Source organism: Bacillus sp. L_1B0_5, from assembly GCF_000836715.1.
GTDB classification, from domain to species: Bacteria; Bacillota; Bacilli; order Bacillales; family Bacillaceae_G; genus Bacillus_A; species Bacillus_A thuringiensis_S.
Map to the genome: position 1 here is coordinate 1 of NZ_JXIS01000087.1, position 57,671 is coordinate 57,671.

Below are 57,671 nucleotides of genomic sequence, written 5' to 3' on the forward strand. Positions count from 1 at the left end.
GTATTGCTTTTGATGTACTAAACGGATTTGTTTTGGGTTTATATTGTTCTTGTATTCTTTTATTCACATCTATATAACCTTTGAAAATTTTGGGTATCTTATATTGATATAAAGGTATATCACTCTTCTTTCCTAACAAATACCCATCTTGATTTTCTAGATTTCTCTTCTTTAAGTACCTTCTTTTTTTCCCCATTACCTATTCACCTCTTCCTAATGTATATTTTAACATTAAGATATACATTGAAGAAATATTCTTACCTGGTTACCCATATCTTATATTTTGTGTAACTGCCCTTATTGCTGAATCCTTTGATATTCATAGCTTCATAATACTTTCCCTTTTGAGTTACACAACACGATAAAAATGGTTAACTGTAAAAAACAAAAAATAAAAGGAATGTTTGCTATATCTTGAAGTTCCTCATGGCCTTATCCATTACATCTTGATTCACACCTATATAACGTAATGTAACTCTCTCTGATGAATGATTGAAAATCTCCATTAATAACGCAATATTCTTTGTTTGCTTGTACATATGATAACCAAACGTCTTACGTAATGTATGAGTTCCTATTTCATCTAATCCAAACTCTTCTGCTGTGTTTCTGAGTATTTTATAAGCCATATTCCTTCCGATAGGTTTATTTGTTCCTTGCCTACTGCGGATTAAATATTCATGATTTTTCCTTTCTTCTATATACCAACGTAATTCTTTTTTTAATCTAGGTGTGATTTCAATTCGTTTTTGTTTACCTGTCTTCATTTCACGCATCGAGATATACTTTCCCTTTAAATCTCCAACCTTCAGTTTTAGAATGTCGCTAATACGTAGACCTGTATTAATTCCCATTACAAACAAAATATAATTACGCTCACTCTTTTCTTTTAAATACTCTTTAATTTGTTGTATTTGCTCTGGATCACGGATAGGTTGAACAAAGTTCATTGGTTATCCCCACCATCCTTTTCTTCTGCCTCATATACTTCTAATCTAAGAGCAAAAGCCAATTTATAAAAGGCATTAGATTTATTTCGTCTATATGTACGTTCACTCATACCAATCTCGTTATAAACCATGTAATCAAATACCTCTTCATCTTTCAAATATCGTTTTACAATAATGTCTCTTTGATTTTTACTAAAACGACTTAGCGCCTTATCAATTTGAAAAGATAAACGCTGTAATTTCACTTCTCTTTCACTCATAGCAACATTTGCTAGAGCAACATCTTCAGCTGGATTTCCTACTATGTTTGTTTGACCGTGGTATCTTACTTCACAAGAAGCTGTGACTTTCATCTCATTTCTAATCATCCCAAATTGTCTATAAATACGTACATTTTCAAGAATTTCTTCTAAACGAGCCTGCGTTGCCTTGCGATCAATTTTAGGTAAGAAAGTTAATTGCATCATATATAAAAACACCCCTTATCTATTTTATTAATAAAAAACAAAAAGCGGACACCAAACTACAGAGCAATATCATTAATGCTCTTTATAGTTTGATGTCCGCTGGTTCTTCCAGTAGGACCATAGTATATTTTTAAAATTCTCTAATAAGCTTCTATGTCAGAATATCAAATAACTTATCATTAATATACAAAGTAGCTTTTAAACCTATCATCTCAATTGATCATAAATTTGCTGAGCTATTTCCTTAACTCTTCTAGTACTGTTTCTTGAACTTGCCTGCAATAATTGATTAACATGGTGTTCTTGTATATTTTTATTATTAATATCATACTGTATTACAAATTCACACCATCGTTCAACTATATTCAAATCTCTAAGCTTTAATAATATAGTCTCATCACCTATAAATACCTTATTAAAATAATATTCCCATCTATCATCGGTTAGGTTACTTAAGATTCCATCAATGTATGTTTGTGCTCCCCAAGATATATTCCAAGTATTACCTATTTTACAAGATATTGTAGATGTCATACATTTACCTAATGCAGGAGCAGGAATTGAACTACCCAAATCAAATAGCAGCTTAGCTGCTGCAGGTTCATTATGAAAATTATTATTACCAAAATGCACTTCTAATAAATGATTAGCTGCTTCAATAAATGTATTAGACCTTAAACTCTCTGGTACATAGTCGAAGCCTTTTACTTTCAGTAAAACAGATTTCAATGCTCTTACTAATGGCAAATCACCTGCATTGGTAGCCTCTGCATAAGCAAAACCAATTGGATAACGATCATCTGACAGCAAATCTTCCCAGATACTTGGAATAATAGTAACCATATTTGCAAAAACAATTTCTCGTTCTGCCCCTTTTTCCGATTTTGATAAATTTAATAAAGTTCTAGTGGTTGTTCTTTTATAGAAATATGGACTATTCATTAAAGTCTGATAGATATCATGCTCTTCTGATATAATTTGTCTTTTAAGTTTTTCTCTAAAATTCGTAAAGGATATACTAAAACCATCGTCATTCATCGCTAGCACATACTTAATACACCCTTTTATGCATGCTTGCGCTTGTGTGACATCCAATTCATCCTCAACAGTCCGTACTAAATAATGTTTAAGCAACTCACTATTTTGTAAAAATAAAATTTTCGCAGTTTTATTAATTAAGCCTAAATCAGCACTTAAATTTATTATATCTACATCCGATAAAAAATCACTTGAATCAGATAAACTATCCTCATTGCGCCCTAACATTTCAAGCACAAATTCTTTGCCAAATGACATAATTTTATCTCTTAGTACCGCTATTGTTCTATTCCAGGTATACTCAGTCGCCATATCAAATAATCCTGCTTCAAAAGACACTTTTATTCGATCTATTTCTCTCGGAGAGAGCATATTTATGTATCCAGATAATTCACTAACACTAGCAACAGTAGCAGGTATCCTAGCGCCATTAGGCGAATCCCATAATACGATTTCATTAGCCAAATTAATCACACATCCTTTTGTAGAAGGTATTCCCATCCTGCGATAAAAAATATACCCCTTTAATCTTCGGGTCTTTTGATGCTAAAACAGTATAGGCAGCTCTTTTTCTTGCTCCACCTTCTGCAGGTATGTCATCCATCGTTAACGGCTGCTTTTTTACAAAAACATTAAATCCCCTTACCCTGGCAGAACTATCGATTATAGTAATTCCATCCACATTTAACATTTCAAGAAATAACCCTGAAAGACCATAATATGCTTCTGATGATGCAATATCCTTTTTATTCATTGCGGTATCTATTATTTTTTCTCCCAAATCAATAGGATCAGAAAACCAGGTACCATCTGATAGAAATTCATTTGGAAAGTTATAATCCGAATCGACAACAACACATATAGTTCCATGAACCCTATATGGTATTATTGCTAATAAATTTGTTAACGCCTTTTTAATAGACTCTTTGTCTAATGATGGAACATCGTGAGTAATATCCTCTATCATATCATTAAAAGATTCATTTGTTTCTTCACTATGATCTACTAATCGAAAATCAATCATTAAATTATGCTTTCTAATTCCACATATATTCAGCTCAAAATTACTAATAACTTCTACATCAATGACCCCAAAATCTATAAGTTCAGGCTCTTCAATACTTAATAAATTTCTTGAAAAAGAAACACCAACTGGACCTGAGAAAGCCCTGATTATGCCATACTGTATTCCATCCTGCTCAATATCCACGAACACATGCCAACCATTATTACAAAAAGGAATCAAAGATTTCAATATTTTCTCCATATCAAAACCATCCAAGTTACCCATTTTTGTTTTTACAATGTATGAATTAGGCACCGTATTTATCGCTTCCTTAATATTATTAGTTATGACAATTCGAGGACGAATCTTTTTCCCTTCTTCTTCATAATTACATAACCTTGATAATATATTGAGAAAATTAGTAAGAAACTTTTCACTTACGCTAATTTCCTCTAGCTCAAATATTCTCTCAATATTTTCCCGAACAGAATCATAATGTAATCTTGTTTCAATCATCAAATTATTCACTCCCAGAACCAATTCAATACAGTTACCACTACAAATAAATACATTATATCACCATGCTTTAAATTATTTAACATAATTTTATAAATTATAGAAAACCGTGGACTTTAACCCTAATTTTGGTTATGTATTAATGGAAAATAAAAAGAGTAGATAACAGATCTACTCTCTTCTTGTGTCCAATAAATATTTTGCTACTACACAAACTATAACTTTTAGTTCATCTTTACGTTTAAATCAGAAATTGTAAATTCTTTCGATAATTCAATTTGATATTTTTCAAAGAATACTTTCTCTATTCCTAACAGTGCAGATAAAAATTCAATATCAACCATAAGTGTATCCAATAATGTGCCTAACGATAAATAATTTTTATCAAATAAAAGCTGCAATATGCTTTTGACCTTACCTGGTTTCATAATTTTTATTTCATCATCCAGCGGTTCTCTTATTTTATATCCCTGTCTATTTAATTTGATATTGAAGTATCTATACTTTTGATAGTCCAGCAAACCAAGTGAGTGAGCTCGATATGCAATTGCCTGAATTGAGACAATCCATTTCTTCTTTAAATCAATGTAAGAGTCAGGAGCTGAATTCTTAGAAAGAAAATTAAAGTCTTCAGTAAACTCTTTTTCGGGTAGTAAAAAGGCCCCAGCAAATAAATTCGCCTCTTGTTCGTGCTCTCTATAAGCCTTATTGTCTAATGAAGAAAATTCAACTTTATAGTGTAATAGTAGATGACCTAATTCATGCGCTAAATCAAAGTTCCTTCTGGCAGCAGATTTCTTTAAATTCCCTAAAATAATAAATGGTCGTCCATCTTCAGCCCATAAACTGTAAGCATCTATTCTTTCTCCAATGGCCTTTTCAAAAATAAATGCTCCTTTTTTCTCAAGAATAAATAATAGATTTAAATTACTTTTATTACCTATCCCTAAAAATTCTCTAGCTAATTTTGCTGCCTTCTCGATTTTTATTCTCTTATCTTCCTCTGAAGAAGTAAGATATTGGATGACTTTTTCTCTTAAAACGACTATTTCATTTTGTGGATAATGTAACTTTTTTTCAATGACATTTAAGAACGAACTAATAAATTCTATTGTCTTAGCTTCACTTAGAGTTTTTTGAGCGCTATTTATAATATCTGCTCTATAAGCAATGTGACATTGTTGTATATTCGATTTTCCATTTTCACTTAGAAAATCTTCAGAATAAAAATACTTACTTTTTACTTTGAAAATTCTCTTCATTTTATTAATAACTTCCAATTTAGGCGACATATACCCATTTTCATATTGCCAAACGGCCTGTTCGGTAATTTCTAACATTTCGGAAAGTTGTTTTCTTGTGTAACCATGGAGAATTCGAATGTTTGTTAAATTTTTACCAACAAACATTGTACCTACCTCCTACAATATATTTCTAACTTTGACTATCATCATCTGCTTTTTCATCATCCAATTCTTCATCATGATAAATATCGTAATCAAATGCAGCTGGTGATTCATAGTTAGAATCCATCTCATCATTTTCTAGAACTGTTGTATCTACATCCTCAAAGTCCACTGAGCTATTATTAATTAGTCCAGTTAAATCATCCACTAAATAAGCTTTTTCATTATGAGGATTCGGCATCCAAAGAAATATTTTTGAAATCATGAATGCCTCATCAATTTCGTAAGTCACAATATAAAACTTATCGTACGCTTTCTGTAACTTACTTACTTCTGTATCCTCTAATGATTTTAAAGTATTATCGTCAAAGAGAGTTAAAAATTCAACAAAGCCAGATTCTTTCGGAAGTGAACGAGTTTCTGGGAATTTTATCTTGTGATTTACTCTGGATAACTTTTTTAAATAATTTTCATCATTTTTTTTACGTTTTTTATTTCCATCAATCCCCTTACCACCCGGAAAATTCCCCTCATTAAAATACTTAGCATTTTTTATAATAAACATGCTTTTGTCTTCAGAAGATGAAAATTGTAAATATCCCCAAGTATATCCTGCCTTAGCCTTTTTATACTCAATCCCAACACTTGCACATTCCCTGGCTGTTTGGTCGTCAATATGGTTCCCTTTTACCCATGCGTATGCGTCACTAATCTTCATGGTTCTTTGTTTTTCGTTACGCTCATGGATATAACTTTTATATCCATTCAATATCCCATCAACAATCACTTGATTTACTGCTGAACTAAAAGTATATTCTTGCATCTCCAATCCCTCTTTCTTTATTTTTATATAGCCTCTTTAATTATATACTATCTATATAAATTTTAAAGAAAAAGTGATAAAATCTATAAATTTTTAAAGTTAATACTAAACCTACTAAAGTAACTGTGTTTTTCGTTCTTCCATACGCGCCACTTTACCAGCTTTATATATAAATGACTGTTCACCATGTCCAGTTGTTGGTGGTTCAATGGGATGAATCTTTCCGTCCTTCACAACGTAAATCATGTTTTCCACTAAAGAAATTTCAGCTGTCATTGCTACAATGTTTTCTTTAATAACTGCCACCGCAATCACTCCCAATTATGTTATAATTACTTTGTCGAATAGTTATGTCGGGAGCAGTCTCGGCTTTTTTGTTTGTCTACAAATATCGCACAACATTTTCTGGAATAAATGATTGTTCAAGTGACAAATGGAGCCGTATTGGAATCGGCTCTTTGTTATCCCTTGCTCTCTTACATATTTCTTCAGCCTCTTCCCACACAAATTCTTTATCCTCCACTCGCTTATAACGCCAAATCCCAATTGTATAATCCTCAAATAATTCGTAACGTTCATCAGGCGCTGTCGTTGCTTTTAATTCATCAATCGCTTTGGCTTGGCGTGGTATTTGCACAACCACATCTGCATACCGTAATTTTGAATTCAAACGGTGAATATGAGCTTTCTTAGGATCAAATGATACAACTGGCTCCACGTCAAAAATTGTTAATTGCTTTGGCATTGTTTTTCCCCTCCAATACCTGCAAACTTGCTATTAGAATCCCTTCAAACTGCGTTAACGTTAGTTCATCTAATGTTTGTCCGTTAATTTCAGTTAATCCTAATCCCAACAATTTACGAATGATTATTAGTTTTCTACGTTCTACTTCCTGACGTAACAACATGATTAAGCCTCCTGCTGATGATTAAACTTTCTCTCTAAATTTACAAACTTACTAAATTCTTTAATAAATGCTAGTTCAACAACACCAACTGGACCATTTCTCTGTTTCGCTAAAATAATTTCTGTTATGTTTTTATTTTCTGTCTCGCGGTCATAGTAATCTTCACGGTATAAGAATGCTATTAAATCCGCATCTTGCTCAATTTGACCATTTTCACGTAAATCTGATAGCAACGGCCTCTTATCTTGCCTACTTTCTACCGCACGGCTTAACTGTGATAATGCAACTACACATACATTTAATTCTCTTGCCATCAGTTTTAACTTACGACTAATCTCACCGATTTCTTGCATGCGGTTCCCTCTATGCTTTGAATCCCCTACAATAAGCTGCAAATAATCAATTGCAATTAAAACCTTTTTATCAGGGTACTTACGCTTTAATTTCCTAGCCTTTGCATAAATCTCTTGCATCGTTACATTTGCTTTATCGTAAATTTCTAATGGCAAATCATTAATCAATCCCATCGCTTGACTAATCTTTTCCCAATCCTTTAAATTACATAGCTTTTTAGGATTCTTTAATTTCGTAGCATCTATATTTCCAGTACTTGAGATCATTCTCTTTAGTAGCTGCTCTTCTCCCATCTCTAGTGAAAAGATTCCTGTTGCTGTATGAGCACTTGCTGCATGAAAAGCGACGTTTAATACAAATGCCGTTTTCCCCATCGAAGGACGGGCACCGACAATAATTAAATCACCTTCTTGTAACCCTGCTGTCATTCTGTTCAAGTCGTCATAACCAGTAGGAATACCAGTTAAATCTCCTACATCAATTTGCATGCTCTTATACAAATCAACAAGCGTATCTTTCAAGTTAAATTCATCTGAGTAACCTGTTTCTTCAATGGCGCTTAATTCATCAATTGATGTACTAATAGCACTCATATCCCTATCTTGCTGAAGGCGGTTATATAAGTTACCAGCAACCTCCTGAGCATGTCTCATCTTCCAAGTCTCAATCACTAAACCTTCGTGATACGAGAAGTTCTTAGTAGTTGTTACAACTTCTGTCAAGTTTACAAAGAATTCGATTCCGCCAATTTGATGCATAAAGCTTTCATCGAATTTTCCAATGAGAGCAACAAGATCTATCGGGACCTCAGCATCCTCTAATTCTCTCATTGCCTTGAAAATCACTTGGTGCGTTGGTAAAGAAAACTGTTTTACCTTTAGCTGACAATCTTTAATTAAATCGCCTTCTTGGATAATGCTACCTAAAACACTTTGTTCAGCTTCTACATTGCGAATCATATCGTTACTCATTTGGCCAACCACGCATTCTGTTGGTTAAGTACTGCAAGTTCCTCTTCTGTTGGAATGTTCTGCTCCCATGCTTGTTGCTGCTGTATTACGTTTTTAGTAGATTCCGATAACCCTTTTTGTTGATAAGGTACTTGTGTCTGTTGCTGTGCTTTTGTTAATCGCTGAGCACGAAATGCTTTATCAGCTGCCTCAACATCAGCTACTTTTTTAAAGCCTTTAAGATGCCAATCTCTTAAAATCGTATTTACGTAAGACATGTTTCTCGTATTCTTCTCTAAAGCAATCTTCATAGCCTTAATAACTAGTTCTGCATTTAAATCATCTATCCAAGCATAAATACCATCTGCAATAAAGGGTGTAATGAATCCGAAGTTTTGCTCGTAAAAAGAAATTGGATTAACCTCAACAACTTCTTCCGCGCCTGCGCGTTCTTCTTGTTGTTGTTCTTTTTCTTCTTCTTTTTCTTCTTCTTTTTCTTTTTCTTCTTCCTTGCTAGGGTCTTGGAAGCCCCTTATAAGCCCCTCCAAACGGACTGATAAATACTCCTTAATACGAGGGATTTTAAAATCTTGTTCTCGTTCTAATTGCAAGCAAGTTTCATAGAAATCAACTAAAAAATCCTGGTCCTTCACAGATTGAATCTCTTTTAAGACACACTTTTCAATGTTTACATTTTTAATTGGATTGAATTTTAACCAGTTGATTAAGAACAGCTCTTTTGTTTTTGGGTTGTAATTAATTTTTCCGTATTCAGCAAAACGTTCTAATAGCTTCATAACAGTTTCACGGTTATATCCTGTATCAGTTTCAATAATACGGAGTGGAAGCTCATAGATTCCAGATTGAGACGTCTTACTATTTGTCATCAAATATAAGTAGAAATACTTCTCCTCCGGTGTAAGATCTAAAACAAATGAATCCTGCCAAAATGAAACATGTACTGGTCTATAAACTGCCATATTATTCATCCTCCCGTTTACATATCGCGAATCCGTCCTCTACACGTAATAAGCGATAATTCTTGTATCCTATTTTGAGATATTGTTTTACTAAGTAAATTAGGTGTTGCTCTGATGTTGCTTGTTGAAACACTTTAGGATTCAGCAACACTCTATGTAATGATTTGTCTAAAAGCATGTAGCACACTCCGTTGTTATACGAATGCTAATTTGATATAATTAATCCTAAGATCTTTGCAAGACCGTTTGTCTATCACTCTGCCAAGTGATAGATCTTTTTATTTTCTACGTGTTACTAACGAAGCGTTAACTCCTCTTGCTCTTAAATCTTTAATTACTACACGATAACTCATCGATGCCTCATGTTCCTCTTTTGTATCACGAAGCATTTTAAATTCCCTTATACATCGCTCCAGCTCTTCTTCCCAGTGATTTGATTCTTCGGTTGACTCTGCATTAAACATGTTATAAATACATTCACTCATACAGTTACGAAGTTTATTCGCAAATGAAAAATCTCCAGGAAGAACTAGATCATGAAGACGATTATTTTTATCGTTCATGAATTACATCTCCTTTCTATTTAAGTTAATGCTGTACGCATCGTTACAACCAGAAAGGAACATTGTAGAGGTATGGGAGGAACAATCCCTTTCTGGTCATAACGACAAGCACAGTGGCTTGTCCAAATGATTTATATAGTGTTATAATTGCTTTACAATATTTTTCAGAGCTACTGTTGTCTAGGCGGTAGCTTTTTTATTTACCCATTTATGTTTCAAAATAAATGATGCTTCAATAATTTTGATTCGAATCCCCAACAATTTCTTCTCTTGCTTTAACTCAACTGTTTTTGAATCCTCATTAAGTAATTCTGCTATTTTAATTTCACCAGTTAGTTTTGCATCATATCGAATTAATTCCTTGTATTCTCTTAGACTCGGTTTCTTATAATCTACTGTCATTTTTCTTCCTCCCTTAAAGCACCTTTGTTAAATTCATTAAGCTATCCACCGATTGAATAATAACGTTCTCCGCCATAGCCTTTTGCAACCAACTTCTTTGTATTTGTTCCATAATGCCAAAATGAACTTGCTCAAGAGCTTGTACTACACATTGAGTAGCTTGGATTGTATCGAAGATTTCTTTTGCATGAACTGCGTACTCATGTTTCTTCTTTTCATCATGCTTCCATGACCTTGTTGTAACTTGTAAGTTCATGATTTCCTTTGCTGCCGCAATTCCCTCTTCTGCTTGCTTAATGTAGTTCATCAATTGTAGATTTACATCTTGAGTTAAGCGTGGATCTGTAGGCGGTAACCCCACACCATAAATATGTTTAATCGCTTGTTGATTTAACTTTGCTCCTGTTGCATGGCACCAATCCATCGCAAGTTCAAATTCTGGTTTAGAAAGTCCAGATTCAATACGGGTTAATCGTTCATGTGTAATACCAAGGTACTTAGATAACCCTTTCTTTGTTTTCAGCTGAACATTGTCACAACATTCTCTAGCATTCTGTAATAATTCTCCTATTGCTGAATTGCAGTATATGCTTGTTCCCATATCTGTTCGCCTCCATATTTAGTTTTCAAATGGTTACAATGAACTTAGTACATATGTAACTTGTCTACTTTTCGTATAAAAAGAGAGGAACTATCCCTCAACGTTTTCTTTTACTTGTATTTCTTTGATGATGGCCCAACCAGCCTTGTAATATGCTTGACGGATTTTATCGATATCCTTTTGTGATTTTGGCTCAGGAGCCACAACATGGACTTTCGTTTTTCCAAATTTATAAGTCGCCGCATATTCTTCTTGTTGGCTCATGGTGTCACCTCTTGAAGTGCTTTTTATATGTTTATGCGACGGGTCTGTTGGTACTGCCATGTTAGTTGTTAGCATTTTCTCACCTCCAGAAACATTTCGTTTCCTTTTTAATCAAAAAAAAGAACGTCAATTGTTGTTTTATAAAAATCAGCTATTCTTTTAGCTAATTCTAATGAAGGCGTTCTATCACCACGTTCAATTGCCCCTAGCATTTGAGGCGTAATTTTCAAACGCCTTGCTACGACTATTCTTGATTGATTACTTCTAAATTCAATCATTTTATTTCTTTTTTTATTCAATATACCACCTCCAAAAGAAACGTTTTGTTTCCTTGTAACTCTAATATAAAGAAACGAATCGTTTCTGTCAATGTTTATTAGAAACTTTTTGTTTCCTTTATAGATTTAGAAACTAAACGTTTCTATAATTAATAAAAAGCGCCTATTCTTATTTAGAAAGAAGGAAGAATTTATGCTTGGAAAAAAGATTTCAGAACTTAGAAAAAAACAAAAACTAAGTCAATATGAACTTGCTGATCGTTTGGGCTTTTCAAGAGGAAAATTAGCTAATTATGAGCAAGGTCAGCGCGAACCAGATTATGATACTTTAAAGAAAATTGCAGACTTTTTTGAGGTATCAACAGATTATCTGTTAGATAGAACACAAACAAAAGAAATGGTATCTAATAATCCATCTAAATTATCAATTAAGGAAGAACGTGATATCGCACGTGATTTAGAAAAAACCTTAGAAGAGCTTGAAAACAGCGATGAAGCGTTAATGTTTGACGGAGAACCAATAGACGACCATACAAAAGAAATGATTCGTATTTCTCTAGAAAATTCTATGCGCATGGCAAAACAATTAGCAAAACAAAAATTCACTCCAAACAAGTATAAAAAAGATTGAACGGAGCGAGAAATGAAAATTAAAGACTACGTAATGAAAATCGTAAAAAAACACGGCACAACAAACCCCTTTGAAATTGCTAAACGAAAAGATATTATAGTGTTGTTTGAAGACCTTGGGAATACTCTTGGTTTTTACAACACTTATAAACGCTTTAAATTCATTCATATTAATAATCAAATTAACGAAAATACTCAACAATTTGTTTGTGCACATGAATTAGGTCATGCAGTACTTCATCCTAAAGCAAATACCCCCTTCTTGCGTAACCAAACCTTTTTTTCAGTGGATCGCTTAGAAATCGAAGCAAATACATTTGCTGTAGAATTGTTACTTACCGATGAAATGATTTCTGCTTATAAAGATACTCGTTTATCTATTCAAGAAATTGCGGAGGCTCATGGGATTCCTGGAGGATTCGCTCGTTTAAAAACTTACGTTTATTAAGAAAGCAGGCGTAATTCTATTAACTTATGGAGGATTAATAATGAAAAAATACCTAGTACCATTTACAACGCTCTTTTTATCTATTGGACTAGTTGGTTGTGATACTAACAATCCAGTTAAAGAAGACGAACAACACGCACAAGAAGAAACAAAGAATGTAGAAGAACAACGTCAGATAGAAGAAAAAGTAAAGCAAGAAGAACAACAACGTCAAGAAGCTGAAGTCCAACACCAAGCAGAGGAAAAAATGAAGCAAGAAGAACAACGACGTCAGGAAGCTGAAGCCCAACGCCAATCAGAAGAAAAAGCGAAGCAAGAACAAGCAGCCAAAGCAGAACAACAACAGAATCAAGAAAAACAAAAACAACTCGACGAAAATGATTCCAGTAATCAATCAGCACCAAAAATAGAAGAATCCAAATTGGAGCGATTCAAGGAGGAGCAAATAAGAAAACTTCAAGCCGCTGATTCAAAAGAGAAAGAGGAAGCTTTCGATAGGGCGGCAGCCTCTCGCCGTGAACGATTCGAGAGACAAGAAATTGAAAAAATGGATTGCGATACAGCACGTTCTGCGTTATCCCAATTAGAACAAATGGATGACAATCCGATCGCAAAAAAACAGGCACTTGATTATCAAGATAAAATAGCAAGGTGCAACAAATCAGGTAATTAAACAACTCGGAACGTTCGTTTAAAGACCTATTTATATTAGTTACATTTTAATAATAATGATTTTCGGTGTTATACAAAGTTGTAGAAGGGAACTCATACAAATGACTTTTATAAAAGATATAGCTTCTTTTTCTGAAGGATTATCTAAAGCTTTTCCAATAATTCTATCCATAGCCTCTTTTTTGGGTGTTCTCATTATTTATAATAAGAAAACTAATTTTGATTTAATCTTTGAAGGAAAGCACATTAGATTTTTAACAAAGATGACACAAACTATTACAGCTTTTATTGGATTTTATTTATTATTACAATTAGTCTCTTTACTTTTTTATTTTATTGGTATACCTAAACCAACAAAGATTATATTAAATACAGTATATTTTATAGATATTTTATTAGCTCTTATTCTATTAATTTCTATATTAATCTATATGGCATTTAACATGGTTTGTTCCGCTTTAAATTATTTACATCAAATCAACAGTTACCAAAACTTTATTACTAAAAGAGATGAGTGGCTAAGCCGGCATAATACAATCAAAAGCGTTCTTACTTATATAAAAAATGGCATCCTTATTATATATTTCGGCCTAAATAAGCTTGTATACATACTTCTTGTGGGTGCCAGCCTATATACCCAAACTATGCATCTCTATTTAGCTAAAGAACAAATATTAAAACTGGATTTATTATCTCAGTCATCTATTAAATTCTTAATCGGTCCAGTAATAATTTGGGCTTTCCTAGTTACAATTATGTATTTTTATCTTAAGGAAAAAGGTGAATTAAACAAAAGTTACTATACTGTAAAATTCATTCCAGAAACTGAGGTCGAAAATGAAGACTTAGTTCACCTCTATACTCGCCCAACTAAAGAATGGGTTCTAGTAAGGGCAAATGATTTACAGAAACAAAATACAATTTTTCTTTATAATCCTGAATCAAAGAACTGGCTTAAATACAAAAAAGTAAATCATAATTAAAAAGTCCGATTCATGGACTATTTAATTATGATTTAGAATTGAACCAGTCTTATGTTTTATCATTTACTTCATTCCTGAAATTACAATTCATATAATACATATTAATAAGGAGGTCTAACTATGAAAACTGCAATCTACCTTAGAAAATCCCGTGCCGATCTCGAAGCCGAAGCACGAGGCGAAGGAGAAACATTAGCAAAGCACCGATCTACCCTGTTGAAAATTGCCAAGGAAATGAACTTAAATGTTTTAGCTGTTCGTGAGGAAATCGTTTCTGGGGAGAGCTTAGTGAAACGGCCTGAAATGTTAGCATTGCTTGAAGAAATTGAGGATAACAAATATGATGTTGTTCTCTGTATGGATATGGACCGTTTAGGTCGTGGCGGTATGAAAGAGCAAGGAATCATTTTAGAGACGTTTAAACGCTCGAATACGAAGATTATGACACCTAGGAAGACTTATGACCTTAATGATGAGTGGGACGAAGAATATAGCGAATTTGAAGCGTTTATGGCTCGTAAGGAGTTAAAGATTATTACGCGTCGTATGCAACGCGGCCGTATAGCAAGCGTGGAGGCTGGTAATTACCTCGGTACCCATGCGCCTTATGGTTATGATATCCACCGTTTAAATAAGCGAGAACGTACTTTAACAATTAATTCAGAAGAAGCTTCTGTTGTAAGAATGATATTCGATTGGTATGCAAACGAGGATATGGGCGCTAACGCAATCCGAAGCAAATTAAATGATATTGGCTACAAAAGTAAGCTAGGTAATGAATGGAACCCCTACAGCATCTTGGATATATTAAAAAATAATGTGTACATCGGAAAAGTAACGTGGCAAAAACGAAAAGAAGTAAAACAGCCTGATGCAATAAAAAGAAGTTGTGCTCGTCAAGATAAATCAGATTGGATTATTGCTGATGGCAAACATGAGCCAATCATACCGGAAAGTTTATTTGAACAAGTACAAGAAAAATTAAATTCAAGATATCACGTTCCTTACAATACGAACGGAATTAAAAATCCTCTAGCTGGCATTATTAAATGTAGTAAATGTGGTTATAGCATGGTCCAACGTTATCCGAAGAACCGAAAAGAAACGATGGATTGTAAACACCGGGGCTGTGAAAACAAATCAAGTTACACTGAATTAATTGAGAAGCGTTTACTCGAGGCATTAAAAGAATGGTACATCAATTATAAAGCTGATTTTGAAAAACATAAGCAAGATGACAAATTAAAAGAAACACAAGTCATTCAAATGAATGAAGCTGCATTACGCAAGCTTGAAAAAGAATTAGTGGATGTCCAAAAACAAAAAAATAATTTACATGATTTATTAGAACGTGGCGTTTACACAGTCGATATGTTTTTAGAACGCTCGAATGTAGTTTCTGACCGTATAATTGAAATTACTTCCACTATGGAAAACTTAAAGAAAGAAATTAAAACCGAAATTAAGAAGGAAAAAGTCAAGAAAGATACAATACCTCAAGTAGAGCATGTTCTTGATTTGTACTTTAAAACAGATGATCCCAAAAAGAAAAACAGCCTCCTAAAGTCGGTTTTAGAAAAGGCTGTTTATAAAAAGGAAAAGTGGCAAAGGCTCGATGATTTCGAACTTGTGCTTTACCCTAAGCTCCCTCAAGATGGCGACATATAAGCGTTTATGCTTTGTCGTCACCTTGTTGGTGTAATTAGATTTACCCCATTTAATCCTAAAGCATCATTCGTCGAAACTGCCAATACGACAGGCTTGCCATTTCTTAGCGTCGCTTTTGCTGCCATTAGTACTGGAGAATCTGTCATTGCATTTGCAAATTTACTCATAGAATTTCCTGTTAAAGGAGCGATTACCATGCAGTCTAATGGAATTTTAGGTCCAAGTGGCTCTGCTCCAACAATTGAATTAATTGCTTTAAAACCTGTTATTTCTTCAATTTTCTTAATCCACTCTGCTCCTTCTCCAAATCTAGTATTTGTTGATTGAACAGTGTATGAAACAACGGGACGTACTTCTGCCCCTTCAGCAATTAATTTTTCTAAGTGCGGCATAACTTCCTCATACGTACAATGTGAACCCGTAAATCCGAAACCAATTCGTTTCCCCTTCAAACTCATTTCTTTTCCTCCTCCTTTGCAATTGCATCTGCTGCTAATAACTGAGAAAGAACATTTGCTAAAATTTGCCCAGCCGTTTTGGGAGCAACAATACCTGGTAATCCAGGTGCTAGCAACGCTTTGACTCCTCTTTTTTCCGCATATCTAAAGTCAGTACCGCCTGGTTTAGAGGCTAAATCAATCACTAACGTATGAGCTGGCATTTTTGCAATAACATTCGCTGTTACAACGAGGTGCGGAATTGTATTGATTACAATATCGATATTTCCTACTTCTTTCTCTATATCTTGCATATGAAAAGGAGAAAACATCATTTCTGTAATACGTGCAATATGTTCAGATCGTCTTGCTCCAACTTTGACATGGGCTCCTAATGATTGAAATGCTCTCGCAACACTCATTCCTGTTCTACCAAATCCTAGAACCATTACATTGGACCCATGAATTGTATAGTCGGTATGTTGAATTACCATCATTAATGTACCTTCTACAGTTGGAATAGAATTATATATTGCCACATCATCACGATCAAATAATTTAACAAGTTTTCGGTTCGTAGTAGATACGAGATTTTCCAAGTAAGGTGTACCAATACCCGAATATATAGTAAAGTGTTCTGGTGTATTTTCAATTTGTTCTTTCGTTATTGAAACTTTTTCATTTGAAAAAATAGTATCTACTTCTCCTTTAGCATTTGTACCTGCAACCGGCAAAATAATTGCGTCTACAGAAGTGAAATCTAAATTTTGTATACTTTCTTTTGCTGCCCCTGTGAAACCATGATCTAACTGATCAAACCCTATCAAAGAAAGTTTCGCATCCAATTCAACTAGCTTACGAATTACTTCTAGCTGCCTTGCATCTCCTCCTATGACAGCAATATGCATCTCAGTCAACATTCCCTAATTCACCTTCTTTTTCTGTCATTTATAAGAAAAGTGCCTACTTTTTCTTTTTCCTCCACATCATATGTAATGTACGAGTTTATGGTGATTGAAAATCCAAATGCACATATGATTTATCAGGTTTCTATGTAGATACAAAAAAAGATGACCAAAATGGCCATCCTTCACTCCGAATTTGAACGATCTATACTATCACAAAGAAGCATATCATGTCCGACTTTCTTTATTTGACTCCATGCCACCCTTATTTCTTGTGGTTCCTTTTTAAAACCTCCCCACTTCCCTACAGGTATTATAAGTGTTTGTATTTGTCCGTCTTTCTCATTAATCTCTAAATCCATATAACCTAAGACTCCCATTTTTTCCGCTTTTTCTATATCTACAACCTCTTTACCACTTAATTCACTTAATCGCATACATACTCCCCCTACTGAATTTTTCATTTGCATTGTCTATAATTAGTACCTATTCTATATGTATAAAAAAAATAACCTTCTCTCATTTAAAAAGAGAGAAGGTTATTATCAGATACATCATAAAAATCGATTATAGTTTTATTCCTTTTGGAAGTTTTCCATCTGGACTAATAAGTGCCGCAGAGAATTCATCAGTAAACATGTTGCGAATTAATCCGTCCACATTTTCTTTTGTTACAGTGTTTACACTTTCAATAATCTCATCAAGTGAACGATGTTTACGAAGAAGCAATTCATTTTTACCGTTACGGCTCATACGGCTATTTGTACTTTCTAAACTTAACATTAAGTTTCCTTTTAATTGCTCTTTACTATTCATAAGCTCTTTTTCTGTAATACCTGTATTTTTCAATGTCTCTAATGTTTCTTGCATTGTTTCATACAGTGTATCTAATTGTTGGCTACCTGTTCCACCGTAAAGTGTTAACATGCCTGTATCTTCATAAGAAGAGTGGTAAGAAAATACCGAGTAAGCTAATCCACGTTGCTCACGTACTTCTTGGAATAAACGGCTACTCATGCTACCGCCTAAAACATTATTTAATACAATTAAGTTATAAATATCTTCGTGTCCCATTTGTAAGCCTTTATATCCTAGACATAAATGAGCTTGTTCCGTTTCCTTTTTACGGGCTACCTTATTGAAATGGAAAATTGGGCTATGTACTTGTTCACGGTTTGTTGTTCCTTCATAACTACCGAAATATTGCTCCACTGTTTGTAAAAATGCTTCATCAATATTTCCTGCAACTGATACAACTACATTTTCAGGTGTGTAATGATCTTTTATATATTGACGTAACGTATCACCTGTAAACGTATTAAGCGTTTCTTCTGTTCCTAAAATAGGATATCCAAGTGGATGCGTTTCATATGTTGCTTTCGTTAACATATCATGCACAATATCATCTGGCGCATCTTCGTACATTTTAATTTCTTCACATACGACATTCTTCTCTTTTTTCAGTTCTTCCTCATCAAATGTTGAATTAAAGAACATATCTGCTAAAACATCTAAAGCATATTTAGCATGCTCATCTAATACTTTTGCATAGTAACAAGTATATTCTTTTGAAGTAAATGCATTCACTTGACCACCAATGCTATCAAATGATTCTGCAATCTCTCGTGCACTACGTGTTTCTGTCCCTTTAAAGAACATATGCTCTAAAAAGTGAGAAATCCCATTATTTTTTTCATTTTCATTTCTTGATCCCGCATGGATCCAAATACCAATTGCAACCGATCTTACAGTTGGTATATTCTCCATAACTATTCTTACACCATTTTTACAAGTATATTTTTTAATCAAAAACTTTCCTCCTACTGCCAGTTTCTCTAAATAAAACGCTATTATTTAATGATAACAAGTTTAAGGATGAATGTCATGCAAATGTATTTAATCCACACGTTTTTCATCCAGTAATTCAGTTATATTCCCCACTTTATATCCTTGTTCCTTCAATTTTGTAATCATTGTTTCTAAAGCCTCTGCTGTAGACGAAGTAGGATGCATTAATATGATAGCACCTGGATGTATTTTTCTCATTACTCTCTGCAATAGTACATCCGGCTCAGGTCGCTTCCAATCAATCGTATCTACAGTCCACATAATCGTTCCCATTTGAAAATCATCTGCAATCTTTACGACTTCATCTCGAAAGCTTCCACTCGGCGGGGCAAACCATCTTACTTTTTGATTCGTTGCTACTTCTATCATTCGATTTGTTTTTTGTAACTGATCTCGTATTTCATCTGACGATAACGTTTTCATATTAGGGTGTGTGTATGAGTGATTTCCAACTTCTTGTTTTGCATCGACAATCATTTTTGCAAACCGCAAATTTTCTTTCACCCAACGTCCTTCTAAAAAGAAAGTGGCCTTCACATCATGCTTTTTCAAGATTTCTAATATGCGAGGCAAATACTCATTTCCCCATGCCACATTTATTGTTAATCCTACCATCTTTTTATTTGGATGCCCTCTATAAATTGGAGCTGGTGATAAATCTTCCAAATGAACACTCGGTGAGACTTCTTTGAATTCAAGATATTTTTGATCAAATTCCTTTAGCTTCTTCATATTATTATACGATGCTTCAATATCCACTTGTCTTCCATTATATCCAGGTGTTGCCTTCCATATTTTATCAATCATCGCATTTTGAGGTGCAATCTCATACTGTTTTGCATGCTTTTGAATTTCTTTATGCAAGTTATCTTGTGCAAAAACAGAATAAGAGCCTAAACTGACATATAAAGAAAATATACATATGTATGCCAATATACGAACTTTCATATAAACCCTCCCAAATTAGCTATATAAAAACATTTTCTTCTTATCTTTGTTAATTTGAGCGTTATAATGAAAACTATACCTATACCGACATAAAAATATATGAACATCATGTTTTTTACATAACAAAAAAAGCCAGTTTAACTGGCTTTTACTTATTGCTGCTCTTGTTTGTTTTCTTCTTTAGCAGCTTCTTTTTCTTGCTCTTCTTTTAGCAATACTTTTCTAGATAGATTTACGCGACCTTGCTTGTCAATCTCGATAACTTTAACTGTAATTACATCACCGATTTTCACAACGTCTTCTACTTTACCTACACGCTCAAGTGCAAGTTCAGAAATATGAACTAATCCATCTTTACCGCTGAATAATTCAACGAAAGCACCAAATTTCTCAACACGCTTCACTTTTCCTTCGTAGATCTCACCTACTTGTACTTCGCGAACGATATCTTCGATAATCTTCTTAGCTTTGTCGTTCATTTCTTGATTTATTGATGAAATGAATACTGTACCATCTTGCTCGATGTCAATTTTAACGCCAGTTTCTTCAATAATTTTATTGATTTGTTTACCGCTTGGTCCAATAACGTCACGGATTTTATCTGGGTTAATTGTCATTGTAATAATCTTTGGAGCGTAAGCTGATAATTCAGTACGTGGCTCTGCAATAACAGATAACATATGATTTAGAATGTGCACACGACCAATTTTCGCTTGTTGTAATGCCTCTTCTAAAATCTCACGTGATAAACCATCGATTTTAATGTCCATTTGCAGTGCAGTTACACCTTGTGCTGTACCTGCTACTTTAAAGTCCATATCACCTAAATGATCTTCCATACCTTGAATATCAGATAAAATTGTGTAATGCTCACCAGATTTAACTAGACCCATTGCAATACCTGCAACTGGAGCTTTAAGTGGAACACCCGCATCCATCATTGCTAAAGTACTACCACAAATACTTGCTTGTGAAGTAGAACCATTTGATTCTAATACTTCAGATACAAGGCGTACTGTGTATGGGAAATCTTTTTCAGATGGAATTACAGGCTCAAGTGCGCGCTCTCCTAGTGCACCATGACCAATTTCACGACGACCTGGTCCACGCATCGGTCTTGTTTCACCAACACTAAATGATGGGAAATTGTAATGGTGCATAAAGCGTTTTGATTCTTCTACACCAAGACCATCTAAAATTTGCACATCGCCTAATGCACCTAATGTACAAATACTTAATGCTTGTGTTTGTCCACGTGTGAATAAACCAGAACCGTGTGTACGAGATAAAATACCAACCTCTGATGCTAAAGGACGGATTTCGTCACCTTTACGGCCATCTGGGCGGATTTTTTCAACTGTAATAAGACGACGTACTTCTTCTTTTACAATTTTATATAAAATCTCATTTACTTGTCCTAATGTATCAGCGTCAGCTTCCTCAGCTTCGTAATGCTCAATTACACGCTTTTTCACTTCGTTAATTGCATCTTCACGTGCATGTTTCTCATGTACTTGAATTGCAGAATGCATATCCTTCTCAGCCATTTCACGTACAGCTTGATTAAGATCAGCGTCAACTTCATAAAGTTTCACTTCTGATTTCTCTTTACCTACAGCTTGTACAATCTCTTCTTGGAATGCAATTAAACGTTTAATTTCGTCATGACCAAACATAATTGCTTCTAACATTGTTTCTTCAGGCACTTGATCTGCTCCTGCTTCAACCATGTTAATCGCATCTTTCGTACCAGCTACAACTAAGTGGATATCACTTTGTTCTTGCTGTTCTACTGTTGGATTAATAACGAATTCGCCATTAATACGACCAACTGTCGCACCAGCGATTGGACCTTCAAATGGAATATCTGAAATCGATAACGCTAATGAAGAACCAAGCATAGCTGCCATTTCAGAAGAACAATCTTGATCAACACTCATTACAATGCTGACAACTTGTACTTCGTTACGGAAACCATCTGCGAATAGCGGACGAATTGGACGGTCGATTAAACGACTTGCCAAAATTGCTTTTTCACTTGGACGACCTTCACGCTTAATAAAACCGCCAGGAATTTTTCCGACTGCATATAAACGCTCTTCATAGTTTACTGTAAGTGGGAAAAAATCTACATTTTTAGCTTCTTTTGATGCAGTTGCTGTAGATAGAACCGCTGTATCGCCATATCTTACTAATACTGCTCCGTTCGCTTGTTTTGCAAGCTGACCAGTTTCAACTGTTAGCTGGCGACCAGCTAAATCTATCGAGAAGACTTGCTTTTCTTGACTCATTTAAGTACCCCTCTCAATTTAAAGTATTCAATTCTTCTATGTAAATGGATAGTATATCACAATATTCTACCTCTAGTATTGCCTAAAATTAAGTAAGCTATAAAGCGTAGAAGATATATTTTTACCTAACAAAAAAGCGGGAATATTCCCGCTTCTTTGACTATCGACGTAAGCCAAGCTTTGTGATTAATTCACGGTAACGTGTGATATCGCTATTACGAAGGTAAGTTAGTAAGTTACGACGTTTACCAACCATCTTTAATAGACCACGACGTGAATGATGATCTTTCTTGTGAGTACGTAAGTGCTCGTTTAGAGTGTTAATTTGCTCCGTTAGGACAGCAATTTGAACCTCTGGAGAACCAGTATCAGTCTCATGAGTTCTAAATTGTGCAATGATTTCATTTTTACGCTCTTGTGTTAAAGCCATCCTATTTCACCTCCTATTAATTAAACCCCCAATTACCTAGCAAGCGTCGGTGAGTCGCAATGCCAAGCAATGGTTGTCATAAAGTACATAACATAGAATACTACTTTTCATTTGAAAAAGCAAGTATATTCTTTTCGCTCGCAAAATATTCTTGTGCTGTTTTCTTATCTTTTGCGATTTGTTCAACTAACTCATCAATGCCATTGAATTTCTTCTCTTCTCTTATACGCATATGCCACTCTACTGTAACATTTTGATCATATATATCTTTGTTAAATTCAAATAAGTGCACTTCAATTGATAATTGACGCTCATCTTCTTTAAAAGTCGGTTTATATCCAATATTACATACACCATCGTACCATTCATCGTGAACTTTTAATCTCACTGTATAAACACCTACAGGTGGCAATAAATACTCATCACTTAAACCTACATTAGCTGTTGGAAAACCAATTTGACGCCCACGTTTGTCGCCGTGTATAACTGTTCCCGCTACAGTATAGGCTCTACCTAAAATAGATGGAATTTGTTCCATTTCGCCATTTCGAATTAACTTTCGTAATGCTGTAGAACTTACTTTCTCTTCTTGAAATTCAACTTTTTCAATCACAGTCTGTGTAAACTCCCCTCTTGCATGAAATGGTAAAGTCTCCATCTTTCCTTTTCCTAAACGTCCATATGAATAATCAAACCCTGCTACTACATGCTTTACATTTAAACCAATAATATAATCATCTACAAATTGTTGCGGTAATAACCCTGCAAATGATTCATCAAATTTAATCACATATAATATATCGATTCCTAAGCTTTCGACTATTTTTTCTTTATCACGCATTGGTGTAATATACTCCACATGCGCATCCTTTTTCCCTAAAACAACAGATGGGTGAGGATGAAATGTCATAACTGCACTTTTATATCCTCGGTCGTCCGCTATTTTTTTCGCAGTTCGAATTACACATTGATGTCCTAAATGAATGCCATCAAAAAATCCTAATGCCATTACAGTAGGTGGTAATTCTAATTTTTTTTGTTCATGTGGATGAGTTAAATGAATAAGTTTCACGCTTGAATTCACCTTTTTCTGTAATAATCCTTCCAATAATTCATTATAGCTTTAGTTCTTGATTATTCACAAGTACTTTCATCGGCTTTAACATGCCAGGATGTTTTGGATGATGTTCATAAATTGCTAAGCAACGATCATTTTCATCAAACACTGTAATAAATGGTGCTGTTATTTCTAATTCATTCTTTAAGAACATACCATTCTTGATTTTCTCTGCTTGCTTTTCATCTACAACCATTTTTGGAAACTTACTTAATGCTTCATCAATTGAAATGAAGATAGACTCTACTGTTCCATTTTGCACGTTTTCTTCAATTTCTTCAAATGATATGCAATCTTCTAATAAAAATTCACCAGATGCCGTTCTTACAAGGTGAGACATATGTGATGGGAAACCAAGTTTCTCCCCGATCATTACCGCTAACGTTCTTACATATGTTCCTTTACTACACGTTACACGGAAACGGAATGAAATATTTTCTCCTTCAAAAACTTCACGGTCATCAAGTAATACGAATTCATGAATCGTAATTGTACGAACTGGACGTTCCACCTCTTGTCCTGCTCTTGCATATTCATATAATTTTTTCCCGTTTACTTTTACAGCTGAGAACATTGGTGGCATTTGTTCAATCGTGCCTGTTAATTCAGCTAGTACCTCTTCTACTTCTTTACGTGTAATAACACGGTTTACATCTTGTTTCTCCACAACTTCACCAGAAGCATCTTCTGTTGTTGTTGAAAACCCTAATGTTACTTCACCTTCATATGTTTTCGTTTCACTTGTTAAAAATTGTGCAATCTTCGTTGCTCTCCCCACACAAAGTGGTAATACTCCCGTTACATCTGGGTCTAATGTTCCCGTATGACCAATTCTCTTTTCTCGCAATATCTTTCTTAATTTAAATACACAATCATGTGATGTCATGCCTTTTGGCTTATGTAATAATACTACACCTTCCATATATGTTCACCTCATCATAATTCTTTCGTAGTAAATATCCAAAACTTATTTTGCATTGAAAAAATGGATAGACAAATGTCTATCCATTATTCTTCACGTTTACCGTCTTTATTAATTTCATGTAAAAGTGTATCAATTCGATGACCATATCCGATAGACTCATCAAACTCAAAGGTAATTTCCGGTGTTTTACGAAGACGAATACGTTGGCCAATTTCTGAACGAATAAAGCCTTTTGCCTTCGCTAAACCTTTTAACGTATTTTCTTTCTGTTCTTCGTCACCTAAAACAGAAATATATACTTTGGCAATTTGCAAATCACCACTCACTTGTACATCTGTTACTGTAACAAATCCGATACGTGGGTCTTTAATTTTACGACTAATGATGTCGCCTAATTCTTTTTTCATTTGCTCGCCTACACGGTTTGCACGTAATTTCATAACTCTTCACCTCATTCAATACCATTCCAATTGTGTTATCGTACGTTCAATTTCAGGAAATGAATCGATGTACTCCAGTACACGATTCATTTCTTTTTCACAGATAACACGATTTGAGGATACGGAGACAATCGCAATTTCTGTACGTTGCCATACATCTTGATGCCCAACTTCAGAAACAGCTACATTATAGCGCTGTTTCACACGAGTTAGCACTCGTTGCAAAATTGCCCGTTTCTCTTTTAAAGAATGCACATCGTAAATCATACACTCGAATGAGAGTGAAGCGACAATCATCGCTTCACTTCTTCCATAACGTATGCTTCAATGATGTCCCCTTCTTTAAGGTCATTATATCTCTCAATTGTAATACCACACTCATAGTTTTGTGCAACTTCTTTTACGTCGTCTTTGAAACGTTTTAACGTATCAAGTTGTCCTTCGAAAATTACGATACCATCGCGGATAATACGAACGCCACTATCGCGTGTAATTTTACCGTCAATTACGTAACAACCTGCGATTGTTCCAACTTTTGTTACCTTGAATGTTTGACGAACTTCCGCTTGACCGATTACTTTTTCTTCGAATTCTGGATCCAGCATACCTTGCATTGCTAATTCAATTTCTTCGATTACTTTGTAGATAATACGGTGTAAGCGAACATCAACGTTCTCTAATTCAGCTGTACGCTTCGCGTTCACATCCGGACGTACGTTAAATCCAATTACAATTGCATTAGATGCAGAAGCTAAAATAATATCAGATTCTGTAATCGCACCTACACCAGTGTGAATGATTTTAACTTTTACGCCTTCAACATCAATTTTACGAAGTGACGCTGCCATCGCTTCAACAGAACCTTGTACGTCTGCTTTTACGATTAAGTTGATTTCTTTTACATCGCTCTCTTGGATTTGTTGGAATAAATCTTCAAGGCTTAATTTAGATTTCTCACCACGTTGTGCAACTAACGCTTCTTGTGCACGTGATTCACCGATTTGACGAGCTTTCTTCTCATCAGCGAATGCCATGAAACGATCTCCAGCCTGTGGTACTTCATTTAAACCTGTAATTTCAACAGGAGTTGATGGACCAGCAACTTTTACACGACGACCAATATCACTTACCATTGCACGAACACGCCCGAATGAAGTTCCAACAACGATTGGATCTCCAACTCGAAGTGTACCGTTTTGAACTAATAATGTCGCGATAGTTCCTTTACCTTTATCAAGCTGTGCTTCAATTACAGTACCCGTTGCATAACGATTTGGGTTTGCTTTATATTCTTCTACTTCACTTACAAGAAGAATCATCTCTAGCAAGTTGTCAATTCCCTCGCCTTGGATTGCAGAAATTGGTACGAAAATTGTATCTCCGCCCCAAGCTTCTGGAACTAATTCATATTCTGTTAATTCTTGCATTACACGATCAGGATTCGCCGCTGGTTTATCCATTTTATTCACAGCAACAATAATTGGTACTCCAGCTGCTTTTGCATGGCTAATCGCTTCAACTGTTTGTGGCATAACACCATCATCAGCTGCAACAACAAGGATTGTAATATCAGTTACTTGCGCACCACGAGCACGCATCGTTGTAAATGCCGCGTGACCAGGCGTATCTAAGAATGTAATTTTCTTATCATTTACTTCAACTTGGTATGCACCGATATGTTGAGTAATTCCACCCGCTTCGCCAGCAGTTACTTTTGAATTACGAATAGAGTCAAGTAATGTTGTTTTACCATGGTCAACGTGTCCCATAATCGTAACAACAGCTGGACGCTCTTTTAAGTTTTCTTCATCATCTTGCTCATCAATGAATGTTTCAAACTCAGTTTCACTTACAACTATTTCTTCTTCTACTTCAATACCGTAATCAGTAGCAATTAACTCAATTGTATCTTTATCTAAATCTTGGTTAATTGTCGCCATAATTCCTAGCATGAAGAGCTTTTTAATAATTTCAGATGGCTCTTTGCTTAACTTTTTAGCAAGTTCACCTACTGTAAGGCTTCCAGAGAAAGTAATTTTATCTGGTGTTTCTACTATTTGCGTTTGTTGTCTTCCAGCAAAGTTATCTTGACGTTTGTCTTCATTTCCTTTGCCTTTTTTCTTTTTCTTGTTGCTGTTCTTTTTACTGCGAACAACTTTCTCTTCTACTTCAAACTCATCTGCAACAGAAGGTTTTTCCGCTCCAGTGTTATATTCATTATCTAATTTGTTTACTACTTCATCTTCTAACATTGTCATATGATTCGAAACCTCGATATTCATCTCTTTAAGTTTTGTCATAAGATCTTTACTTGAGATATTATTTTTTTTTGCATATTCATGTACTCGAATTTTACTCATACCTTCACCCCCGGTAATTTGTATCGAGCATGCTACGTAGCTTTTTCGCAAAGCCTTCATCTAACACAGCTACAACGACTCGCTCGTCTCTCCCAATCGCATGCCCTAATTGTTGTCGATTTTCGACTTTTTTCATTGGTACGTTGTAGTACGTCGTTTTATCAGTGATACGTTTAGTAGTGTTCGCTGACGCATCTTCAGAAAGCAATACGAGCTTTGCTTTACCACTTCGTACTTCCTTTAAAACGAGTTCTTCACCCGAAATGATTTTTCGAGCGCGATTTGCTAGTCCTAAAAACGATTTCCAATCGGACACTTATTTCGACTCCTTCTCAACAAGCTCAAGAAGCTCTTCGTACAGAGAACTGTCGATTTTCGCTTTTAGATGATGTTCCAAAATGTTTTTCTTTTGGGCTTGCATAATGCATTCTTTATCTTTTGACAAATATGCACCTCGTCCTGATTTTTTTCCAGATAAATCAATAGACACTTCGCCCTCTTTGGAACGAACAATGCGAACGAGCTCTCGTTTTGATTTCATCTCTTGCGTCGCGATACATTTTCGTAACGGAACTTTTCGATTGCTCATACTCATCACCTCTATTCGATTTCGTCTTCAACTGAATCGAATCCGAATGCGATTACGCTATCTTCTTCTGTTACAATTCCAAGTTGTTTCGCATCAGACTCGCTTTTAATATCGATTTTCCAGCCTGTTAATTTAGCTGCAAGACGCGCATTTTGTCCACGCTTACCGATAGCTAATGATAGCTGGTGGTCTGGAACCACAACAGTTGTTGCTTTTTCATCTTCATCTACAAGTACTTTAACAACTTGTGATGGGCTTAAAGCATTTGCAACATATTCAACTGGATCATTTGACCAGCGAACGATGTCAATCTTTTCACCTTTTAGTTCATCTACAACACGTTGTACACGTTGTCCTTTCGGTCCTACGCAAGAACCAACTGGATCAACATCAATGTTTTCTGCATGCACAGAGATTTTAGAACGATCTCCTGCTTCGCGCGCTACAGAGCGAATTTCTACAGTTCCATCATAAATTTCTGGAACTTCCATTTCGAATAAACGTTTTAAAAGACCAGGATGTGTACGTGATACGTAAATTTGTGGTCCTTTTGTTGTCTTTTCTACTTTTGTAATAAATACGCGAATACGATCATGTGGCTTATATTGCTCATTTGGCATTTGCTCACTTACAGGTAATAAAGCTTCTACTTTACCTAAGCTTACGTAGATGAAACGAGCATCTTGGCGTTGTACAATACCAACCATAATGTCTTCTTCACGATCACTAAATTCTGAGTAAATAACACCACGTTCTGCTTCACGAACTCGTTGTGTTACAACTTGTTTTGCAGTTTGCGCTGCAATACGACCAAAATCTTTTGGCGTTACTTCAATTTCTAGTACGTCGCCATCTTGGTAGTTTGGATTAATTTGTCTTGCCTCTTCTACAGAGATTTCAAGACGTGGATCAAACACATTATCAACAACGTCCTTACGTGCTAAAACTTGAATTGTTCCCACTTCTGGGTTAAAGCTCACACGAACGTTTTGTGCTTGGTTAAAATTGCGTTTATAAGCAGAGATTAACGCTGCTTCAATCGCATCAATAATAATATCTTTACTAATACCTTTTTCTGACTCTAATACGAGCAAAGCATCTAACAACTCAGTGCTCATGAAGATCCCCCTTCTTACTAAAACGTAACAGCAAGTCGCGCATTTGCAACTTTATCCATTGGAATTTGGATTTCTTTTTTACGTGTTTTAATTGTTAATAGTAGTGTAATTGTAGTACCGTCGTAGGAAAGTAACTTTCCTTCAAACATCTTTTCGCCATCAATCGGCTCATATGTTTTAATTGCCACTTGTTTTCCTACCGCTTGCTGGAAGTCTTTCTCTTTCTTTAATGGGCGTTCTGCTCCAGGAGATGATACATCCAAAAAGTAAAGGTGAGGAATTGGATCCTCTTTATCTAAAGCTTCGCTTAAACGTTCACTTACCGCACCGCATTCTTCAATGTCGACTCCCTTTTCAGAATCGATGAATACGCGTAAGAACCAGTCTTGTCCTTCTTTCACATACTCTACATCTACAAGTTCAAGATTTAACTCTTCAACGATTGGCTGCGCAAATGCTTCTACAACTTCTGTGACTTTCTTATCCATAAACAGCCTCCTTCCTGCCGCCATGTACCATTTACAAGAAAAGATCCCGTTCATAAGACGGTCTATCTTATTCTTTCTCGTTAGCTAACAAAAGCCCCTGCCGTTAAGCAGGGAATATCTGTCTTAGTATTACCAAATTTAAGAAGTAAAACTTGTAACAAAATATGTATATACGACAGAAATGTCTTTACTATCTACATGAATAAAATGTAGATAGTAACACGAAAGAGTGGGTTTCCCCACTCTCTTTTTCACAAAATATACATGACATGGTTATCTCGGTTTATAGTATACCATAGCAAATATTGATTTGCAAAGACTTTTCCTACCTATTAGAACAGTGATAATTGGTTTTGATCCGGCAAATCTCCTAAACAACCTTGGCTATCTAAATACTCAATAATTGTTTTCGAAACCTTACTCCGCTGCTGTAAGTCTTCTTTTGATAAGAAGTCTCCATTTTTACGCGCTTCCACAATACTTAAGGCTGCGTTCGTACCAAGACCAGGCACTGCATTAAATGGAGGAATTAAAGTATCCCCATCAATAATAAACTCAGTTGCATGCGAGCGGTATAAATCGACCTTTTGGAATGAATATCCACGCTCACACATTTCCAGTGTCATTTCTAGTACTGTTAATAAACTCTTCTCTTTCGGCGCTGCATCCAATCCTTTTTGAGCAATTTCATCAATTTTCACACGTATGGATGCTGAACCTTTCGCCATCGCCTCTACGTCAAAATCATCTGCACGAACTGTAAAATATGCCGCATAGAATAAAAGTGCAAAATGTACTTTAAAGTATGCGATACGCACAGCCATAAGTACGTAAGCAGCCGCATGGGCTTTAGGGAACATGTATTTAATCTTCTTACATGAATCAATATACCAACCTGGTACATTATTACCTTTCATGTCATCTTCCCATTCTTCCGGTACACCTTTACCTTTACGAACCGACTCCATGATTTTGAAGGCTAATGATGGATCTAAACCTTGATAGATTAAATATACCATGATGTCATCACGACAACCGATAACTTCACTCAGCGTACATGTACCGTTATAAATTAACTCATTTGCATTACCCAGCCATACGTCAGTACCATGTGACAGCCCAGATATTTGGACCAATTCTGAGAATGTCGTTGGTTTTGTCTCTTCTAACATCTGTCTTACGAATTTCGTACCGAATTCTGGGATACCAAGTGTACCTGTTTTACAGTTAATTTGTTCTTCCGTCACCCCTAACGTTTCTGGACCAGAGAAAATTTTCATTACCTCTGGATCATCCGTTGGGATTGTTTTCGGATCAATACCACTTAAATCTTGTAACATACGAATAACGGTCGGATCATCGTGTCCTAGTATATCAAGTTTCAATAAATTATCATGAATCGAGTGGAAGTCAAAATGCGTTGTTCTCCACTCAGCACCAATTGAATCAGCAGGAAACTGTATTGGTGAGAAATCAAAGATATCCATGTAATCTGGCACAACGATAATACCACCTGGATGCTGTCCAGTTGTACGTTTTACCCCTGTACATCCCGCTACTAAGCGATCAATCTCTGCATTTCGAATTGTTAAATTGTGATCATTTGCATAACCTTTTACATATCCATAAGCTGTTTTTTCCGCAACTGTACCAATCGTTCCAGCACGGTATACATAATCTTCACCGAACAGTACTTTCGTATAGTTATGGGCACGTGGTTGGTATTCCCCGGAGAAGTTCAAATCGATATCGGGTACCTTATCTCCTTTGAATCCAAGGAACGTTTCGAATGGGATATCATGTCCATCTTTTACATATGCCACATTACATGTCGGACAATCTTTATCTGGTAAGTCGAAACCAGAGCCTACCGAACCATCATTAAAGAATTCAGATTGCTTGCATTTTGGACAGACATAGTGTGGTGGTAATGGGTTTACTTCTGTAATTTCCATCATCGTTGCAACGAACGATGAACCTACTGAACCACGCGAACCTACTAGATATCCGTCGACTAACGATTTTTTCACAAGCTTATGTGAGATTAAATAAATAACGGCAAATCCATGTCCAATAATACTTTTCAATTCTTTTTCTAAGCGAGCCTCTACAATTTCTGGTAGTTCTTCACCATATATACTGCGTGCCATTTTATAACTCATATCACGTGTTTCATCATCGGCACCCTCAATTTTAGGTGTATATAGATCATCTTTTACCGGACGAACATCACCAATTAATGACGCAACCTTTTGTGTATTCGTTACAACAACTTCTTTCGCTTTGTCCTCACCTAAAAATGAAAAACACTCTAGCATTTCATCAGTTGTACGGAAATGTACTGGCGGTAATGAATGTCGATTTAACGGATTTGCCCCGCCCTGTGAACTAACTAAAATTTTACGATACATTGCATCTTCTGGATCTAAGTAATGCACGTTCCCTGTAGCGACAACTGGTTTATCTAATGTCTCACCTAGTTTTACTAAGTTAGAGATAATTGTTTTTAACTGTCCTTCATCTCGAACGAGTTCACGCTCTACTAAATGACGCAACACCTCTGGAGGCATTACTTCAATGTAATCATAGAACTGTGCAATTTCTTCTACCTCTTCAGGAGCTTTTTGCATCATCGCCTCAAATACTTCACCTTTATCACAAGCCGTCCCTACTAAAATTCCTTCACGGTATTTTTTTAATAGTGACCTCGGTACTCGTGGTACACGGTAAAAGTAATTAAGGTGAGAATATGAAACAAGTTTATATAAATTTTTCAACCCAACATCTGATGTGGCAAGTAACGTCATATGACTTGGACGGCCACGCTTATACGCATCCCCTTGTCCCATGCTATCATTCAATTGATCGTGATATTCAAATCCCTTTTCAATTACATCTTTCAACATTTTCACAAGCAAATATCCCGTCGCTTCTGTATCATAAATCGCACGGTGATGTTGCGTTAATTCAATATCAAGTTTTTTACACATCGTATTTAATCGATGATTTTTCATTTCCGGGAATAAGAATCGTGCAAGTTCTAACGTATCAATAACTGGGTTATTCGTTTTTTCTATCCCAGCCTTTTTAAAACCTACATTAATAAAGCCCATATCAAAGCTTGCGTTATGGGCAACAAGTGTATGGTCACCCATCCATTCTTCAAACTTTTTAAACACTTCGTCCACTTCTGGCGCATCAGTTAACATATCATCTGTAATACCTGTTAATTCAATAATCGTCGCTGATAATGGTTGATGTGGATTTGCGAAAGATTCAAAGCGATCAATGATTTCGCCACCCTTTACTTTTACGGCAGCCAACTCAATGACTGTATCGTATACAGCTGATAAACCTGTCGTCTCAACGTCGAAAACAACATACGTTTCCTCCGCAAGTAAACGATGCGCTTCGTTATATGCTATCGGTACACCATCATTAACTAAATTCGCTTCTACACCGTATATAACTTTAACTCCAGCTTTTTTTCCCGCAGAATATGCCTCTGGAAACGACTGAGCCACAGCATGGTCTGTAACCGCAATAGCTTCATGTCCCCATTTACCTGCTTGGGCAACAAGCCTAGAAACAGGAGTAACAGCATCCATTTGGCTCATCGGAGTGTGCAGATGAAGTTCTACACGCTTTTCACCTTCTGGCGCTTTATCTTTACGAGACGGCCCTGTTATTTCATTAATATCATTTGCAATCATTACTAAATCTCGAACGAATGTATCGTTTTGAACAGAACCACGTGCTTTCACCCACATTCCTTTTTTCAAGGATTGCAGCATTGGAATATCTTCTTTGTCACGTGAGAACATTTTAATCATAATAGAATCCGTATAATCTGTTATTTTTAAAGTTAATAACGTACGGCCACTACGAAGCTCTTTTGTCTCTACATGGAAGACATATCCTTGAACCGTTTTTCTTCGTTCTTCATCTTGAATTTCTCGCATCGGTGTAATCTCTTCATCCGGCTTAATAAGATACCCGAGTGTAATCGGTCCTTCATACACAACGCTACTTTCTTCAGCTTGCTTCTTCGCCATTTCTTCCATAGCTTGTATAACACGCTCGCGGTCTTCTTGCTGAGTTTGCTCACGAAACTTTTGCATTTCTTCTGCATTTTGCTGTATATGTGTGTCTAACTGGAAACGCGGGAATCCAAAAACTTCGTATTGATCCCCCACTGGTTTCGCAACGTTTTTCTTTAAAGCAGTAGACTCCAGCTCATTATTCACATTTATTAGCAACTTCACTCCATTCACCTGCGGAAGTTGCTTCTTTAAGTACGCGAACATGGGTGAAAATGTAATTCGTTCCGTACAAAGTGGCCAATACGCCCTTACTTCTTCTTCTGTAAATTGTTTATTCTCTGTTTCTAATGCAAATGTTGTTCTTGCAATATGAGAAAATGATTGCTTAAGCTTTGTTTCTAGCAATTCATATAATTCTGTAGGCAAAATACGTGGCACTTGTAAATCAAAATGCCAACTTTTATTCGCTTTATCAATAACGAGTCTTTCAATACCACCGCCTTGTAAATATTGATTTATAAGGTCGTCTGGTATTTGCAACTGCTGGAGCAAAATTTGAAATCGCTCTTGTTGTTCATTTGTTAAAGACATAAGCACTCTCCTTCCATTTGCTATTATAAATTGAAACGTACTACAAAGAAAGATTTCTTCCTTCTTCTTTTACAAAATACGTTTACAAAGAAAGAGAAGGTACCCCATTACGAGGTACCTCTTCTTATTTTAAAATATTTGCAATATATGTTTGAAGTTCTTCTACTTTTACTTCTTCAGACTCACCTGTAGCACGTACTTTCACTTCTACAATACCTTCGTCTGCTTTTTTACCAACTGTAACGCGAACTGGAAGACCGAATAAATCTGCATCTGCAAACTTAACACCTGCACGTTCTGCACGATCGTCTAATAACACTTCATAGCCTTGTTCTTGTAATGAGTTGTAGATATTTTCACCCATTTCACGTTGTGCATCAGATTTCATATTTACTGGAATTACATGCACATGGAACGGTGCTACAGCTTTTGGCCAAACTAAGCCGTTCTCATCGTTAAACTGCTCTGCAATTGCTGCCACTGTACGAGATACACCGATACCGTAACAACCCATAATAAGTGGTTGTGTTTTTCCGTTTTCATCTAGGAATGTTGCGTTCATTGCTTCACTATAACGAGTTCCTAATTTGAATACATGACCAACTTCAATTCCGCGTGCGAAAAGAATTGTTCCGTTCCCATCTGGAGATTGGTCTCCTTCTTGAATGAAGCGTAAATCTGTATATTGACTTACTTTAAAGTCACGTTCTGGATTTACATTTACATAATGGAATCCTTCTTCGTTCGCTCCTGAACATCCGTTAACAATTGATGCTACAGCGTGATCAGCAATAATTTCAATATCACCTGTTACACCAATCGGTCCTAATGAACCAATTTCACAATTTAATAATTCTTTTACTTCTTCATGAGAAGCAAGCTCAACAACTGAAGCGCCGTATACATTTTTCACTTTCACATCGTTTACTTCGTGATCACCACGAACAAGTACAACTACTAATTTCTCATCTACTTTAAATACCATAGACTTAATGCACTTGTCAGCTGCAATGTTTAAGAATGCAGATACTTCTTCGATTGCTTTTTGGTCTGGTGTTGCTACTTTTTCAAGAGCTTTTTCTGCTTCGTCACTCTTCGTATACGTATCTACAACAGGAGCCATTTCGATGTTTGCTGCATAATCAGATGTGTCAGAGTATGCAATTGTATCTTCACCAACATCAGATAATACCATAAATTCATGTGTATCTTTTCCGCCCATTGCCCCAGAATCAGCAATAACTGCACGGTAATTCAAGCCACAACGAGCAAAAATGTTAGAGTATGCTTTATATAAGCGATCGTATACTTCATCTAAGCTCTCTTGTGTAGCATGGAAAGAGTATGCATCTTTCATTAGAAACTCTCTTCCACGTAATAAACCGAAACGAGGTCTTTGCTCATCACGGAATTTTGTTTGAATTTGATATAATGTTAACGGTAATTTTTTATATGATTTCACTTCATCACGCACAAGATCCGTAATTACTTCCTCATGTGTCGCTCCTAATGCGAATTCACGAGCGTTACGATCTTTCATACGCATTAATTCAGATCCGTATGAATACCAACGACCTGATTCTTGCCATAATTCTGCAGCTTGCATAGCTGGCATTAATAATTCTACAGCTCCTGCACGCTCCATTTCTTCTCGAACGATACGTTCTACTTTGTGTAATACTTTTAATCCAAATGGTAGAAAACTATAAATACCAGAAGCATTTTGACGCATAAAACCTGCGCGAAGTAATAATTGATGACTCTTAATTTCAGCATCAGCTGGAACTTCACGTAATGTAGGACTGAATACCATACTTTGTTTCATTTATTTGCACCTCTTCATTTTACTCTTACACGCAGTAAAACCCCTCACCTCGAATTAGGTGAGGGATTTTATTCTACGAGCTCTATTTCATTATTAGTTTCATTCTATTTTACAAGAAAAACTTACGAATGTCATTCCATGTTACAACTAACATTAATAACATTAATAATGCAAAACCAATAAAATGAACCATTCCTTCTTTTTGACGGTCAATTGGTTTCCCTCGTAACGCTTCAATTAAGAAGAAGAATAAACGGCCACCATCTAAAGCAGGAACTGGTAATAAATTAAATAAACCAAGATTAATGCTTAGAACTGCCGCTAAACTTAGTACACGCGTAAATCCATAATCTACAACTTGATCTGTTAGATTATAAATTCCTACTGGACCTGACAACTCATTAATAGAAAATTGACCAGTTACTAATTTCACAAGAGATTCAAAAATTAGTTTCGTCCATTGGTACGTTTGTTCAAATCCTGATTTAATAGAACCCATTACTGTTTTCTCTACAGGAGAATAAACACCAATTCTACCAACTTCGTCTTTTCCTTCTTTATCAAGTGTTGGCGTTACTTTCACATTAAACTGTTCATTATCACGCTTTACTTGTAACGTAATTTCTTTATTCGGGTTTTCACGTACAATATTAACAACATCTTTCCATGTACTTGTGTTTTTCCCATCAATTGCTTGAATTGTATCATTCTCTTTCAGGCCAGCTTGCTGTGCTGCACTATTATCCATCACTTTTCCGACCATTGGTTTGTCAATAGGAACCCCTTGTACAAATCCAAGAATCACAAAAATAACAAATGCTAAAATGAAGTTCATTGCAGGACCCGCAAAGATTGTTAAAGCGCGTTGACCCAATTTTTTAGAACCAAATTGCCTGTTATACGGAGCAATTTGGATTTCTTCTCCAGCAGTAATGATACGAGCCTTTTCATTCACTCGGAATGTTTGAAGCTCTTCCTCATACTCTTCATAGCCTGAAATCGTTAGATTATGCTCTAAATCAGCTTGTTCGACTTCAATAACACGAACATTTGGATATTTTTCATATCCATCAAAAACTAATTTCACAGCTTCGTCTTTTTCATTTAGCACAAGGCCAACCTTTTTCCCTGGCTTTAACTCCACTGTATCTGCATCTTCGCCAGCCATTCTTACATAGCCACCAAGAGGCAGTAATCGAATCGTATACACCGTTTCATTCTTTTCAAATGAGAATATTTTCGGACCAAAACCAATCGCAAACTCGCGGCATAAAATGCCTGCTCTTTTCGCGAAATATAGATGCCCTAGCTCATGGAAAAATACGAGTGCACCGAAAATTAATATAAAGGCAATCGCTGTATTCAATTCCATAACCACCTTTGCTAAATTTGTTCCATCACAAACCGTCTTGTGGCTGCATCAATTTCCAGAATTTCCTCTAAGCTCGGACGTGCAATGACATTGTGATGGTTCATTGCTTTTTCAATGAGGTCTTCCACTGTTAAGAAACCAATTCTCTTTTGTAAAAAAGCTTCAACAGCTACTTCATTTGCTGCGTTCATTACAGCTGGCATACTCCCACCTGCTTTTCCAGCTTCATACGCAAAACGTAAACAACGGAATCGTTCTTGGTCCATTTTCTCAAAATGCAACGTCCCTATTTCCCATAAGTTTAACTGTTTTGTGTCTGAAAGAGGCAATCTATCAGGATATGTAAGTGCGTATTGAATTGGTACTCGCATATCAGGTGAACCAAGCTGCGCCATTACACTACGATCTTCAAATTCAACCATAGAATGGATAATACTTTCTTTATGTAAAACAACATCGATTTGCTCATAAGGGATACCAAAAAGCCAATGTGCTTCAATTACTTCTAGTCCCTTATTCATCATTGTAGCAGAATCAATTGTAATTTTCGAACCCATTGACCAGTTTGGATGTCGAAGCGCATCTTCTACGGTCACATGATGCAATTCATCTCTCGTTTTATCACGGAAACTTCCACCAGAAGCCGTTATAATAAGACGAGAAATTCTTTTTTCATTTTCACCATTCAAGCATTGAAAAATAGCCGAATGTTCACTATCTACTGGAAGTAACGAAACATTATGTTTTCGTGCTGCTTCCATTACAAGATGTCCTGCAGTTACTAACGTTTCTTTATTTGCAATTCCAATTGTTTTTTTCGCCTCAATCGCACGAAGTGTCGGTAACAACCCTACGCTACCTACAACAGCATTTACTACAATCTCCGCATCTGGATGTAATGCTACTTCTAAAAGTCCTTCACTACCATATACAATTTTTGTATTACCAGAAACAGCTTGTAATTTTAAAACATCTTCCTCTCTTTGCACAGAGACGATTTGCGGAGAAAATTCTTGAATTACCTTTACTGCGTAGTCAATATTTTTCCCTACAGAAAAAGCAACGAGACGGAATTGGTCTGGGTGCGAGCGTAATACATCTAAAGTTTGTGTACCAATTGATCCGCTTGCACCTAATAAACTAATGTTTTTCATGACTCCAACCCCTCGTTCATTTATTAATTGTATTGTAATAAGAAGTAGAGAATTGGTAAAACGAATAACCAACTATCTGTTCGATCTAATATACCACCATGCCCAGGTAAAATTGTACCTGAATCCTTTACGCCATAATGACGTTTAAAAGCAGATTGTACTAAATCACCAATTTGTCCAAAAATAGAAATGATAATTGTCAGCACAATTAAAATTACTACATTCGATTCGACTGGGAAGAACACGTTGTAAACAAGTGCCACAATAATTCCACAAACGATGCCGCCTAATGAACCTTCAATCGTTTTATTTGGACTAATTTCTGGCCACAATTTTCTCTTGCCCAATGCTTTCCCTACGAAATATGCGCCTGAATCAGTAGCCCATATAACAAATAATGCACAAAACACATATTTAATTCCTAATATTCTCGTTTCATTTAAATATAAGAATCCCATTGCCACATATGTCGTTGCCATTAGTAAAAATGAAGCATTATCAAAAGTAAATGTATTCTTAGAAAGGACTGTATATGATAAAAGTAATAAAACAATCACAAATGTGATTTCCAATTTACCTAATCCAATCCATGTAAACAGTTCTGATGCACTACTTGGAATTAAAAGAATCCACAATAATACTGCAGCTAAAACTGTCGGTACTGAAATAAGCGTAAGCTTATTCATACGAATTAATTCATATAAACCTATAGAAGCAAGTGCATACACTAAAACCGTAAAAGGCACGCCACCGTATATTACGATGGGAATGAATAGCGCAGCAGCAACCACTCCAGTAATAATTCTCTGTTTCACTACCAAACCCTCTCTTTCTACACGCCTCCGAATCTGCGCCCTCTATGTTGAAAGTCAGTAATCGCATTTAGCAAATGTTCTTCTTTGAAGTCTGGCCAATATACATCTGTAAACCAAAACTCCGAATATGCAATTTGCCATAACATGAAATTACTAATACGTAGCTCTCCGCTTGTTCGGATTAACAACTCTGGATCGGGTAAAGAACTCGTCATTAAGTAGGAGGAAAGCATTTCTTCACTTACCTCTTCAGAACGAATTTTTCCTTCCTCATTATCTTTCATCATATGTTGCACAGCAGAAACGATTTCATCTCGACTTCCATAGTTTAACGCGAAATTAAGAATTAATCCCGTATTCTCTTTCGTATCTTCCATGGCTTTCTCCATCGCTCTGCGTGTATGCGTAGGAAGACGATCTTTTTGCCCTATTACTCGGACTTGTACGTTTTCTTCAATCAATTCTGGTAAAAATGTACCTAGAAATTCTTCTGGAAGCTTCATTAAATAATCAACTTCCTTTTTCGGTCTTTTCCAGTTCTCAGTTGAAAAAGCATAAAGAGTTAACACTTTCACATTAAGTTTACTTGCAAATTTTGTAATTTTCTTTACAACTTGCATACCTTCATGATGTCCCGCAATACGAGGCATTGCTCTCCTCTTTGCCCATCTTCCATTCCCATCCATAATGATGGCAATATGTTCTGGGATATATCCTTTTTTCACTTCTTCAACGAGATGATCAAACGATGTGTCCTTTTTACCTTTAAAAAAAGGAAAGTTTTTAAACATCATTCATACCCTCCAACAAGCAGACGTATGCCTAAAAGTGTAAAAAGACCCCCTTAAGAAGAGGGTCATATTTGCGAAGTTATCGCTATTACACTTCCATGATTTCTTTTTCTTTGTTTTTTGCGATTTCGTCAACTTTTGCAATATATTTATCTGTTTCTTTTTGGATATCTTCAGTATATCCTCTTAAATCATCTTCTGTAATCTCGCCAGCTTTTTCAAGCTTCTTAAGATCATCATTTCCGTCACGACGTACGTTACGAACAGCTACTTTTGCTTCTTCAGCATATTTTTTCACAACTTTAACAAGATCACGACGACGCTCTTCTGTTAATGCAGGGAATGCAATACGAATTACAGTTCCATCATTAGAAGGGTTTAAGCCTAAATCTGCTTTTAAAATTGCTTTTTCGATATCACCGATAGAAGTTTTATCATAAGGTTGAATTACAAGTAAACGTGCTTCTGGAACTGTAATGTTCGCTAATTGCACAACTGGTGTTGGTGCACCATAGTAATCAACTTGTACCTTATCTAATACAGACGAGCTTGCACGACCAGCGCGAACTGTTGCTAGTTCACGAGAATAAGCAGCAACTGCTTTTTCCATTTTTTCATTTGAAGATTTCAATACTTGTTGTCCCATATTTATTTCCCCCTTACAACTGTTCCAATATTTTCGCCTAAAACGGCACGTTTAATATTACCTTTTTCCATAACTGAGAATACAATTAATGGAATATCATTATCCATACATAGAGAAGAAGCTGTAGAATCCATTACACCTAAACCTTCTTTTAATACATCTAAGTAAGTAAGCGTTTCGTATTTCGTAGCTGTTGGGTCAATAGATGGATCTGCGCTATATACGCCATCCACATTATTTTTCGCCATTAAAATAACGTCTGCTTCGATTTCCGCTGCACGTAATGCTGCTGTTGTATCTGTTGAGAAGTATGGATTACCTGTACCTGCTGCAAAGATAACAACACGTTTTTTCTCTAAGTGACGAACTGCTTTACGGCGAATGTAAGGCTCTGCCACTTGACGCATCTCAATTGAAGTTTGTACACGAGTTTGGATTCCAATATTCTCCAAGCTATCTTGAAGAGCTAATGAATTCATAACTGTAGCTAACATGCCCATGTAATCTGCTCCTGCACGATCCATGCCCATTTCACTTCCAATTTTCCCACGCCAAATGTTACCGCCACCAACAACAACAGCAACCTCTACATCAAGTTCTGCAATTTCTTTCACTTGTTCTGCAACTGACTTAATAACAGTTGGATTAATTCCAAATCCTTGCTCTCCAGCTAAAGCTTCTCCACTTAGCTTTAAAACGACACGATTATATTTCGGTTTACTCATAATGAACCTCCAATTGCTTACATCTTTATTTTAAAAAAGGGAACACAATGTGTTCCCTAATCTGTATTAGTTACTACCTTTTACTTGGTTCATTACTTCTTCAGCAAAGTTGTCTTCGCGTTTTTCGATACCTTCACCAACAGCGTAGCGAACGAATCCTTTTAATGTTCCGCCTTTAGACTCAACGAACTGACGAACTTTCATATCAGGGTTTTTAACGAATGCTTGGTCAAGTAAGCAAATCTCTTCGAAGAATTTGCCTAGACGGCCTTCAACCATTTTTGCAACGATTTTTTCAGGCTTGCCTTCGTTTAATGCTTGTTGTGTTAATACTTGACGCTCATGCTCAACTTCTTCAGCTGTTACAGCATCGCGGTCGATGTATTTAGGGTTAACTGCAGCGATGTGCATTGCAACATCTTTAGCAGCAGCTTCATCAGTAGAACCTTCAAGAACTGTTAATACACCAATGCGTCCACCCATGTGTAGGTAAGCGCCGAATGCATCTGCATCAGTTTTTGATACGATTTCGAAACGACGAAGTGTAAGTTTTTCACCAATTTTAGCGATTGCTTCGTTGATGTGCTCTTCAACGTTTTTACCGTTTTCCATTGTTTGAGCCATAGCTTCTTCAACGTTAGCTGGTTTGTTAGTTAATAAGTGAGCAGCTAATTCTTTAATTAGTGTTTGGAAACCTTCGTTTTTCGCAACGAAATCAGTTTCAGAGTTTAATTCTAAGATTAAAGCGTCGTTACCGTTTGTTTCGATGAAAGTTAAACCTTCAGCAGCAATGCGGTCTGCTTTTTTAGCAGCTTTCGCAATACCTTTTTCGCGTAAGAAGTCAATTGCCTTCTCCATGTCGCCGTTAGTTTCTGTTAAAGCTTTTTTGCAGTCCATCATACCTGCGCCAGTTTTTCCACGTAATTCTTTTACCATTTGAGCAGTGATTGCCATATTTTTCATCCTCCTAAAATATGTATTTATACCTTTTATAAAGGTGTTTATACCTTAAAAAAGGTGATAAAAGGCCGAACCCCTTATCACCTTTCCAACTTTGTTACGCAGTAACAGTTTCTTCACCTTGTTTTGCTTCAAGGATCGCGTCTGCCATTTTAGATGTAAGAAGTTTTACAGCACGAATTGCATCATCGTTTGCTGGGATAACGTGATCGATTTCGTCCGGATCACAGTTTGTATCAACGATACCGATGATTGGAATGTGTAATTTGCGCGCTTCAGCAACTGCAATACGCTCTTTACGAGGGTCTACTACGAATAATGCACTTGGAAGACCTTTCATATCTTTAATACCGCCTAAGAATTTCTCAAGACGCTCTAACTCTTTTTTAAGTTGAACAACTTCTTTCTTAGGAAGTACTTCGAAAGTACCATCTTCTTGCATTCTTTCGATGTCTTTAAGACGCTTGATACGCTTTTGGATTGTTTGGAAGTTTGTTAAAGTTCCACCTAACCAACGTTGGTTAACGAAGTACATACCAGCACGAGTTGCTTCTTCTTTAATAGCTTCTTGTGCTTGTTTTTTAGTACCTACGAATAAGATGTCTCCACCTTCAGCAGCGATGTCACGCATCGTTCTGTAAGCTTCCTCAACTTTTTTCACAGTTTTTTGTAAGTCGATGATGTAGATACCGTTACGCTCTGTGAAAATGTAACGCTTCATTTTTGGGTTCCAACGACGAGTTTGATGTCCGAAATGAACACCAGCTTCAAGCAATTGCTTCATAGAAATTACTGACATAATATAGTTCCTCCTAAATGGTTTTTGATATCCTCCGTTTACTTCATCTCTAAGCGAAACTACAAACGTAGCACCAACACTTAAATCAGTAAACGTGTGTACTTTGTACTGACACCACTGCTTACTATATCATACTGAAATATTACAATCAAGTCGAAAATGCGAACAATGTAAAACTTTCTTTGTTCATACTCGAATTCTAGTATTACCAACCTTCATTTCTTTTAAGCAAAAAAGTAAAACACAATTAATAGTTTTCCCAGAAACCACGCTTATGGCACTTTTCACAAGCGCCATCAATCCATTGCACAAAAAAACTCTCCTCGATCGAGGAGAGTTTTTTATAAATTAGTTTGTTTTTAATTTAGCAAGTTCCTGTAGAAACTTGTCGTTTAACACTTTAATGTATGTTCCTTTCATACCTAAAGAGCGAGACTCAATAACACCAGCACTTTCTAATTTACGTAGTGCATTTACGATTACAGAACGAGTAATTCCTACACGATCAGCGATTTTACTTGCAACAAGTAAACCTTCTGTTCCATTTAATTCTTCGAAGATGTGCTCAATTGCTTCTAACTCACTGTAAGATAATGAGCTGATCGCCATTTGAACAACAGCTTTACTACGTGCTTCCTCTTCGATTTCTTCTGCTTTTTCACGTAAGATTTCCATACCTACAACAGTTGAGCTGTACTCAGCAAGGATTAAATCATCATCTAAGAACTCTTGACCAAGACGAGCTAATACTAATGTACCTAGACGCTCACCGCCACCAACGATTGGTACGATTGTAGTTAAACCTTGACCAAATAATTCTCTGTTTTCTACCGGGAATGCTGTATAAGCACTGTTCACATCTAAATTTGAAGATGTTTCTGTAATGTTGAATAAGCTTTGTGTATATTCTTCCGGGAACTGACGCTCTGCAAGCATTTGTTTCATACGCTCATTTTCGATTTGTTGGTGAATTGCATAACCTAGTAATTTACCACGACGACTTACAACGAACACGTTTGCTTCAATTACTTCACACATTGTGTCAGACATTTCTCTAAAGTTTACAGGCTTCCCTGCAGCGCTCTGTAATAACGCATTTAATTTTCTCGTTTTTGCTAATAATTCCATTTCAAAAGTTCCTCCTACATGTTACTTACATATTTTTTCATCACTTGGAAACTAGGGCGAGTCACCTGATGACACTATTACAAAATAAACTGGCTCACATCTTTATTTTTAGCAATTGTTGCTAATTTCTCCTCAACGTATTGAGGTGTTATCGTTATTTTTTCTAACGTAATTTCAGATGCTTCAAACGATAAATCTTCAAGGAGCTTCTCCATAATCGTATGAAGTCTTCTTGCTCCAATATTATCTGTATCCTGATTAACTTGATAAGCAATCTCAGCAATCTTACGAATAGCTTCGTCTGAAAATTCAATTTCTATACCTTCAGTCGCTAATAATGCCATATATTGTTTGATTAACGCATTGTCAGGCTCGATTAATATTTTAACAAAATCATCTGTTGATAATTTTGTTAACTCTACTCGAATCGGAAATCTCCCTTGCAATTCCGGAATTAAATCCGACGGTTTAGACATATGGAACGCTCCAGCTGCAACGAATAAAATATAATCCGTTTTTACTGATCCGTATTTTGTCGCAACATTCGACCCTTCTACAATTGGCAAAATGTCACGTTGCACACCTTCACGTGATACATCTACGCTATTCGACTGCTTACCAGCAATTTTGTCAATTTCATCGATAAAAATAATCCCGAGCTGTTCAGCACGATAAACAGCCTCTTGTGTAACTTCATCCATATCAATTAAGCGCTGTGCCTCTTCATTTGTCAAGAGTTTTCTTGCTTCTTTTACAGAAAGTTTACGTTTTTTCGTTTTTTTCGGCATAAAACTTCCTAATGCATCTTGGAAATTCATTCCCATTTGCTCCATGCCAGTTCCTTGTAACATATCAAACATAGAAGACTGTTGCTCAGTCACTTCAATCGATACAATTTCGTCTTCAAGAAGCCCTGCAGCAAGCTTTCTCTCCACATCTTGACGTTTCTTTTCGATTTCACCATCTTCTTGTGTATCAGACGTTTGACTCGAATTTTGAGCACCACCAAAAAGCATCTCTAATGGATTTTTAAATCCAGATTGCTTCTCCGGACTCGGTACTAAAATTTCAACAAGACGTTGATTCGCTTGCTCTTCTGCTTTATCTTGAACTTTCACTACCATTTCTTCTTTCACAATGCGAACAGATGTTTCCACGAGGTCACGTACCATCGACTCTACATCTCTACCCACATATCCAACTTCTGTGAATTTTGTAGCCTCAACCTTAATAAAAGGTGCTCCAACGAGTTTCGCCATTCGTCGTGCTACCTCTGTTTTCCCAACACCTGTCGGTCCAATCATCAAAATGTTCTTAGGTGCTATTTCATCACGTAAATTTTCAGCCAATTTACTGCGACGGTATCGATTTCTCAACGCTACAGCAACCGCTTTCTTTGCGTCTTTTTGGCCGATGATGTATTGATCTAATTTTTCCACAATTTGGCGCGGAGTAAAATGTAAATGCATATAAAATGCCTCCCTTACGATTCTACAATTCTTCAACAATTATGTTGTGATTCGTGTAAACACAAATATCGCCAGCAATCTCTAAACTCGCTTTCGCAATTTGTTTCGCTGTTAAGTGTTCACTTGCATATTGCTTTAAAGCACGACCTGCAGAAAGTGCATAATTCCCACCAGATCCAATTGCTAAAATACCATCATCCGGTTCAATCACTTCTCCTGTACCTGAAACAAGGAGCATAGTTGTTTTATCCATGACAATGAGCATCGCTTCTAGCTGACGTAACATTTTATCGCCACGCCATTGTTTTGCCATTTCAACAGCAGCACGCTGCAAGTTGCCATTATACTCTTCTAATTTTCCTTCAAACATTTCAAAAAGAGTAAATGCATCAGCAACTGAACCTGCAAAACCAGCTAAAACTTTACCTTGGAAAAGCCTGCGAACTTTACGAGCTGTATGTTTCATTACAACAGCATTTCCCATTGTCACCTGGCCATCTCCAGCCATTGCACATTCTCCATTATGATGAACTGCAAATATCGTTGTAGCGTGGAAATTCCCCATAGAAAAAACTCCTTTATTTGTTTTTATAGCTTTTAAAGCAATTTATGCCCGCGGGTGATGCTTCATGTAAACAGAACGCAATCTTTCTTTAGAGACATGCGTATAAATTTGTGTCGTCGACAAATTCTCATGGCCTAATAGCTCCTGTACAGTACGTAAATCCGCCCCTTCATCTAACATATGTGTAGCAAATGTATGCCTTAACATATGGGGACTTATCCGCATTGTCAGTGAAGCCTTTTTAATGAGTTCGTTTAAAACATAACGAACTCCACGACTTGTTAGCGGCGTACCTTTCGCATTTAAAAATACCATATGAGAGTCTTCTTCAGTCTTATTAACTAACTGTTTTCTCCCATTTTCTATATAGGTAATTAAAGAATCTTGTGCATAGCTTCCGAACGGAATATATCTTTGTTTTTTTCCTTTTCCCATTACTAAAATTGTTCCCACCGCAAAGTCAATATCGGTAAGTTGTAAATTGACACATTCACTCACACGGATCCCAGTCGCATACATCAACTCTAATAAAGCTTGATTCCTTTGACCGAGTGGCGTTCCCGTGTCAGAAACTTCGAATAATTCTTCTAACTCTTCAGCATATAAAAACTTTGGGATTGACAATTCTTTTTTGGGGAGTGACGCAAGTGCAAACGGATTATCCTTCCGATAACCTTCACGCATCAAAAAACGATATAAACTTCGTAAGCTTGATACTTTTCTTGCGACAGATTTACGGGCTAACTTTTCATCGTGCAACGTCGTTAAGTACAAACGAACATCCGCGTATGTAACGTCTAAAAAAGAGGATATGCTTTCTCGCTCCATAAATTGCACAAAATGTTCTAAATCATTTTGATAACTTGCAATTGTATATTTTGAATAATTTCTTTCAATTTGTAAATATCCAACGAATAATTGTAACAATTTCTTCACATTCACACAATTCACCTCAATAAAGGCTACTAAATCGTATCACAACTTAGTAGCCTTTGCAAGAAATTTAACTAAATATTTACAAAATTTTGAATCGTTTCTAAAGCACGTGCTGCGTATGCTTCATTTCGTTCTGCTTTCTTTTTGAGTTTCTTCTCTAACGGTGCAAATAGACCGAAGTTCGCATTCATCGGTTGGAAGTTTTTAGCATTCGTTGCCGTAATGTAATTTGCCATGCTACCCATTGCAGTTACTGGCGGTAATACAATCGGCTCTTCACCTTGCACAAGACGTGCAGCATTAATTCCTGCTAATAATCCTGATGCTGCTGATTCAACATATCCCTCTACTCCAGTCATTTGACCAGCGAAGAATAAATCATCACGTTGTTTATATTGATATGTTGGACGAAGCAAATTAGGTGAATTAATAAACGTATTACGATGCATTACACCATAACGTACAATCTCTGCATTTTCCAATCCCGGAATTAACTGTAGCACTTCTTTTTGTGGTCCCCACTTTAAATGCGTTTGGAAACCTACGATATTGTATAAAGTTCCCGCTGCATCATCTTGACGTAACTGAACAACAGCATATGGCGTTTTCCCTGTTTTTGGATCTTCTAATCCAACAGGTTTCATAGGTCCAAATACTAGCGTCTGTCTCCCTCTACTTGCCATAACTTCTACCGGCATACAACCCTCAAAGAAAATTTCTTTTTCAAACTCTTTTAAAGGCACTGTCTCAGCGGCAATTAAAGCCTCATAAAAACGATCAAATTCTTCTTCTGTCATCGGACAGTTTAAATATGCCGCTTCCCCTTTATCATAGCGAGACTTTAAATATACTTTGTTCATATCAATGCTGTCTTTTTCAACGATTGGCGCTGCTGCATCGTAGAAATAGAAATAATCTTCACCTGTTAGTTCTTTTAATTGCGCAGCAAGATCAGGAGATGTAAGTGGACCTGTTGCAATAATTGTTGGTCCTTCTGGAATTTCAGTAAGCTCTTCATTCACTACAGTTACATTCGGATGATTCTTTACGTATTCAGTCACTTTAGCTGCGAATTCATGACGGTCAACCGCTAAAGCTCCTCCAGCTGGTACAGAGCACTCATCAGCTGCACGAATAATGACAGAATCCATCAAACGCATTTCTTCTTTAATAACTCCAACAGCATTTGTTAATGTGTTTGCACGTAATGAGTTACTGCACACTAATTCAGCAAATTTATCTGTATGATGAGCTGGCGTTTGCCTTACTGGTCTCATTTCATATAATTTTACTTGGACACCACGTTTTGCAATTTGGTAAGCTGCTTCACTTCCTGCAAGACCTGCGCCAATGACGTTTACTACTTGTGTTGTCATATATATCACCTTTCCTTTTCTTCCCGAAAAAAATGTGAGCAGTTACGCTCACATTTGTTGTTCTTCTTCATAATCGCACGAAATACATTGTACTTGCACGCCTTTTTTCAACTTCTTCTCTACAAGCATGCCTTCACACTTCGGACATTTACGACCAATCGGCTTATCCCAAGATACAAAGTCACATTCTGGATACGTACCACATCCATAGAAAAGACGTTTCTTTTTGTTACTACGACGCTCAATAATTTGCCCTTCTTCACATTTCGGACAAGTTACACCGATTTCTTTCACAATCGGTTTTGTATTACGACAATCAGGGAAATTCGAACAAGCCATAAACTTCCCGTATTTACCCATTTTAAAGACCATTGGATGTCCGCATAATTCACAGTCTTCCCCAGCTGGCTCATCTTTAATTTCCACTTCACGCATTTCTTTTTCCGCTTTTTCTAAGCGCGGTTCAAATCCTACGTAGAAATCATCAACAATTTTCACCCAATTGGCATTTCCTTCTTCCACTTCATCAAGGCTTTGCTCCATATTGGCAGTAAATTCAATGTTAATAATTTCCGGGAAAAATTCTAAAATAAGTTCAATTACTATTTCACCAAGTTCAGTCGGAACGAAGCGTTTATTATCTAAGCTTACATACCCACGCTTTTGAATCGTTTCAAGTGTAGGTACATAAGTCGACGGTCTTCCAATTCCAAGTTCTTCAAGCGTTCTTACTAAACGAGCCTCTGTATAACGCGGCGGTGGTTGAGTATAGTGTTGTTTCGGCTCTATATCTTTTGAAAATACCGTTTCTCCCACTTCTAACGGTGGCAACATCTTATCCTTCTCTTCCGCACCATCATCTTTTGACTCTACATACACTTTCATAAATCCTGGGAACTTTACAACCGATCCACTTGCACGGAACTGAACATTATTATTAATGAGTCTCGCTGTCACAGTATCCATTATAGCAGACGCCATTTGACTTGCAACAAATCGCTCCCAAATCAATTTATATAATCGAAGTTGATCACGACTTAAGAAACTTTTTAGTTCCTCTGGCTTTCTCATTACCGAAGTAGGACGAATTGCTTCATGCGCATCTTGTGCATTTGACTTTTTCGTTTCTTTCTTCTTTTCTGTTCCTATGTATTCCGTACCATACGCTTCAGTGATGTAAGTACGAGCCTCTGTTTGAGCTGTTTCTGAGATACGTGTTGAATCAGTTCTCATATACGTAATAAGACCTACAGTTCCTTGTTTTCCAAGATCTATCCCTTCATACAATTGCTGTGCAAGCATCATCGTTTTCTTTGCTCGCATATTTAACTTACGTGCTGCTTCTTGTTGCAAGGAAGATGTTGTAAACGGTAATGCAGGATTACGTTTTCGCTCTTTGCGCGTTACATTTTCAACTGAAAACGCATTGTCTTTCATCTGTTCAATTATTTCATTCACTTGTGTTTCATTCGTTAATTGAACTTTTTCACCATCTACACCGTAAAAACTTGCTTCAAATGTGTCTTTTCCTTTTACAAATTCTGTTTTAATTGTCCAGAATTCTTCAGGTTCAAAGCTTTGAATTTCCTTTTCACGTTCGATGATTAAACGAACTGCTACAGATTGTACACGCCCTGCACTTAATCCTTTTTTTACTTTCTTCCATAATAAAGGACTAATATTGTAACCAACAAGACGATCAAGTATGCGTCTTGCTTGTTGTGCATCTACTAAATCCATATTAATTGCGCGAGGATGTTTAAATGATTCTTTGATTGCATCTTTCGTAATCTCATTAAACACAACCCGACAATCTGATTCAACGTCCACATTTAACGTATTCGCTAAATGCCAAGCAATCGCTTCCCCTTCGCGGTCTGGATCGGCCGCGAGATAAACTTTCTTTGCTTTTTTCGCCGCTGATTTTAAATCTTTTAAGACGGGACCTTTACCACGAATGGTAATATACTTCGGGGTGAAGTTGTTCTTTACTTCTATCCCCATTTGACTTTTTGGCAAATCGCGAACATGTCCCATAGACGCGACAACTTTGTATTTTTTCCCTAAATATTTCTCAATGGTCTTCGCCTTAGAAGGCGACTCCACGATTACGAGGTAATCTGACATGCTAGTGCCTCCTTAAGAGGTGGATTCAAGTCTTCATTAATCTTATTGATTTCTCTTGTTTTTGTCAATCAAGAATGAATATACCATACAGCGCCAATCTACCATTTGTCAATAATTGTTTAATAAAAACATAAAAATATAAGGTTAATTTAAAATCTCTTCAAAGATATCTTCTGCATTTCTTACTAGTTTTGCCCCTTGTTGAATAAGATGATTCGTTCCCGATGCCCCCTCTATAAATATAGGTCCAGGGAGCGCAAACACCTCTCTATTTTGCTCTAACGCAAGGTCTGCAGTAATAAGGGTTCCACTTCTCGATTTCGCTTCTACAACTAAAACACCTTTACTTATGCCACTAATAATCCGGTTCCTTTTTGGAAAATACCACTTTTTCGGTGCATAGTGCGGTGGATACTCTGTCAATAACAATATATATTCCTTCCACGTTTCATATAAATGCCTATTTTCTTTCGGATACATAAAAGATAATCCATGTCCTAATATCGCAATAGTCGGGCAATACTGCCTTACTGTAACCTCATGGGACATTGTATCTATCCCTTTTGCAAACCCGCTGACAATAACCCACTTTCTTTCTAATAAAGGGTGCAAAATAAATTTCAAACTCTCATGACCATATAATGATGGCTGCCTCGTTCCAACAACTGCCAATTTATTTACTTTATTCAGAAAATCTTTCTCTCCTTTTCCATATAAAACGAAGGGAGGGTCTTGTATTTCACGTAATAATTGCGGATAAATTTCATCCCATATCGTTATATAAAAGATACGATTTTTCTCTAAATAAGATATATATTGCGGAAGATTTGAACTTTGAAGGAATTTCACTAATTCTGAAGATTTTTTCGAGGATATTCCAGTGTATTGTTCCATTTGTTTTTCGTTAAAAGTATATATGTTCTTTAATTCTGGATCGACATATAGTAGCCTCTCCATCGCTTTCCAATAATCTGCTAGCAAGTAATGAAGATGTAATAATCGCTCTCTTTTCATCTCAATTCTCCTTACCCATAATTTTTATTATGTAAACAGAAAAAGTGTAAAAAGACACCCTCAAGCAAGAAGGTGTCTTTCAACAGATTAATAGTTTTTGCAAGTCTCAAATAGACCTTTTTCTTTTAAAACAGAGATTAGCGTTTCTCCCATAACTGCTGGAGTTTCAGCTACTTTAATGCCACAAGCTTCCATTGTTTTAATCTTTTCAGCAGCAGTTCCTTTACCGCCAGAAATGATTGCACCAGCATGGCCCATACGTTTGCCAGCAGGCGCTGTTTGACCACCAATGAAGCCTACAACAGGTTTTGTCATATTAGCTTTTACCCACTCAGCTGCCTCTTCTTCTGCTGTACCACCGATTTCACCAATCATAATTACAGCATGTGTTTCTTCATCTTCATTAAATGCTTTTAACGCATCAATAAAGTCTGTACCGTTAACAGGGTCCCCGCCGATACCTACAGCAGTAGATTGGCCAATACCTTCTTGTGTTAACTGATGTACAGCTTCATACGTTAATGTACCAGAGCGCGATACGATACCTACATGACCTTTTTTATGAATGTATCCTGGCATAATACCGATTTTACATTCATCAGGCGTGATAACACCTGGGCAGTTTGGTCCAAGTAAACGTGTATGTTTACCAGCCATATACCTCTTTACGTTTACCATATCTAATACAGGAATTCCTTCAGTAATACATACTACTAAATCAATTTCTGCATCAACTGCTTCCATAATTGCATCAGCCGCAAAAGCGGGTGGAACGTATACAACTGAAGCGTTTGCGCCTGTTGCTTTCACTGCATCTTCTACAGTATCAAATACTGGTACACCTTCAATATCAGTGCCACCTTTACCTGGCGTTACACCACCGACAATTTTCGTACCGTATTCAATCATTTGTTTTGTATGGAATAAACCTTGAGAACCTGTAATACCTTGAACAATAACTTTTGTATCTTTATTAACTAATACGCTCATTTTTCTCCCCCGCTTTCTATTAGCCCACTAGTGAAACAATTTTTTGTGCACCGTCTGCCATAGATTCTGCTGCAACAATATTTAAGCCAGACTCATTTAAAATTTTCTTACCTAGTTCTACGTTTGTACCTTCAAGACGTACAACTAAAGGTAACTCAAGACCTACCTGTTTCGTTGCTTCAATAACACCTTCTGCAATAACATCACACTTCATAATGCCACCAAAAATGTTAACAAAGATACCTTTTACATTTTTGTCAGAAAGGATAATTTTGAATGCTTCTGTAACTTTTTCAGCAGTTGCACCGCCACCAACATCTAAGAAGTTAGCTGGGTCACCGTGGTAATGTTTAATGATATCCATTGTAGCCATCGCTAAACCTGCACCATTAACCATACAACCGATATTTCCATCTAAAGGAATGTAGTTTAAGTCGTATTTTGAAGCTTCAATTTCTTTTGCATCTTCTTCATCAAGATCACGAAGCTCTAAAATGTCTTTATGGCGATATAACGCATTAGAATCAAAGTTTAATTTTGCATCTAATGCCATAACTTTACCTTCACCTGTTGTAACAAGTGGGTTAATCTCAGCGATAGAGCAATCTTTTTCGATAAACGCACGGTATAAGCCCATCATAAACTTCACAGCTTGTCCTACAAGCTCTTTTGGAATATTGATGTTAAATGCAATTCGGCGCGCTTGGAAACCTTGTAAACCTACTGCCGGATCAATATATTCTTTAAAGATTTTTTCAGGTGTTTTTTCTGCTACTTCTTCAATTTCTGTTCCGCCTTCTTCAGAAGCCATTAAAACAACTTGAGAAGTTGCACGATCTAAAACTAGACCTACATAATATTCTTTTTTAATATCGCAACCTTCTTCGATAAGTAAGCGTTTTACTTCCTTACCTTCAGGACCTGTTTGATGTGTCACAAGTGTAGTTCCTAAAATGCTTTCTGCATATGTACGAACTTCATCTAAATTTTTTGCAACTTTTACTCCGCCAGCTTTGCCGCGTCCACCAGCGTGAATTTGTGCTTTCACTACACATACATCTGTTCCTAATTCTTTCGCTGCTTCTACAGCTTCTTCTACTGTAAATGCAACCTTCCCGTTCGGAACGCTAACCCCATAGCTTCTAAGGACTGCCTTACCTTGGTACTCATGGATATTCATGGTCCCATCCTCCCCTGTTTTCCTGTTTTACTCGAAAAGTTTTTTAATGTTTAAAAAACATTACATTGCCATTGTATAAGATGATTGGCACGCTGTCTACAATAAAGTGTCAGAAAACTGAAATCGCTTTATTCTTTTCCGGAAATAGTAATGTTTATATGCCAAAATAAAAAATAAGCTGTATATTTACAGCTTATTTTTGAATCATATCTTTAATTGGCGCGAATGACTTTCGGTGTTCATCTAATACTCCATGCACTTCAATTGCCTCTAAATGTTGCTTTGTGCCATATCCCATATGTTGCTCAAATCCGTATTCAGGATGCTTCTCTCCCAGTTCTTTCATCATACGATCTCTCGTCACTTTTGCAATAATGGATGCAGCTGAAATCGAAACACTTTTCGCATCACCTTTAATAATTGAAGTTTGCGGAATTGGTGTAGGAAGCTTCATCGCATCAATTAATAAATGTTGGGGTGTACAAGATAAATTCGTAACAGCATCTAACATCGCTTGTTTCGTTGCTTGGTAAATATTAATTTCATCAATAACTTGCGGTGATACAATCCCTACTCCAATTGCAATTGCTTGTACTTTTATTTCATCATAAAAACGCTCACGTTTCGCTTCACTCAGCTTTTTCGAGTCATTTAACCCTGGAATATAAAAATCCTCAGGAAGAACGACAGCCGCCGTCACAACAGGCCCAGCCAATGGCCCGCGCCCTACTTCATCAATACCTGCGATATATGTGATCCCTTTTTCACGCAAAGCATTTTCATACTTGGACATTTCAAAAAACTTCTCTTTTTCTTTCTGTTCTAACTCTTTTTGTTTATACCACTTCAAAATAAGTTTTTGAACTCCTTTTCGCTCATCTTTCATTAGCAGTTGAAAACGATCTTCTTCTTCATTCATAATTTCTTGCAATACATTTTCTGCTTCTTTTATCGTCATTTTTTGCATATATACAAGCTCCTTTTTAAACGTATCCAAAAAGAAAAGACGCACAAACGCACGTCTTATACTTCTTCTATTTTTTCCACATCTTCTACTTGCTCTGCAAACTCTTCCGGTGTTTCAAACGTCATTTTTCCAAGTTTGCCACCACGAAGCTCACGAAGTACAAGCTCAGATGTCTTATCATAATCAATCATTCCGCCGCCCATTAAGCAGCCTCTATTTTTTCCAATTGCATCGAATAATTCCACAATATCTTCTGGAATCTCATTTAAATTATAGCGTTCTTTCAAGCGTTCTGGATAATGTTTCTCCATAAAACGTAATGCGTAAACAGCTACATCTTGTAAATTTAAAATTGAATCTTTAATTGCACCCGTTGTCGCTAAGCGAAGACCCACTAATTGATCTTCAAATTTAGGCCACAGAATACCTGGCGTATCTAACAATTCCATTTCCTTCCCAACTTTAATCCATTGTTGAGCTGTTGTCACACCTGGACGATCTCCTGTTTTAGCAATATTTTTCTTTGCCAATTTATTAATTAATGTAGATTTACCAACATTTGGTATCCCTACAATTAATGCACGAATCGCTCTCGGTCTAATACCTTTTGCAACCATTTTATCAAATTTTTCTTTAACAAGCACCTTACAAGCTGCTGCAATTTCCTTCATACCTTGTCCAGCTTGCGCGTTAATCGAAATTGCCATATGGCCTTTTTCTTTAAAATATGCGATCCATTGTTTTGTTAAACGGTCATCTGCCATATCCGCTTTATTTAAAACAACAAGCCTCGGCTTATGTGTAATGATTTCATCAATCATTGGGTTTCGAGATGATAATGGTAATCGAGCATCTACAAGTTCAATTACAACATCAATTAATTTTAATTTCTCCGTTACTTGGCGTCTAGCCTTCGCCATATGCCCTGGAAACCATTGAATTACCATGTTGCCACCTTCTTTTTCATTTATTTCACAATACGTGCGTCTTCTAACGGCCAATATAACATATTAGCTTTACCAATTACTTGATCCATTGAAATCGTACCGATTGAACGGCTATCTTTACTAAAACGACGATTATCACCTAAAACAAATAATTGATCTTTTGGAACGGTTTTCTTGCCTGTCATTTCTTCAAGATTAAAATCATATGTAAGCGGTCCGTCAGCAATTTGCTTTTTCTGCTTGTCTAAATACGGCTCCTCATAAGCCTTTCCGTTAACATACAGTTTATCATTACGATACTCTATTTCATCGCCTGGCAGGCCTATAATGCGCTTAATGTAATCTTTATCTTCTGTTGCTCGAAATACGATAATATCAAAGCGTTTTGGATCTCCAATGTGATAACCAATTTTATTCACAATCATTCGATCACGATCATGTAAAGTAGGTGCCATCGATACCCCGTCTACGAGAATTGGCGCAAAGAAAAACTGTCTAATAACACCAGCTAATACAACAGCAATCAAAATTGCTTTAATCCATTCCCAAAGTGAACTCTTCTCTTTTTTCATGCATTTCCCCTCCACGGTTATGTAAGCTGTTCGTATTATACCAAAATTTCATATAGATTGGAAAAAGGGAGCTTGTGCATTTACAAGCTCCCATACATGTCTTATCGAATTTCTTTAATACGTGCTTTTTTACCGCGAAGGTTACGTAAGTAGTATAACTTAGCACGACGTACTTTACCACGGCGAAGTACTTCGATTTTCGCGATTCTTGGCGTGTGAACTGGGAATGTACGCTCAACACCTACACCGTAAGAAATCTTACGAACTGTGAATGTTTCACTGATTCCGCCACCACGACGTTTAATTACAACACCTTCGAAAAGCTGAATTCTTTCACGAGTTCCCTCAACAACTTTTACGTGTACACGTAAAGTGTCACCAGGACGGAATGAAGGAAGGTCAGTTTTTAATTGGCCTTTTGTAATTTCTGCGATTAATTGTTGCATATTAAATTCTCTCCTTTAAACAGATGCTCTTATAAAGTCTTAATAAATTACAGCGGAACATCGTTAATACGGCTACTGATTTCAGTAGCACAAATGTTATAATAGCATATTACTAGGCCTGTTGCAATAGCAAATATATGAAGTTATTACTGCTCTCGCTTTATTTCCTCAAGCCATTTTTTCTCTTGTTTAGATAGATCTCTTTCATCTAACAAATCAGGTCTACGCGTATACGTACGGCGCAAAGATTCCTTATGTCGCCATTCGTCAATATTTTTATGATTCCCTGACATTAATACATCCGGTACCTTCATACCACGAAAATCAGCCGGACGTGTATAATGAGGATGCTCTAATAAACCTGTACTAAACGAATCCTCTACTTGTGAAGCATGATTTCCTAGCACGCCTGGCAAGAGACGTACAACAC

General features: G+C 36.3%; 60 protein-coding genes and 2 pseudogenes (1 of these 62 running past the window's edge). 5 read left to right on the forward strand and 57 right to left on the reverse strand.

Annotated elements, in window-relative coordinates; genetic code table 11:
* The 17 genes and pseudogenes from RT27_RS24215 to RT27_RS24295 all read right to left on the reverse strand — a co-directional run.
* Window positions 1-196, reverse strand: a pseudogene (locus RT27_RS24215) (hypothetical protein); the annotation flags it as partial.
* Window positions 197-407: 211 nt separating this feature from the next.
* Entirely contained in the window at window positions 408-950 is a 543-nt protein-coding gene (locus RT27_RS24220; protein ID WP_043937839.1) for a site-specific integrase, read from the reverse strand.
* Window positions 947-1,417, reverse strand: a complete 471-nt coding sequence (locus RT27_RS24225; RefSeq protein WP_043937840.1) for an ArpU family phage packaging/lysis transcriptional regulator — start codon at window positions 1,415-1,417, stop codon at window positions 947-949. The genes RT27_RS24220 and RT27_RS24225 overlap by 4 nt, the downstream gene beginning before the upstream one ends.
* Before the next feature lie 207 nt (window positions 1,418-1,624).
* Window positions 1,625-2,920: a hypothetical protein gene (locus tag RT27_RS24230; protein WP_156137718.1), complete on the reverse strand. Its 1,296-nt coding sequence runs from the start codon at window positions 2,918-2,920 to the stop codon at window positions 1,625-1,627.
* A 1-nt stretch (window position 2,921) separates the two neighbouring features.
* Window positions 2,922-3,980, reverse strand: a complete 1,059-nt coding sequence (locus tag RT27_RS24235; RefSeq protein ID WP_156137719.1) for a hypothetical protein — start codon at window positions 3,978-3,980, stop codon at window positions 2,922-2,924.
* Window positions 3,981-4,201: 221 nt separating this feature from the next.
* Window positions 4,202-5,386, reverse strand: a complete 1,185-nt coding sequence (locus RT27_RS24240; RefSeq protein ID WP_043937845.1) for an XRE family transcriptional regulator — start codon at window positions 5,384-5,386, stop codon at window positions 4,202-4,204.
* A 25-nt stretch (window positions 5,387-5,411) separates the two neighbouring features.
* Window positions 5,412-6,206, reverse strand: coding sequence for a hypothetical protein (locus RT27_RS24245; protein WP_043937846.1), 795 nt, complete (start codon window positions 6,204-6,206; stop codon window positions 5,412-5,414).
* A 114-nt stretch (window positions 6,207-6,320) separates the two neighbouring features.
* On the reverse strand, window positions 6,321-6,512 hold the full coding sequence (locus tag RT27_RS24250) for a DUF3954 domain-containing protein (protein WP_043937847.1): 192 nt from the start codon (window positions 6,510-6,512) through the stop codon (window positions 6,321-6,323).
* 76 nt (window positions 6,513-6,588) lie between these two features.
* Window positions 6,589-6,951, reverse strand: a complete 363-nt coding sequence (locus RT27_RS24255; protein WP_043937849.1) for a hypothetical protein — start codon at window positions 6,949-6,951, stop codon at window positions 6,589-6,591.
* Entirely contained in the window at window positions 6,926-7,114 is a 189-nt protein-coding gene (locus tag RT27_RS24260) for a hypothetical protein (RefSeq protein ID WP_043937850.1), read from the reverse strand. Before RT27_RS24260 ends, RT27_RS24255 begins: the two co-directional genes overlap by 26 nt.
* A gap of 2 nt (window positions 7,115-7,116) precedes the next feature.
* Window positions 7,117-8,439, reverse strand: a complete 1,323-nt coding sequence (gene dnaB, locus RT27_RS24265; RefSeq protein ID WP_043937851.1) for a replicative DNA helicase — start codon at window positions 8,437-8,439, stop codon at window positions 7,117-7,119.
* Window positions 8,436-9,398 (reverse strand): DnaD domain protein, encoded by a 963-nt coding sequence (locus tag RT27_RS24270; RefSeq protein ID WP_043937852.1) that lies wholly within the window; start codon window positions 9,396-9,398, stop codon window positions 8,436-8,438. Before RT27_RS24270 ends, dnaB begins: the two co-directional genes overlap by 4 nt.
* 278 nt (window positions 9,399-9,676) lie before the next feature.
* The gene (locus tag RT27_RS24275) at window positions 9,677-9,961 is read right to left on the reverse strand and encodes a hypothetical protein (protein WP_043937853.1); all 285 of its coding nucleotides are present in this window, start codon (window positions 9,959-9,961) and stop codon (window positions 9,677-9,679) included.
* A gap of 180 nt (window positions 9,962-10,141) precedes the next feature.
* Entirely contained in the window at window positions 10,142-10,363 is a 222-nt protein-coding gene (locus RT27_RS24280) for a hypothetical protein (RefSeq protein WP_000215317.1), read from the reverse strand.
* A 13-nt stretch (window positions 10,364-10,376) separates the two neighbouring features.
* The gene (locus tag RT27_RS24285) at window positions 10,377-10,964 is read right to left on the reverse strand and encodes a hypothetical protein (RefSeq protein ID WP_000537277.1); all 588 of its coding nucleotides are present in this window, start codon (window positions 10,962-10,964) and stop codon (window positions 10,377-10,379) included.
* Between the two features lie 90 nt (window positions 10,965-11,054).
* A complete protein-coding gene (locus RT27_RS24290; RefSeq protein WP_043937855.1) occupies window positions 11,055-11,303 on the reverse strand; it encodes a hypothetical protein in 249 nt (82 codons plus the stop codon).
* Between the two features lie 32 nt (window positions 11,304-11,335).
* Window positions 11,336-11,527 carry a helix-turn-helix transcriptional regulator gene (locus RT27_RS24295; protein ID WP_043937857.1) on the reverse strand — a complete coding sequence of 64 codons (192 nt, stop codon included), beginning with the start codon at window positions 11,525-11,527 and terminating at the stop codon, window positions 11,336-11,338.
* Between the two features lie 172 nt (window positions 11,528-11,699).
* Here RT27_RS24295 and RT27_RS24300 point away from each other — a divergent pair, with 172 nt between their 5' ends.
* The 5 genes from RT27_RS24300 to RT27_RS24320 all read left to right on the forward strand — a co-directional run bounded on the left by RT27_RS24300 (window position 11,700) and on the right by RT27_RS24320 (window position 15,907).
* Entirely contained in the window at window positions 11,700-12,137 is a 438-nt protein-coding gene (locus RT27_RS24300; RefSeq protein ID WP_002088140.1) for a helix-turn-helix transcriptional regulator, read from the forward strand.
* Between the two features lie 12 nt (window positions 12,138-12,149).
* Entirely contained in the window at window positions 12,150-12,584 is a 435-nt protein-coding gene (locus RT27_RS24305; RefSeq protein WP_043937858.1) for an ImmA/IrrE family metallo-endopeptidase, read from the forward strand.
* Window positions 12,585-12,624: 40 nt separating this feature from the next.
* A complete protein-coding gene (locus RT27_RS24310; RefSeq protein ID WP_043937859.1) occupies window positions 12,625-13,257 on the forward strand; it encodes a hypothetical protein in 633 nt (210 codons plus the stop codon).
* A gap of 100 nt (window positions 13,258-13,357) precedes the next feature.
* A complete protein-coding gene (locus RT27_RS24315; protein ID WP_043937860.1) occupies window positions 13,358-14,239 on the forward strand; it encodes a hypothetical protein in 882 nt (293 codons plus the stop codon).
* 120 nt (window positions 14,240-14,359) lie between these two features.
* A complete protein-coding gene (locus RT27_RS24320) occupies window positions 14,360-15,907 on the forward strand; it encodes a recombinase family protein (protein ID WP_043937862.1) in 1,548 nt (515 codons plus the stop codon).
* A 32-nt stretch (window positions 15,908-15,939) separates the two neighbouring features.
* On the opposite strand, the pseudogene dpaB reads toward RT27_RS24320, so the two are convergent.
* The 40 genes and pseudogenes from dpaB to trmD all read right to left on the reverse strand — a co-directional run.
* A pseudogene (gene dpaB / locus RT27_RS24325) lies at window positions 15,940-16,365 on the reverse strand (dipicolinate synthase subunit B); the annotation flags it as partial.
* A complete protein-coding gene (gene dpaA / locus RT27_RS24330) occupies window positions 16,362-17,264 on the reverse strand; it encodes a dipicolinic acid synthetase subunit A (protein WP_000954735.1) in 903 nt (300 codons plus the stop codon). The pseudogene dpaB and the gene dpaA, both read right to left, overlap by 4 nt.
* 170 nt (window positions 17,265-17,434) lie before the next feature.
* Window positions 17,435-17,686: a YlmC/YmxH family sporulation protein gene (locus RT27_RS24335; protein ID WP_016080542.1), complete on the reverse strand. Its 252-nt coding sequence runs from the start codon at window positions 17,684-17,686 to the stop codon at window positions 17,435-17,437.
* A 130-nt stretch (window positions 17,687-17,816) separates the two neighbouring features.
* The gene (locus RT27_RS24340) at window positions 17,817-19,058 is read right to left on the reverse strand and encodes a pitrilysin family protein (protein WP_000593001.1); all 1,242 of its coding nucleotides are present in this window, start codon (window positions 19,056-19,058) and stop codon (window positions 17,817-17,819) included.
* 87 nt (window positions 19,059-19,145) lie between these two features.
* Complete coding sequence (locus RT27_RS24345; protein WP_016080541.1) at window positions 19,146-20,045, reverse strand: polysaccharide deacetylase family protein; 900 nt, start codon at window positions 20,043-20,045, stop codon at window positions 19,146-19,148.
* Window positions 20,046-20,197: 152 nt separating this feature from the next.
* Complete coding sequence (gene pnp / locus RT27_RS24350) at window positions 20,198-22,336, reverse strand: polyribonucleotide nucleotidyltransferase (RefSeq protein WP_000076745.1); 2,139 nt, start codon at window positions 22,334-22,336, stop codon at window positions 20,198-20,200.
* Between the two features lie 160 nt (window positions 22,337-22,496).
* Entirely contained in the window at window positions 22,497-22,766 is a 270-nt protein-coding gene (gene rpsO, locus RT27_RS24355) for a 30S ribosomal protein S15 (protein WP_001229392.1), read from the reverse strand.
* 100 nt (window positions 22,767-22,866) lie between these two features.
* Complete coding sequence (ribF, locus tag RT27_RS24360; RefSeq protein WP_043937863.1) at window positions 22,867-23,838, reverse strand: bifunctional riboflavin kinase/FAD synthetase; 972 nt, start codon at window positions 23,836-23,838, stop codon at window positions 22,867-22,869.
* 43 nt (window positions 23,839-23,881) lie between these two features.
* On the reverse strand, window positions 23,882-24,805 hold the full coding sequence (truB, locus tag RT27_RS24365) for a tRNA pseudouridine(55) synthase TruB (RefSeq protein WP_016080538.1): 924 nt from the start codon (window positions 24,803-24,805) through the stop codon (window positions 23,882-23,884).
* Window positions 24,806-24,891: 86 nt separating this feature from the next.
* Entirely contained in the window at window positions 24,892-25,248 is a 357-nt protein-coding gene (gene rbfA / locus RT27_RS24370) for a 30S ribosome-binding factor RbfA (protein WP_000776437.1), read from the reverse strand.
* Between the two features lie 15 nt (window positions 25,249-25,263).
* Window positions 25,264-25,545 (reverse strand): DUF503 family protein, encoded by a 282-nt coding sequence (locus RT27_RS24375; protein ID WP_000634349.1) that lies wholly within the window; start codon window positions 25,543-25,545, stop codon window positions 25,264-25,266.
* Window positions 25,542-27,608 carry a translation initiation factor IF-2 gene (infB, locus tag RT27_RS24380; protein WP_016080536.1) on the reverse strand — a complete coding sequence of 689 codons (2,067 nt, stop codon included), beginning with the start codon at window positions 27,606-27,608 and terminating at the stop codon, window positions 25,542-25,544. Before infB ends, RT27_RS24375 begins: the two co-directional genes overlap by 4 nt.
* A gap of 4 nt (window positions 27,609-27,612) precedes the next feature.
* Entirely contained in the window at window positions 27,613-27,924 is a 312-nt protein-coding gene (locus RT27_RS24385; protein ID WP_001286522.1) for a YlxQ family RNA-binding protein, read from the reverse strand.
* Window positions 27,925-28,197: a YlxR family protein gene (locus RT27_RS24390; RefSeq protein ID WP_000071125.1), complete on the reverse strand. Its 273-nt coding sequence runs from the start codon at window positions 28,195-28,197 to the stop codon at window positions 27,925-27,927.
* A gap of 11 nt (window positions 28,198-28,208) precedes the next feature.
* Entirely contained in the window at window positions 28,209-29,315 is a 1,107-nt protein-coding gene (gene nusA, locus RT27_RS24395) for a transcription termination factor NusA (protein ID WP_000102598.1), read from the reverse strand.
* A gap of 17 nt (window positions 29,316-29,332) precedes the next feature.
* On the reverse strand, window positions 29,333-29,803 hold the full coding sequence (rimP, locus tag RT27_RS24400) for a ribosome maturation factor RimP (RefSeq protein ID WP_000359095.1): 471 nt from the start codon (window positions 29,801-29,803) through the stop codon (window positions 29,333-29,335).
* Between the two features lie 332 nt (window positions 29,804-30,135).
* A complete protein-coding gene (locus tag RT27_RS24405) occupies window positions 30,136-34,437 on the reverse strand; it encodes a PolC-type DNA polymerase III (protein ID WP_029443115.1) in 4,302 nt (1,433 codons plus the stop codon).
* Between the two features lie 124 nt (window positions 34,438-34,561).
* A complete protein-coding gene (locus RT27_RS24410; protein ID WP_043937866.1) occupies window positions 34,562-36,262 on the reverse strand; it encodes a proline--tRNA ligase in 1,701 nt (566 codons plus the stop codon).
* A 109-nt stretch (window positions 36,263-36,371) separates the two neighbouring features.
* Entirely contained in the window at window positions 36,372-37,628 is a 1,257-nt protein-coding gene (rseP, locus tag RT27_RS24415; RefSeq protein ID WP_016080533.1) for an RIP metalloprotease RseP, read from the reverse strand.
* Between the two features lie 17 nt (window positions 37,629-37,645).
* Entirely contained in the window at window positions 37,646-38,788 is a 1,143-nt protein-coding gene (dxr, locus tag RT27_RS24420) for a 1-deoxy-D-xylulose-5-phosphate reductoisomerase (protein ID WP_000790358.1), read from the reverse strand.
* A gap of 23 nt (window positions 38,789-38,811) precedes the next feature.
* The gene (gene cdsA / locus RT27_RS24425; protein ID WP_000813592.1) at window positions 38,812-39,603 is read right to left on the reverse strand and encodes a phosphatidate cytidylyltransferase; all 792 of its coding nucleotides are present in this window, start codon (window positions 39,601-39,603) and stop codon (window positions 38,812-38,814) included.
* Between the two features lie 17 nt (window positions 39,604-39,620).
* Complete coding sequence (uppS, locus tag RT27_RS24430) at window positions 39,621-40,397, reverse strand: isoprenyl transferase (protein WP_000971296.1); 777 nt, start codon at window positions 40,395-40,397, stop codon at window positions 39,621-39,623.
* Window positions 40,398-40,482: 85 nt separating this feature from the next.
* On the reverse strand, window positions 40,483-41,040 hold the full coding sequence (gene frr, locus RT27_RS24435; RefSeq protein ID WP_000531505.1) for a ribosome recycling factor: 558 nt from the start codon (window positions 41,038-41,040) through the stop codon (window positions 40,483-40,485).
* Between the two features lie 2 nt (window positions 41,041-41,042).
* A complete protein-coding gene (gene pyrH, locus RT27_RS24440) occupies window positions 41,043-41,765 on the reverse strand; it encodes a UMP kinase (protein WP_000042669.1) in 723 nt (240 codons plus the stop codon).
* Between the two features lie 66 nt (window positions 41,766-41,831).
* On the reverse strand, window positions 41,832-42,719 hold the full coding sequence (gene tsf / locus RT27_RS24445) for a translation elongation factor Ts (RefSeq protein ID WP_043937867.1): 888 nt from the start codon (window positions 42,717-42,719) through the stop codon (window positions 41,832-41,834).
* A 103-nt stretch (window positions 42,720-42,822) separates the two neighbouring features.
* Entirely contained in the window at window positions 42,823-43,524 is a 702-nt protein-coding gene (gene rpsB, locus RT27_RS24450) for a 30S ribosomal protein S2 (RefSeq protein ID WP_000111485.1), read from the reverse strand.
* A gap of 348 nt (window positions 43,525-43,872) precedes the next feature.
* Window positions 43,873-44,652, reverse strand: coding sequence for a GTP-sensing pleiotropic transcriptional regulator CodY (gene codY, locus RT27_RS24455; protein WP_000421290.1), 780 nt, complete (start codon window positions 44,650-44,652; stop codon window positions 43,873-43,875).
* Window positions 44,653-44,729: 77 nt separating this feature from the next.
* On the reverse strand, window positions 44,730-46,121 hold the full coding sequence (gene hslU / locus RT27_RS24460; RefSeq protein ID WP_000550084.1) for an ATP-dependent protease ATPase subunit HslU: 1,392 nt from the start codon (window positions 46,119-46,121) through the stop codon (window positions 44,730-44,732).
* A 22-nt stretch (window positions 46,122-46,143) separates the two neighbouring features.
* A complete protein-coding gene (hslV, locus tag RT27_RS24465; RefSeq protein WP_000526274.1) occupies window positions 46,144-46,686 on the reverse strand; it encodes an ATP-dependent protease proteolytic subunit HslV in 543 nt (180 codons plus the stop codon).
* Between the two features lie 42 nt (window positions 46,687-46,728).
* Window positions 46,729-47,628, reverse strand: coding sequence for a tyrosine recombinase XerC (gene xerC / locus RT27_RS24470; protein WP_016080529.1), 900 nt, complete (start codon window positions 47,626-47,628; stop codon window positions 46,729-46,731).
* 65 nt (window positions 47,629-47,693) lie between these two features.
* Window positions 47,694-48,998, reverse strand: a complete 1,305-nt coding sequence (trmFO, locus tag RT27_RS24475; RefSeq protein ID WP_016080528.1) for an FADH(2)-oxidizing methylenetetrahydrofolate--tRNA-(uracil(54)-C(5))-methyltransferase TrmFO — start codon at window positions 48,996-48,998, stop codon at window positions 47,694-47,696.
* Window positions 48,999-49,046: 48 nt separating this feature from the next.
* Window positions 49,047-51,125, reverse strand: a complete 2,079-nt coding sequence (gene topA / locus RT27_RS24480) for a type I DNA topoisomerase (protein ID WP_016080527.1) — start codon at window positions 51,123-51,125, stop codon at window positions 49,047-49,049.
* A gap of 144 nt (window positions 51,126-51,269) precedes the next feature.
* Window positions 51,270-52,139 carry a DNA-processing protein DprA gene (dprA, locus tag RT27_RS24485; protein ID WP_016080526.1) on the reverse strand — a complete coding sequence of 290 codons (870 nt, stop codon included), beginning with the start codon at window positions 52,137-52,139 and terminating at the stop codon, window positions 51,270-51,272.
* Window positions 52,140-52,226: 87 nt separating this feature from the next.
* Window positions 52,227-53,129, reverse strand: coding sequence for a succinate--CoA ligase subunit alpha (sucD, locus tag RT27_RS24490; protein WP_000115178.1), 903 nt, complete (start codon window positions 53,127-53,129; stop codon window positions 52,227-52,229).
* 19 nt (window positions 53,130-53,148) lie between these two features.
* The gene (gene sucC, locus RT27_RS24495) at window positions 53,149-54,309 is read right to left on the reverse strand and encodes an ADP-forming succinate--CoA ligase subunit beta (protein ID WP_001020790.1); all 1,161 of its coding nucleotides are present in this window, start codon (window positions 54,307-54,309) and stop codon (window positions 53,149-53,151) included.
* Window positions 54,310-54,502: 193 nt separating this feature from the next.
* Window positions 54,503-55,276: a ribonuclease HII gene (locus tag RT27_RS24500; RefSeq protein ID WP_043937869.1), complete on the reverse strand. Its 774-nt coding sequence runs from the start codon at window positions 55,274-55,276 to the stop codon at window positions 54,503-54,505.
* Window positions 55,277-55,332: 56 nt separating this feature from the next.
* On the reverse strand, window positions 55,333-56,223 hold the full coding sequence (ylqF, locus tag RT27_RS24505; protein WP_000236702.1) for a ribosome biogenesis GTPase YlqF: 891 nt from the start codon (window positions 56,221-56,223) through the stop codon (window positions 55,333-55,335).
* Between the two features lie 20 nt (window positions 56,224-56,243).
* Window positions 56,244-56,795, reverse strand: coding sequence for a signal peptidase I (gene lepB / locus RT27_RS24510; RefSeq protein WP_000711853.1), 552 nt, complete (start codon window positions 56,793-56,795; stop codon window positions 56,244-56,246).
* Window positions 56,796-56,896: 101 nt separating this feature from the next.
* Window positions 56,897-57,241: a 50S ribosomal protein L19 gene (gene rplS / locus RT27_RS24515; protein ID WP_001186516.1), complete on the reverse strand. Its 345-nt coding sequence runs from the start codon at window positions 57,239-57,241 to the stop codon at window positions 56,897-56,899.
* Window positions 57,242-57,387: 146 nt separating this feature from the next.
* Window positions 57,388-57,671, reverse strand: partial view of a tRNA (guanosine(37)-N1)-methyltransferase TrmD gene (trmD, locus tag RT27_RS24520; protein ID WP_016080524.1) — the final stretch only. The gene runs 451 nt beyond the window's last position; 284 of the gene's 735 nt are visible here — the last part of the coding sequence; the start codon falls outside the window, past its right edge — the gene reads right to left on this strand; the stop codon is at window positions 57,388-57,390.

Bases quoted from the DNA above. Each gene is read 5' to 3' on its own strand.
- RT27_RS24345 (WP_016080541.1), bottom strand. From the start codon at position 20,045: ATGAAAGTTCGTATATTGGCATACATATGTATATTTTCTTTATATGTC.
- topA (WP_016080527.1), bottom strand. From the start codon at position 51,125: ATGTCAGATTACCTCGTAATCGTGGAGTCGCCTTCTAAGGCGAAGACC.
- RT27_RS24270 (WP_043937852.1), bottom strand. From the start codon at position 9,398: ATGGCAGTTTATAGACCAGTACATGTTTCATTTTGGCAGGATTCATTT.
- rpsB (WP_000111485.1), bottom strand. From the start codon at position 43,524: ATGTCAGTAATTTCTATGAAGCAATTGCTTGAAGCTGGTGTTCATTTC.
- RT27_RS24245 (WP_043937846.1), bottom strand. From the start codon at position 6,206: ATGCAAGAATATACTTTTAGTTCAGCAGTAAATCAAGTGATTGTTGAT.
- hslU (WP_000550084.1), bottom strand. From the start codon at position 46,121: ATGCATTTACATTTTACTCCGCGCCAAATTGTGGAAAAATTAGATCAA.
- RT27_RS24315 (WP_043937860.1), top strand. From the start codon at position 13,358: ATGACTTTTATAAAAGATATAGCTTCTTTTTCTGAAGGATTATCTAAA.
- infB (WP_016080536.1), bottom strand. From the start codon at position 27,608: ATGAGTAAAATTCGAGTACATGAATATGCAAAAAAAAATAATATCTCA.
- uppS (WP_000971296.1), bottom strand. From the start codon at position 40,397: ATGATGTTTAAAAACTTTCCTTTTTTTAAAGGTAAAAAGGACACATCG.
- RT27_RS24390 (WP_000071125.1), bottom strand. From the start codon at position 28,197: ATGAGCAATCGAAAAGTTCCGTTACGAAAATGTATCGCGACGCAAGAG.
- trmFO (WP_016080528.1), bottom strand. From the start codon at position 48,998: ATGACAACACAAGTAGTAAACGTCATTGGCGCAGGTCTTGCAGGAAGT.
- RT27_RS24240 (WP_043937845.1), bottom strand. From the start codon at position 5,386: ATGTTTGTTGGTAAAAATTTAACAAACATTCGAATTCTCCATGGTTAC.
- ylqF (WP_000236702.1), bottom strand. From the start codon at position 56,223: ATGGTAATTCAATGGTTTCCAGGGCATATGGCGAAGGCTAGACGCCAA.
- tsf (WP_043937867.1), bottom strand. From the start codon at position 42,719: ATGGCAATCACTGCTCAAATGGTAAAAGAATTACGTGGAAAAACTGGC.
- RT27_RS24320 (WP_043937862.1), top strand. From the start codon at position 14,360: ATGAAAACTGCAATCTACCTTAGAAAATCCCGTGCCGATCTCGAAGCC.
- dpaA (WP_000954735.1), bottom strand. From the start codon at position 17,264: ATGTTGACTGAGATGCATATTGCTGTCATAGGAGGAGATGCAAGGCAG.
- RT27_RS24275 (WP_043937853.1), bottom strand. From the start codon at position 9,961: ATGAACGATAAAAATAATCGTCTTCATGATCTAGTTCTTCCTGGAGAT.
- codY (WP_000421290.1), bottom strand. From the start codon at position 44,652: ATGGAATTATTAGCAAAAACGAGAAAATTAAATGCGTTATTACAGAGC.
- sucD (WP_000115178.1), bottom strand. From the start codon at position 53,129: ATGAGCGTATTAGTTAATAAAGATACAAAAGTTATTGTTCAAGGTATT.
- dxr (WP_000790358.1), bottom strand. From the start codon at position 38,788: ATGAAAAACATTAGTTTATTAGGTGCAAGCGGATCAATTGGTACACAA.
- dprA (WP_016080526.1), bottom strand. From the start codon at position 52,139: ATGAAAAGAGAGCGATTATTACATCTTCATTACTTGCTAGCAGATTAT.
- RT27_RS24335 (WP_016080542.1), bottom strand. From the start codon at position 17,686: ATGCGATTAAGTGAATTAAGTGGTAAAGAGGTTGTAGATATAGAAAAA.
- RT27_RS24255 (WP_043937849.1), bottom strand. From the start codon at position 6,951: ATGCCAAAGCAATTAACAATTTTTGACGTGGAGCCAGTTGTATCATTT.
- RT27_RS24405 (WP_029443115.1), bottom strand. From the start codon at position 34,437: ATGTCTTTAACAAATGAACAACAAGAGCGATTTCAAATTTTGCTCCAG.
- frr (WP_000531505.1), bottom strand. From the start codon at position 41,040: ATGGGACAACAAGTATTGAAATCTTCAAATGAAAAAATGGAAAAAGCA.
- RT27_RS24500 (WP_043937869.1), bottom strand. From the start codon at position 55,276: ATGCAAAAAATGACGATAAAAGAAGCAGAAAATGTATTGCAAGAAATT.
- hslV (WP_000526274.1), bottom strand. From the start codon at position 46,686: ATGGGGAATTTCCACGCTACAACGATATTTGCAGTTCATCATAATGGA.
- truB (WP_016080538.1), bottom strand. From the start codon at position 24,805: ATGGAAGGTGTAGTATTATTACATAAGCCAAAAGGCATGACATCACAT.
- rpsO (WP_001229392.1), bottom strand. From the start codon at position 22,766: ATGGCTTTAACACAAGAGCGTAAAAATGAAATCATTGCACAATTTAGA.
- nusA (WP_000102598.1), bottom strand. From the start codon at position 29,315: ATGAGCACTGAGTTGTTAGATGCTTTGCTCGTATTAGAGTCAGAAAAA.
- pyrH (WP_000042669.1), bottom strand. From the start codon at position 41,765: ATGAGTAAACCGAAATATAATCGTGTCGTTTTAAAGCTAAGTGGAGAA.
- RT27_RS24375 (WP_000634349.1), bottom strand. From the start codon at position 25,545: ATGATTGTCGCTTCACTCTCATTCGAGTGTATGATTTACGATGTGCAT.
- RT27_RS24220 (WP_043937839.1), bottom strand. From the start codon at position 950: ATGAACTTTGTTCAACCTATCCGTGATCCAGAGCAAATACAACAAATT.
- RT27_RS24285 (WP_000537277.1), bottom strand. From the start codon at position 10,964: ATGGGAACAAGCATATACTGCAATTCAGCAATAGGAGAATTATTACAG.
- sucC (WP_001020790.1), bottom strand. From the start codon at position 54,309: ATGAATATCCATGAGTACCAAGGTAAGGCAGTCCTTAGAAGCTATGGG.
- pnp (WP_000076745.1), bottom strand. From the start codon at position 22,336: ATGAGTCAAGAAAAGCAAGTCTTCTCGATAGATTTAGCTGGTCGCCAG.
- rimP (WP_000359095.1), bottom strand. From the start codon at position 29,803: ATGGATAAGAAAGTCACAGAAGTTGTAGAAGCATTTGCGCAGCCAATC.
- RT27_RS24225 (WP_043937840.1), bottom strand. From the start codon at position 1,417: ATGATGCAATTAACTTTCTTACCTAAAATTGATCGCAAGGCAACGCAG.
- RT27_RS24300 (WP_002088140.1), top strand. From the start codon at position 11,700: ATGCTTGGAAAAAAGATTTCAGAACTTAGAAAAAAACAAAAACTAAGT.
- lepB (WP_000711853.1), bottom strand. From the start codon at position 56,795: ATGAAAAAAGAGAAGAGTTCACTTTGGGAATGGATTAAAGCAATTTTG.
- RT27_RS24290 (WP_043937855.1), bottom strand. From the start codon at position 11,303: ATGCTAACAACTAACATGGCAGTACCAACAGACCCGTCGCATAAACAT.
- rplS (WP_001186516.1), bottom strand. From the start codon at position 57,241: ATGCAACAATTAATCGCAGAAATTACAAAAGGCCAATTAAAAACTGAC.
- RT27_RS24280 (WP_000215317.1), bottom strand. From the start codon at position 10,363: ATGACAGTAGATTATAAGAAACCGAGTCTAAGAGAATACAAGGAATTA.
- RT27_RS24410 (WP_043937866.1), bottom strand. From the start codon at position 36,262: ATGAAACAAAGTATGGTATTCAGTCCTACATTACGTGAAGTTCCAGCT.
- dnaB (WP_043937851.1), bottom strand. From the start codon at position 8,439: ATGAGTAACGATATGATTCGCAATGTAGAAGCTGAACAAAGTGTTTTA.
- RT27_RS24310 (WP_043937859.1), top strand. From the start codon at position 12,625: ATGAAAAAATACCTAGTACCATTTACAACGCTCTTTTTATCTATTGGA.
- RT27_RS24260 (WP_043937850.1), bottom strand. From the start codon at position 7,114: ATGTTGTTACGTCAGGAAGTAGAACGTAGAAAACTAATAATCATTCGT.
- rbfA (WP_000776437.1), bottom strand. From the start codon at position 25,248: ATGAAATTACGTGCAAACCGTGTAGGCGAGCAAATGAAAAAAGAATTA.
- RT27_RS24305 (WP_043937858.1), top strand. From the start codon at position 12,150: ATGAAAATTAAAGACTACGTAATGAAAATCGTAAAAAAACACGGCACA.